The 54,656-nt window shown below is 66.8% G+C and carries 62 protein-coding genes (2 of these 62 only partly in view); 39 read left to right on the forward strand and 23 right to left on the reverse strand.

Annotated elements, in window-relative coordinates; translation table 11 throughout:
* The 5 genes from FHY06_RS28240 to FHY06_RS28260 all read left to right on the forward strand — a co-directional run.
* A protein-coding gene (locus FHY06_RS28240) for an ABC transporter ATP-binding protein (RefSeq protein ID WP_132753534.1) crosses the window boundary here: on the forward strand, nucleotides 1–312 show its final stretch. 399 nt of this gene lie to the left of the window's left edge; the window shows 312 of its 711 coding nt (coding positions 400–711); the start codon falls outside the window, past its left edge; the stop codon is at nucleotides 310–312.
* 30 nt (nucleotides 313–342) lie between these two features.
* Entirely contained in the window at nucleotides 343–1,311 is a 969-nt protein-coding gene (locus FHY06_RS28245) for an MBL fold metallo-hydrolase (RefSeq protein ID WP_019656255.1), read from the forward strand.
* Nucleotides 1,312–1,479: 168 nt separating this feature from the next.
* The gene (locus tag FHY06_RS28250) at nucleotides 1,480–2,442 is read left to right on the forward strand and encodes a DMT family transporter (RefSeq protein ID WP_260310733.1); all 963 of its coding nucleotides are present in this window, start codon (nucleotides 1,480–1,482) and stop codon (nucleotides 2,440–2,442) included.
* A gap of 15 nt (nucleotides 2,443–2,457) precedes the next feature.
* Nucleotides 2,458–3,648: an NADH:flavin oxidoreductase/NADH oxidase gene (locus tag FHY06_RS28255; protein ID WP_184607054.1), complete on the forward strand. Its 1,191-nt coding sequence runs from the start codon at nucleotides 2,458–2,460 to the stop codon at nucleotides 3,646–3,648.
* A complete protein-coding gene (locus FHY06_RS28260; RefSeq protein ID WP_132753538.1) occupies nucleotides 3,645–4,346 on the forward strand; it encodes an EthD domain-containing protein in 702 nt (233 codons plus the stop codon). The genes FHY06_RS28255 and FHY06_RS28260 overlap by 4 nt, the downstream gene beginning before the upstream one ends.
* A 21-nt stretch (nucleotides 4,347–4,367) precedes the next feature.
* Here the strand turns inward: FHY06_RS28260 and FHY06_RS28265 are convergent, their stop codons facing one another.
* Entirely contained in the window at nucleotides 4,368–5,765 is a 1,398-nt protein-coding gene (locus tag FHY06_RS28265) for a hypothetical protein (protein ID WP_184607055.1), read from the reverse strand.
* A gap of 328 nt (nucleotides 5,766–6,093) precedes the next feature.
* On the opposite strand from FHY06_RS28265, the gene FHY06_RS28270 reads away from it, so the two are divergent.
* The gene (locus FHY06_RS28270; RefSeq protein ID WP_184607056.1) at nucleotides 6,094–6,414 is read left to right on the forward strand and encodes a hypothetical protein; all 321 of its coding nucleotides are present in this window, start codon (nucleotides 6,094–6,096) and stop codon (nucleotides 6,412–6,414) included.
* Nucleotides 6,415–6,671: 257 nt separating this feature from the next.
* Here FHY06_RS28270 and FHY06_RS28275 read toward each other — a convergent pair whose 3' ends face one another.
* The 6 genes from FHY06_RS28275 to FHY06_RS28300 all read right to left on the reverse strand — a co-directional run bounded on the left by FHY06_RS28275 (nucleotide 6,672) and on the right by FHY06_RS28300 (nucleotide 14,223).
* Nucleotides 6,672–9,656, reverse strand: a complete 2,985-nt coding sequence (locus FHY06_RS28275; RefSeq protein ID WP_184607057.1) for a hypothetical protein — start codon at nucleotides 9,654–9,656, stop codon at nucleotides 6,672–6,674.
* Nucleotides 9,657–9,894: 238 nt separating this feature from the next.
* Nucleotides 9,895–11,559, reverse strand: coding sequence for a methyl-accepting chemotaxis protein (locus tag FHY06_RS28280; RefSeq protein WP_184607058.1), 1,665 nt, complete (start codon nucleotides 11,557–11,559; stop codon nucleotides 9,895–9,897).
* Nucleotides 11,560–11,733: 174 nt separating this feature from the next.
* Entirely contained in the window at nucleotides 11,734–12,942 is a 1,209-nt protein-coding gene (locus tag FHY06_RS28285) for a site-specific integrase (protein WP_184607059.1), read from the reverse strand.
* An 11-nt stretch (nucleotides 12,943–12,953) separates the two neighbouring features.
* Nucleotides 12,954–13,175, reverse strand: a complete 222-nt coding sequence (locus FHY06_RS28290) for a hypothetical protein (RefSeq protein ID WP_184607060.1) — start codon at nucleotides 13,173–13,175, stop codon at nucleotides 12,954–12,956.
* Complete coding sequence (locus FHY06_RS28295; RefSeq protein ID WP_184607061.1) at nucleotides 13,172–13,525, reverse strand: DUF4031 domain-containing protein; 354 nt, start codon at nucleotides 13,523–13,525, stop codon at nucleotides 13,172–13,174. The genes FHY06_RS28290 and FHY06_RS28295 overlap by 4 nt, the downstream gene beginning before the upstream one ends.
* Entirely contained in the window at nucleotides 13,522–14,223 is a 702-nt protein-coding gene (locus FHY06_RS28300; RefSeq protein WP_184607062.1) for a hypothetical protein, read from the reverse strand. The genes FHY06_RS28295 and FHY06_RS28300 overlap by 4 nt, the downstream gene beginning before the upstream one ends.
* A gap of 94 nt (nucleotides 14,224–14,317) precedes the next feature.
* Here FHY06_RS28300 and FHY06_RS28305 point away from each other — a divergent pair, with 94 nt between their 5' ends.
* The gene (locus tag FHY06_RS28305) at nucleotides 14,318–14,599 is read left to right on the forward strand and encodes a hypothetical protein (RefSeq protein ID WP_184607063.1); all 282 of its coding nucleotides are present in this window, start codon (nucleotides 14,318–14,320) and stop codon (nucleotides 14,597–14,599) included.
* Nucleotides 14,596–15,234, forward strand: a complete 639-nt coding sequence (locus tag FHY06_RS28310; protein ID WP_184607064.1) for a hypothetical protein — start codon at nucleotides 14,596–14,598, stop codon at nucleotides 15,232–15,234. Before FHY06_RS28305 ends, FHY06_RS28310 begins: the two co-directional genes overlap by 4 nt.
* Nucleotides 15,235–15,245: 11 nt before the next feature.
* On the opposite strand, the gene FHY06_RS28315 is transcribed toward FHY06_RS28310, so the two are convergent.
* The 11 genes from FHY06_RS28315 to FHY06_RS28365 form a co-directional block, all read right to left on the reverse strand.
* A complete protein-coding gene (locus FHY06_RS28315; protein ID WP_184607065.1) occupies nucleotides 15,246–15,683 on the reverse strand; it encodes a hypothetical protein in 438 nt (145 codons plus the stop codon).
* Complete coding sequence (locus tag FHY06_RS28320; protein ID WP_184607066.1) at nucleotides 15,680–18,046, reverse strand: DNA cytosine methyltransferase; 2,367 nt, start codon at nucleotides 18,044–18,046, stop codon at nucleotides 15,680–15,682. Before FHY06_RS28320 ends, FHY06_RS28315 begins: the two co-directional genes overlap by 4 nt.
* On the reverse strand, nucleotides 18,043–18,681 hold the full coding sequence (locus tag FHY06_RS28325; RefSeq protein WP_184607145.1) for a hypothetical protein: 639 nt from the start codon (nucleotides 18,679–18,681) through the stop codon (nucleotides 18,043–18,045). The genes FHY06_RS28320 and FHY06_RS28325 overlap by 4 nt, the downstream gene beginning before the upstream one ends.
* A complete protein-coding gene (locus FHY06_RS28330) occupies nucleotides 18,678–19,370 on the reverse strand; it encodes a deoxynucleotide monophosphate kinase family protein (RefSeq protein WP_184607067.1) in 693 nt (230 codons plus the stop codon). The genes FHY06_RS28325 and FHY06_RS28330 overlap by 4 nt, the downstream gene beginning before the upstream one ends.
* 4 nt (nucleotides 19,371–19,374) lie before the next feature.
* Nucleotides 19,375–20,217 carry a DUF2303 family protein gene (locus FHY06_RS28335; protein ID WP_184607068.1) on the reverse strand — a complete coding sequence of 281 codons (843 nt, stop codon included), beginning with the start codon at nucleotides 20,215–20,217 and terminating at the stop codon, nucleotides 19,375–19,377.
* 3 nt (nucleotides 20,218–20,220) lie between these two features.
* Nucleotides 20,221–20,568 (reverse strand): YfdP family phage-associated protein, encoded by a 348-nt coding sequence (locus tag FHY06_RS28340; RefSeq protein ID WP_184607069.1) that lies wholly within the window; start codon nucleotides 20,566–20,568, stop codon nucleotides 20,221–20,223.
* Between the two features lie 22 nt (nucleotides 20,569–20,590).
* On the reverse strand, nucleotides 20,591–20,974 hold the full coding sequence (locus tag FHY06_RS28345) for a hypothetical protein (protein WP_184607070.1): 384 nt from the start codon (nucleotides 20,972–20,974) through the stop codon (nucleotides 20,591–20,593).
* The gene (locus tag FHY06_RS28350) at nucleotides 20,971–21,255 is read right to left on the reverse strand and encodes a hypothetical protein (protein ID WP_184607071.1); all 285 of its coding nucleotides are present in this window, start codon (nucleotides 21,253–21,255) and stop codon (nucleotides 20,971–20,973) included. The genes FHY06_RS28345 and FHY06_RS28350 overlap by 4 nt, the downstream gene beginning before the upstream one ends.
* 115 nt (nucleotides 21,256–21,370) lie before the next feature.
* Nucleotides 21,371–21,739, reverse strand: coding sequence for a hypothetical protein (locus FHY06_RS28355; RefSeq protein WP_184607072.1), 369 nt, complete (start codon nucleotides 21,737–21,739; stop codon nucleotides 21,371–21,373).
* Nucleotides 21,736–22,089, reverse strand: a complete 354-nt coding sequence (locus FHY06_RS28360; RefSeq protein ID WP_184607073.1) for a hypothetical protein — start codon at nucleotides 22,087–22,089, stop codon at nucleotides 21,736–21,738. The genes FHY06_RS28355 and FHY06_RS28360 overlap by 4 nt, the downstream gene beginning before the upstream one ends.
* A gap of 3 nt (nucleotides 22,090–22,092) precedes the next feature.
* Nucleotides 22,093–22,290: a hypothetical protein gene (locus FHY06_RS28365; RefSeq protein ID WP_184607074.1), complete on the reverse strand. Its 198-nt coding sequence runs from the start codon at nucleotides 22,288–22,290 to the stop codon at nucleotides 22,093–22,095.
* Between the two features lie 158 nt (nucleotides 22,291–22,448).
* Between FHY06_RS28365 and FHY06_RS28370 the strand changes: the two genes are divergently transcribed.
* A complete protein-coding gene (locus FHY06_RS28370; RefSeq protein WP_184607075.1) occupies nucleotides 22,449–23,015 on the forward strand; it encodes a hypothetical protein in 567 nt (188 codons plus the stop codon).
* A 4-nt stretch (nucleotides 23,016–23,019) separates the two neighbouring features.
* Here FHY06_RS28370 and FHY06_RS35100 read toward each other — a convergent pair whose 3' ends face one another.
* The gene (locus tag FHY06_RS35100; RefSeq protein WP_184607076.1) at nucleotides 23,020–23,766 is read right to left on the reverse strand and encodes a LexA family transcriptional regulator; all 747 of its coding nucleotides are present in this window, start codon (nucleotides 23,764–23,766) and stop codon (nucleotides 23,020–23,022) included.
* Between the two features lie 65 nt (nucleotides 23,767–23,831).
* On the opposite strand from FHY06_RS35100, the gene FHY06_RS28380 reads away from it, so the two are divergent.
* Nucleotides 23,832–24,074: a helix-turn-helix domain-containing protein gene (locus FHY06_RS28380; protein ID WP_184607077.1), complete on the forward strand. Its 243-nt coding sequence runs from the start codon at nucleotides 23,832–23,834 to the stop codon at nucleotides 24,072–24,074.
* Nucleotides 24,075–24,145: 71 nt separating this feature from the next.
* On the opposite strand, the gene FHY06_RS28385 is transcribed toward FHY06_RS28380, so the two are convergent.
* Together FHY06_RS28385 and FHY06_RS28390 are read right to left on the reverse strand one after the other, a co-directional pair.
* Nucleotides 24,146–24,538, reverse strand: coding sequence for a hypothetical protein (locus FHY06_RS28385; protein ID WP_184607078.1), 393 nt, complete (start codon nucleotides 24,536–24,538; stop codon nucleotides 24,146–24,148).
* A gap of 72 nt (nucleotides 24,539–24,610) precedes the next feature.
* Nucleotides 24,611–24,877 (reverse strand): hypothetical protein, encoded by a 267-nt coding sequence (locus FHY06_RS28390; protein WP_184607079.1) that lies wholly within the window; start codon nucleotides 24,875–24,877, stop codon nucleotides 24,611–24,613.
* 29 nt (nucleotides 24,878–24,906) lie between these two features.
* Between FHY06_RS28390 and FHY06_RS28395 the strand changes: the two genes are divergently transcribed.
* From FHY06_RS28395 to FHY06_RS28530, 28 genes are all read left to right on the forward strand, one after another.
* Nucleotides 24,907–25,443 carry a phage regulatory CII family protein gene (locus tag FHY06_RS28395; protein WP_184607080.1) on the forward strand — a complete coding sequence of 179 codons (537 nt, stop codon included), beginning with the start codon at nucleotides 24,907–24,909 and terminating at the stop codon, nucleotides 25,441–25,443.
* A 163-nt stretch (nucleotides 25,444–25,606) separates the two neighbouring features.
* Complete coding sequence (locus FHY06_RS28400; protein WP_184607081.1) at nucleotides 25,607–28,030, forward strand: DUF5906 domain-containing protein; 2,424 nt, start codon at nucleotides 25,607–25,609, stop codon at nucleotides 28,028–28,030.
* A gap of 287 nt (nucleotides 28,031–28,317) precedes the next feature.
* Nucleotides 28,318–28,560, forward strand: a complete 243-nt coding sequence (locus FHY06_RS28405) for a hypothetical protein (protein ID WP_184607082.1) — start codon at nucleotides 28,318–28,320, stop codon at nucleotides 28,558–28,560.
* Nucleotides 28,550–29,329 (forward strand): hypothetical protein, encoded by a 780-nt coding sequence (locus FHY06_RS28410; protein ID WP_184607083.1) that lies wholly within the window; start codon nucleotides 28,550–28,552, stop codon nucleotides 29,327–29,329. Before FHY06_RS28405 ends, FHY06_RS28410 begins: the two co-directional genes overlap by 11 nt.
* Before the next feature lie 2 nt (nucleotides 29,330–29,331).
* The gene (locus FHY06_RS28415; RefSeq protein ID WP_184607084.1) at nucleotides 29,332–29,928 is read left to right on the forward strand and encodes a hypothetical protein; all 597 of its coding nucleotides are present in this window, start codon (nucleotides 29,332–29,334) and stop codon (nucleotides 29,926–29,928) included.
* A gap of 5 nt (nucleotides 29,929–29,933) precedes the next feature.
* Complete coding sequence (locus tag FHY06_RS28420) at nucleotides 29,934–31,868, forward strand: phage terminase large subunit family protein (protein WP_184607085.1); 1,935 nt, start codon at nucleotides 29,934–29,936, stop codon at nucleotides 31,866–31,868.
* Nucleotides 31,865–32,194, forward strand: coding sequence for a Mor transcription activator family protein (locus FHY06_RS28425; protein ID WP_311733742.1), 330 nt, complete (start codon nucleotides 31,865–31,867; stop codon nucleotides 32,192–32,194). The genes FHY06_RS28420 and FHY06_RS28425 overlap by 4 nt, the downstream gene beginning before the upstream one ends.
* Before the next feature lie 30 nt (nucleotides 32,195–32,224).
* Nucleotides 32,225–33,475, forward strand: coding sequence for a HEPN domain-containing protein (locus FHY06_RS28430; RefSeq protein ID WP_184607086.1), 1,251 nt, complete (start codon nucleotides 32,225–32,227; stop codon nucleotides 33,473–33,475).
* A 49-nt stretch (nucleotides 33,476–33,524) separates the two neighbouring features.
* Nucleotides 33,525–33,752: a DUF6148 family protein gene (locus FHY06_RS28435; RefSeq protein ID WP_260310738.1), complete on the forward strand. Its 228-nt coding sequence runs from the start codon at nucleotides 33,525–33,527 to the stop codon at nucleotides 33,750–33,752.
* Entirely contained in the window at nucleotides 33,749–35,311 is a 1,563-nt protein-coding gene (locus FHY06_RS28440; RefSeq protein ID WP_184607087.1) for a phage portal protein, read from the forward strand. The genes FHY06_RS28435 and FHY06_RS28440 overlap by 4 nt, the downstream gene beginning before the upstream one ends.
* Before the next feature lie 72 nt (nucleotides 35,312–35,383).
* Nucleotides 35,384–37,489: a ClpP-like prohead protease/major capsid protein fusion protein gene (locus FHY06_RS28445; protein WP_184607088.1), complete on the forward strand. Its 2,106-nt coding sequence runs from the start codon at nucleotides 35,384–35,386 to the stop codon at nucleotides 37,487–37,489.
* 58 nt (nucleotides 37,490–37,547) lie between these two features.
* Nucleotides 37,548–37,871 carry a DUF2190 family protein gene (locus FHY06_RS28450; RefSeq protein ID WP_184607089.1) on the forward strand — a complete coding sequence of 108 codons (324 nt, stop codon included), beginning with the start codon at nucleotides 37,548–37,550 and terminating at the stop codon, nucleotides 37,869–37,871.
* Between the two features lie 4 nt (nucleotides 37,872–37,875).
* Nucleotides 37,876–38,172 carry a head-tail joining protein gene (locus FHY06_RS28455; RefSeq protein WP_184607090.1) on the forward strand — a complete coding sequence of 99 codons (297 nt, stop codon included), beginning with the start codon at nucleotides 37,876–37,878 and terminating at the stop codon, nucleotides 38,170–38,172.
* A gap of 2 nt (nucleotides 38,173–38,174) precedes the next feature.
* Nucleotides 38,175–38,588, forward strand: a complete 414-nt coding sequence (locus tag FHY06_RS28460) for a hypothetical protein (RefSeq protein WP_184607091.1) — start codon at nucleotides 38,175–38,177, stop codon at nucleotides 38,586–38,588.
* Between the two features lie 25 nt (nucleotides 38,589–38,613).
* Complete coding sequence (locus tag FHY06_RS28465) at nucleotides 38,614–39,402, forward strand: phage tail tube protein (protein ID WP_184607092.1); 789 nt, start codon at nucleotides 38,614–38,616, stop codon at nucleotides 39,400–39,402.
* A 124-nt stretch (nucleotides 39,403–39,526) separates the two neighbouring features.
* Nucleotides 39,527–42,334, forward strand: coding sequence for a phage tail tape measure protein (locus tag FHY06_RS28470; protein ID WP_184607093.1), 2,808 nt, complete (start codon nucleotides 39,527–39,529; stop codon nucleotides 42,332–42,334).
* 1 nt (nucleotide 42,335) lies between these two features.
* A complete protein-coding gene (locus tag FHY06_RS28475; RefSeq protein ID WP_260310741.1) occupies nucleotides 42,336–42,746 on the forward strand; it encodes a hypothetical protein in 411 nt (136 codons plus the stop codon).
* Complete coding sequence (locus tag FHY06_RS28480; RefSeq protein WP_184607094.1) at nucleotides 42,743–46,324, forward strand: hypothetical protein; 3,582 nt, start codon at nucleotides 42,743–42,745, stop codon at nucleotides 46,322–46,324. The genes FHY06_RS28475 and FHY06_RS28480 overlap by 4 nt, the downstream gene beginning before the upstream one ends.
* 15 nt (nucleotides 46,325–46,339) lie before the next feature.
* On the forward strand, nucleotides 46,340–47,548 hold the full coding sequence (locus tag FHY06_RS28485) for a hypothetical protein (RefSeq protein WP_184607095.1): 1,209 nt from the start codon (nucleotides 46,340–46,342) through the stop codon (nucleotides 47,546–47,548).
* A 3-nt stretch (nucleotides 47,549–47,551) separates the two neighbouring features.
* Nucleotides 47,552–49,024: a LamG-like jellyroll fold domain-containing protein gene (locus FHY06_RS28490; RefSeq protein ID WP_184607096.1), complete on the forward strand. Its 1,473-nt coding sequence runs from the start codon at nucleotides 47,552–47,554 to the stop codon at nucleotides 49,022–49,024.
* Nucleotides 49,021–49,431 (forward strand): hypothetical protein, encoded by a 411-nt coding sequence (locus FHY06_RS28495; protein ID WP_184607097.1) that lies wholly within the window; start codon nucleotides 49,021–49,023, stop codon nucleotides 49,429–49,431. Before FHY06_RS28490 ends, FHY06_RS28495 begins: the two co-directional genes overlap by 4 nt.
* Complete coding sequence (locus tag FHY06_RS28500) at nucleotides 49,421–51,316, forward strand: hypothetical protein (protein WP_260310742.1); 1,896 nt, start codon at nucleotides 49,421–49,423, stop codon at nucleotides 51,314–51,316. The genes FHY06_RS28495 and FHY06_RS28500 overlap by 11 nt, the downstream gene beginning before the upstream one ends.
* Before the next feature lie 2 nt (nucleotides 51,317–51,318).
* Complete coding sequence (locus FHY06_RS28505; RefSeq protein WP_184607140.1) at nucleotides 51,319–51,546, forward strand: hypothetical protein; 228 nt, start codon at nucleotides 51,319–51,321, stop codon at nucleotides 51,544–51,546.
* A gap of 20 nt (nucleotides 51,547–51,566) precedes the next feature.
* Nucleotides 51,567–51,938: a hypothetical protein gene (locus FHY06_RS28510; RefSeq protein ID WP_126182992.1), complete on the forward strand. Its 372-nt coding sequence runs from the start codon at nucleotides 51,567–51,569 to the stop codon at nucleotides 51,936–51,938.
* Nucleotides 51,925–52,335 (forward strand): hypothetical protein, encoded by a 411-nt coding sequence (locus FHY06_RS28515; RefSeq protein ID WP_184607098.1) that lies wholly within the window; start codon nucleotides 51,925–51,927, stop codon nucleotides 52,333–52,335. The genes FHY06_RS28510 and FHY06_RS28515 overlap by 14 nt, the downstream gene beginning before the upstream one ends.
* On the forward strand, nucleotides 52,332–52,916 hold the full coding sequence (locus tag FHY06_RS28520) for a glycoside hydrolase family 19 protein (protein WP_184607099.1): 585 nt from the start codon (nucleotides 52,332–52,334) through the stop codon (nucleotides 52,914–52,916). The genes FHY06_RS28515 and FHY06_RS28520 overlap by 4 nt, the downstream gene beginning before the upstream one ends.
* Entirely contained in the window at nucleotides 52,913–53,266 is a 354-nt protein-coding gene (locus FHY06_RS28525) for a hypothetical protein (RefSeq protein WP_184607100.1), read from the forward strand. The genes FHY06_RS28520 and FHY06_RS28525 overlap by 4 nt, the downstream gene beginning before the upstream one ends.
* A 77-nt stretch (nucleotides 53,267–53,343) precedes the next feature.
* Nucleotides 53,344–53,550 (forward strand): hypothetical protein, encoded by a 207-nt coding sequence (locus FHY06_RS28530; RefSeq protein WP_311733743.1) that lies wholly within the window; start codon nucleotides 53,344–53,346, stop codon nucleotides 53,548–53,550.
* A 24-nt stretch (nucleotides 53,551–53,574) separates the two neighbouring features.
* On the opposite strand, the gene FHY06_RS28535 is transcribed toward FHY06_RS28530, so the two are convergent.
* Nucleotides 53,575–53,790 carry a hypothetical protein gene (locus FHY06_RS28535; RefSeq protein WP_260310743.1) on the reverse strand — a complete coding sequence of 72 codons (216 nt, stop codon included), beginning with the start codon at nucleotides 53,788–53,790 and terminating at the stop codon, nucleotides 53,575–53,577.
* A gap of 193 nt (nucleotides 53,791–53,983) precedes the next feature.
* On the opposite strand from FHY06_RS28535, the gene FHY06_RS28540 reads away from it, so the two are divergent.
* On the forward strand, nucleotides 53,984–54,247 hold the full coding sequence (locus FHY06_RS28540; protein ID WP_184607102.1) for a hypothetical protein: 264 nt from the start codon (nucleotides 53,984–53,986) through the stop codon (nucleotides 54,245–54,247).
* Nucleotides 54,248–54,548: 301 nt separating this feature from the next.
* On the opposite strand, the gene FHY06_RS28545 is transcribed toward FHY06_RS28540, so the two are convergent.
* Nucleotides 54,549–54,656, reverse strand: partial view of a hypothetical protein gene (locus FHY06_RS28545; protein WP_184607103.1) — the end only. 225 nt of this gene lie beyond the right edge of the window; 108 of the gene's 333 nt are visible here — the last part of the coding sequence; its start codon lies off the right edge, out of view; it ends in the stop codon at nucleotides 54,549–54,551.

A 54,656-nucleotide genomic window follows, 5' to 3' on the forward strand; every position in this document is an offset into this window, starting at 1 on the left:
GGCACGCTGTCGGGCGGCGAGCAGCAGATGCTCGCGATCGCCCGTGCGCTCATGAGCGAGCCGCGCCTGCTGCTGCTCGACGAGCCCTCGCTGGGCCTGGCGCCGCTCATCATCAAGGACATCTTCGACGCCATCCGCCAGCTGCGCAGTTCGGGCCTGACCATCCTGCTGGTGGAGCAGATGGCCAAGCAGGCGCTGGGCGTGGCCGACCGCGCCTACGTGCTCGAGACCGGCTGCATCACGCTCGAGGGCTCGGGCCGCGAGCTGCTCGACAACCCCAAGGTGAAGTCCGCGTACCTCGGCACGCATTGACCCGCATCGCTCATTTCAAAGGAACTCCCAATGACCACCAAGAAATTCGCCAGCCACGCCGACCTCGAGGAAAAGAAGGTCTCGTTCACCCGCCTCTCGGAGAACGCCTACGCCTACACCGCCGAGGGCGACCCCAACACCGGCATCTTCATCGGCGACGAGGCCGTGATGGTGGTGGACACGCAGGCCACGCCGGCGATGGCGCAGGACGTGATCCGCCGCATCCGCGAGGTGACGCCGCTGCCCATCAAGTACGTGCTGCTGTCGCACTACCACGCGGTGCGCGTGCTGGGCGCCTCGGCCTACTTCAAGGAGGGCGCCGAGCAGATCATCGCCAGCCGCGACACCTACGACCTGATCGTCGAACGCGGCGAGCAGGACAAGGCCAGCGAGATCGGCCGCTTCCCGCGCCTGTTCCGCAACGTCGAGTCGGTGCCGCCGGGCCTGACCTGGCCGACCATGACCTTCGACGGCACCATGAGCGTGTGGCTGGGCAAGAAGCTCGAAGTGAAGATCGCGCAGGTGGGCCGCGGCCACACCAAGGGCGACACCATCGCCTACCTCGAAGACCAGAAGATCTGCTTCGCGGGCGACCTCGTCGAATACCAGAGCACCGCCTACGCCGGCGACTGCTACTTCCGCGACTGGCCCGCCACGCTCGACCGCCTCGCCGGCTTCGGCTTCGAGAAGCTGGTGCCCGGCCGCGGCGCCGCGCTGGAGAACGCAGCCGACGTGCGCAAGGCCATCGCCTCCACGCGCGCCTTCATCTCCGACGTGTACACGCTCGTCAACAATGGCGTGGCGCAGGGCAAGACGCTGAACGCGATCTACAAGGAGACGGTGGCGGCGCTGCGCCCCACCTACGGCCACTGGGTGATCTTCGACCACTGCATGCCCTTCGACGTGACGCGTGCGTACGACGAAGCGACGGGTCACGTCCACCCGCGCATCTGGACCGCGGAGCGCGACATCGAGATGTGGAACGAGCTGGAGGGATGACCTCCCCAGGACTGTTGATCACCCCCAGCCTCGCCCACTTCGTGTGGCTCGGACACCCCCTCGCGGGGGCGCACCCTGCGGCCCGGCAGAGCCGGTTCCGCGGGAGCCTGCGAAGGGGCCTCGCTGCGCGGGCCGTGGCGTGGTGTTGTCTTTTGACGAACGATTGAAATGAACAAGTCTGCGCCGTCGTCATCTTCATCGTCCTCTGCGGGCGCCACACCGGCCGCCGTGCAGGCCTGGCTGCTGCTGGGAATGCTCGTGTGGGGCGTGAACGTGTCGGCGGTGAAGGTGCTGACGGGCTTCTTCGAGGCGCTGCCGCTGGCGGCCTTGCGCATGGTGGTGGCCTGCATGGCGCTGAGTGCGATCGTGCTGTGGCGGCGCAGCGGGGTGCCGGCGTTCGGCATGCGGCGTCTCGCGGCACTGGCCGGCTGCGGCTTCCTGATGGTGTACGCCAACCAGATCCTGTTCGCGCTGGGGCTGCAGCGTTCGACGGCCACCAATGGCGCGTTGATCATGGCGCTGAGTCCGCTGGTGTCGGCGCTGATGGCAGCGCTGGTGTTTCGCGAGGCGCTCACGGCGCGGCGTCTGATTGGCGTGGCGCTGGGCTTCGCGGGTGTGGCGGCGGTGGTGCTGAGCCATCCGGGCGCGAGCCTGTCGCATGCGGGGCTGGGCGACCTGATGCTTGCGCTCTCGGTGGTGAGCTTCGCCGTCGGCGGTGTGGGCGTGCAGCGCCTGGCCCGGCAGATCGATCCGCTGTCGATGAGCTGGGGAATCTACGTGATGGGCACGGCGATGCTGGTGGTGCACGCGCTGCTCGGGCCGTCGCCGCTGGGCGCGGCGCAGCTCTTTCCGGGTGCGTGGCCGTGGGCGCTGGTGCTGTTCTCGGGCGTGGCCGCCACCGCCGCGGGCAACCTGATCTGGAACCGCGCCATCTCGGCCATCGGCGTGGCGCGCACCGCCGTCTTTCTCTACTGGGTGCCGGTGTTCGGCGTCGCGGTGGCGGCGCTGCTGCTGGGCGAGAGGCTGACGTGGTGGCACCTGTTCGGCTTCGCCGCGGTGATGAGCGGCACCTGGCTGGGCACACGGCCCGCCGCTGCCGTTGCCGCAACCGTGTCCAAGCCTGCTCCCTGATTTCTTCCTCCATCCATGTCTTCCGTCGATTCCCTTCCCCTGCTGTTCCAGCCCCTGCAGCTGCGCGGCCTCACGCTGGCCAACCGCGTCGTCATTTCGCCGATGTGCCAGCACGCCGCCGACCGCGGCCATGCCACGCCGTGGCACATGGTGCATTTGGGCAAGTTCGCGCTCGGCGGTGCGGGGCTGATCCTCACCGAGAGCACCGCGGTCGATCCGCGCGGGCGCATCGGCACGGCCGACCTCGGGCTGTGGAACGACAGCCAGATCGCGCCGCTGAAGGCCGTGGTTGACTTCGTCCATGCCCAGGGCAGCGCCATCGGCGTGCAGCTCGCGCATGCAGGGCGCAAGGCCGGCAGCGAGCCGCTGTGGGAGGGCGGCGCCGCGCTGGCCGACGCGCGCATGGCCGCCGACGAGGAGCCGTGGGAGCGGCTGGGACCGAGTGCGATCGCGGCGGGGCCGGGCTGGTCGGTGCCGCGCGCACTCGACGCCGACGGCGTCTCGGCGGTGGTTCAGCGCTTCGTCGATGCCACGCTGCGCGCGGACAAGGCGGGCTTCGACGTGGTCGAGCTGCACTTCGGGCACGGCTACCTGGTGGCGAGCTTTTTGTCGCCCAACGCCAACCATCGCGACGACGCGCTCGGCGGCAGCCGCGACAACCGCATGTGGCTCGCGCTGGAGATCGCGCAGCGCGTGCGCGCCGCATGGCCCGCGCACAAGCCGCTGTTCTGCCGCCTCTCCGCGGTCGACGGCACGCTCGACGGCTGGAACCTCGACGACTCGGTGGTGCTCGCGCGCGAACTCAAGCGCTGCGGCGTGGACGTGATCGACTGCTCGTCGGGCGGGCTCACCGAGGAGACGCGCGCGCTGCCCGTGCCGCGCGGGCTGGGCTTCCAGGTGCCGTTCTCGGCGCGCATCCGGCGCGAGGCGCAGGTGCCGACGCAGGCGGTCGGGATGATCGTCGATGCGCATCAGGCCGAGGCTGTGCTCGCGGCGGGCGACGCCGACCTGGTCGCGCTCGGCCGCGAGGCGCTGTTCGATCCTTACTGGGCACACCACGCAGCCGCCGCGCTCGGCGCGGACCCGGGCTTCGAGCGATGGCCGGTGCGCCACGGCGTATGGCTGTCCAAGCGCGCACCCGGCCTGGCGCGTGCGCGCGCCGAAGCCCGCGAACAGCAACCCGACGACCAGGAGACAAGCAGATGACCGAACCGACGACCCTGCGCATGGGCCTGATCCGCAAGAAGCCCGCATGGACCGACGAGGCCTTCCGCAGCCACTGGCGCGACAGGCACGGCCCGCTGGTTGCGCAGCTGCCCACGCTGCGCAGCTACCGCCAGAACCTCGTGCTCGACCGGCTGCAGCGCGGCATCGACTTCGCGCGCGGGCCTTGGGACTTCGACGGCTTCTCGCAGCTGCGCTTCGACGAGGGCGCGCAGGCCGATGCGGCCTTCAACACGGGCGAGCTGGCCGCCGCCATCCGCGCCGATGAGGAGCGCTTCCTCGGCGGCCTGCACATCGTGACCGTCGCGCAGACCGAGGTGGTCGCGCTGCCGCCGAAGCCGCAGGGCCTGCTCAAGCGCATCTCGCTGCTACGCCGGCCCATCGAACAGTCGGAGGACGACTTCCGCCGCGAGTGGAAGGTGCACGCCGACCACGTTCGCCGCATGCCCGGCGTGAGCGGCTACCGCCAGAACGTGGTGACCGCGCGCGAGTTCGTGAAGGGCACGCCCTGCGGCTATGCCGAGCTGCCGATCGACGGCATCGTCGAGCTCTGGTTCGAGAACACCGACACGCTGGATGCCGCCTTCGCCTCGCCGCAAGGGCGGGTGACGATGGCGCACGCGCTCACCTTCCTCTCGGAGATCACGGCCTTCGTGGTGGAGGAGCACCGCGTGGTGTAGGTCCTGCGGCGGCGCTGCTCGTCAGAAGTTCTTCAACGTGTCCAGCTGCAGCTGCGTCAGGCCGCGCTGGTAGATCAGGTCGGTGCGGAAGTTCGCGGCAATGGCGCCCGCCTGCGCGTCCACGTCGGTGGCGCGCGCTGCGGTACTCGCGGCGCCGATCCAGGTGTTCGTGCCCGTGAGGATCAGGAAATTCACCAGCGTGACCGTGCCGCCTGCCGGCACGGTGATGTCGAAGTCCACCGTCACCACGTTGCTGCCGTCCGAGCTGTTGAGCGTCGAGGCCGAGGCGTAGTCCACGTGGTCCGCCGCGCCGAAGACGAAGCCTGCGTCGCGGCCCTTGCCCAGGCCGTCCCACACTGCCAGCGCCTTCTGAGGCGCGCCTGCCGGCGGGTAGATCACGCCCGCGCCATAGGAACCCAGGAAGCTGGTGTATGTCGCCTTGGCCGTGATGGACGATGCCGTGGGGTTGTGGAAGGTGTCGGTCATGCGCCCCCACGGCTGGCTGGGTTGCGCGTAGAAGGTGCGCTGGACTTCGAGACCGCGCAGCGTCCTGATTCCGGAGCGGATGTTCTGCGCGCTTCGTGCCGGCGAAACGGTCCAGCCTGACAGGCCACTGCTGAAGTCGCCGTTGACGATGAGGCTGCGCACGTCATCGTCCACCGACACCATCTCGATCGACGTTCCCTGGCCGCGGTTGCACTGCTCGAACGACAGCACGACCACCTGGCCGGCAAACTCCGAGATCCTGACGCTGCCCCATGTGCCGAACGGGCCGTTGGCGTCGATCCTGAAAAGCGTTCTCAGTAGCCCGCCGCTGAGGTCGCGCAGCACGACCTGCATGAAGGCTGGTTCCGGATCGCCAATGCCGCCGTTGCCGCTGCCAACGAAGTTGCCACGCAGCGTGCCCCACTTGCCGGTCCACTGGACGTTCACCCGACCCACGGCTTGCCGCAGGTCCAGGGGCTGCTGCAGCCGCGCGTCGGGCACTGCATGCAGGAACGCTGCGACGCCGTTCGACTGGAACTGCGGGTCGGTCGTGATCGAGACGATCTTCAGGCCGTCTGCCGCCGTCATTTCCGGGCCCAGTGCCGTCAGCTCGTTGAACCGCTGGTCGTTGTTGAAACCCTGTGAGAGGCTGCCCACCTTCACGCTCAATGCCAGCGCGCCTGAGCCCGCGCCCACCCCCGAGCCCGCGAACTGGTCGTTCCAGCCGTTGCCGATGGAGAAATCGGGCATCAGGTCCCAGAAGTTCGCCTGGCCGGGACCGACGGCGGCGTCGTTGTCGTGATTGGCGATGCTCTGCGTGAGGATCGTCGACGCGGGCAGCGAGGTCGGCGTTGCGAGCTCGGGGCCGGGAGCAGGTGCGGGCGGATTGGGCGCGGGTGGGGCCGGCGGCTGTGGCGCCGGAGCCGGAGGCATGGGGGCTGGAGGATCGCCCGGCGCGGGTGCGGGCGGCGTGCCGACCGGTGGGAAGGCGAACCCGCCGCCGCTTCCTCCACCACCGCAACCGCTCAACACCGCGACGCTCACTGCGGTGAGCGCAAACCTTCTCCGATCCATGCCGAGCTCCTCGTCGATTCCGCTGCGGCGCGCCGATCGCAGCCGCAAGGCGCCGATTGGAACGACCCGGGTGCCTTGGAGCCATAACCGAAACTGGGGAGGGAACGAGGGCGCGGAGGCATGCGCCGCCATGCCGGGAGGGCCGTAAAAAGTAACATCGGCCGTCGTCAACACCGGAGCGGCACGCATGGGACGCAGCATCTTCTTCCTGGGCATCGTCATGATCACGGCCGCATGCGCGACGTCCGCCCAGACGCGCAAGCCCTTGCCGCCCGGCGTGGCCGGCGTGATGCGCATCGACGCCGGCACCGACTACGTGTTCCTCGACAGGCCCACCACCGTGGGCGGCGCGTGCAAGGGGTGGAAGGCGGTGTCGATACAGGCCCCGGGCCCGGCGGGCTCGGGCATCACCAACCTCATGTGCTGGAAGGAATCGAACGGCCAGCTGCTGACGGCGACCGAGGCGAAGGTCACGCCGCAGGTCGCGCCGATGAGCCTGATCCGCTGAGGCGGGGGCACGGGCCGGCCTTGCGGGCCATGCCGGCTGTTGCTGCGCGGACGGAGAGGAAGCCCACGCAAAAAAAAGCGCTCCTCGAGGGAGCGCTTAACGACGCACGAATGCGCCGTGAGGAGGAACCGGGATCCACGGAACCCCCACATTGACTCTGCGCACCGCCCACCCATGCGGGACAGCGCAAGGCAAGCACGTGAGTCCTTGCCTACATCGCCGCCCAGAGCCGGCGGCGGACCGGGCGGGTGGTCCGCTCAGCCCAGCAGGCCGTGCAGGATGTTGGTGACCGGGCTCACCACGTGGCTCACCGTCTGCTCGACCTGGCTGGTGATCGGCGCCACCGCCTCGGCCACGCCGGAGGCGACGCTGCCGGCCGCGCCTTCGGCCACATGCGCCACCGTCTCGACCACCGGCGCCGCGGTGCCGGCAGTGCCGGCCAGGATGTCGGTCGCCGGGGCCGCCGCGCTGGAGGCCGCATGCGCCGCCGGAGCGGCCGCCTCGCTCGTCGCCGACTGCAGCACGTTGGCCACGGGGGCAGCGTCGCCGCCCAGCGAGCCGAGCAGGCGGCCGACCAGGCCATCGGCGCCCAGCACGCTGCCCACGAGTCCGTCGTCGCCAAGCAGGTTGTTCACCAGGCCGTCCTCGCCGAGCACGCCGCCCAGCAGGCCACCCGAGGCGCCATCGCCGGTCACCCCGCCGAGCAGGCCGCCGACGATGCCGTCCTCGCCCAGAAGACCACCGACCAGGCCACCGGCATCGCCGCTGGTGACGGCGCCGAGGACGCCGCCGACGAGGCCGTCTTCGCCGAGCAGACCACCGACCAGGCCACCGGCATCGCCGCTGGTGACGGCGCCAAGGACGCCGCCGACGAGGCCGTCTTCGCCGAGCAGACCACCGACCAGGCCACCGGCATCGCCGCTGGTGACGGCGCCGAGGACGCCGCCGACGAGGCCGCCTTCGCCCAGCACACCTCCGAACAGGCCGCCGTCGCCGCCGAGCACACCGCCCAGCAGGCCGTTGTCACCCAGCACGCCACCCAGCAGGCCGCCATCGCCGCCGAGCAGGCCGCCCAGCAAGCCGTCGTCACCCAGTACACCGCCGAGCAGGCCGCCTTCACCGCCGATCACGCCACCCAGCAGGCCACCCAGCAGGCCACCGTCGCCCAGCACGCCGCCGAGCAATCCGCCATCGCCGCCAAGCAGGCCGCCCAGCGGGCCTTCGGCGCCCAGGAGACCGTCGTCGCCGAGGACGCCGCCCAGCAGGCCGTCTCCTCCGAGGAGTCCGCCCACCAGGCCGTTGTCGCCCAGCACGCCGCTGAGCAGGCCGTTCTCGCCGCCGAGCAATCCGCCCAGCGGCGTTGCGCCGAGTACTCCGCCGACCACGCCATCGGGTCCGAGCAGGCTGTCGACCAAGCCATCGTTGCCGAGCACGCCACCGGTGAGGCCTTCGCTGCCAAGCAGGCCGGCAAGCGCACCGTCGCCACCGAGCAGTCCTCCGAGCAAGCCGCCTTCGCCGAGGACACCGCCCAGCAGGCCGTCGTCTCCCAGCACACCGCCGAGCAGGCCGCCTTCACCGCCGAGCACGCCACCCAACAGGCCGTCATCGCCCAGCACACCGCCGAGCAGGCCGCCATCACCGCCGAGCACGCCACCCAGCAGGCCGTCGTCTCCCAGCACACCGCCGAGCAGGCCGCCATCACCGCCGAGCACGCCACCCAACAGGCCGCCATCGCCCAGCACGCCGCCGAGCAGGCCGCCTTCACCGCCGAGCACGCCACCCAACAGGCCGCCATCGCCCAGCACACCGCCGAGCAGGCCGCCGTCGCCACCGAGCAGACCACCCAGCAGGCCGTCATCGCCCAGCAGCTGTCCGACCAGCCCGCCTTCGCCGAGCACGCTGCCCACGAGGCTGCCGTCGCCCAGCAGGCCGTCGAGCACCTGGCTGATCACGCCGTCGTCGCCGATGAGCTGGTCCACGAGGCCGTCGATGCCCAGGCCAGTGGTCACGCCGCCGAGCAGGCCGTTGCTGCCGAGCACGTTTTCGAGGATGTTGTCGATGGCATCGGTCAGGTAGTCGACCTGGCCGTTCAGCGAGCCGATGAGCGCGCCGGTCAGGCCGGCGCCCAGCAGGCCGTCGACCACGGGGGTGAGCACGCCGCCAAGGTCGGCGGTGATGCCGCCGACGGTGTCGTCCAGAGGATCGAATGCGTTCGGGTCGTTCGGCCGGAACTCGTTGCCCGCGATCGGCGAGAGCACGTTGTCCACCAGGTCGGTGAAGCCGTCGACCGTGGGCATCAGCGAGGAGAGCGTGGGCGCGGAGCTCGCGACCGCGGCGCTGCGCGCGGCCGCCGCCGTGCCGCCTCCGCCCAGGCCGAGCAGGTTGTCGAGCGCGCCGAGCAGATGGTCGGCGGCGCTGTCGCCCGGGTCGAGCAGGTGGTCGGCGTCCGCGTCCGCGTCTGCATCGGAATCGGCATCCGCGTCCGCATCGGAGTCCGCGTCGGAATCGGCATCGGCATCCGAATCGGCGTCGGCATCTGCATCTGCATCCGCATCGGCGTCTGCATCCGAGTCGCCGTCGGCATCCGCGTCGGCATCGGCGTCCGCGTCCGCGTCGGCATCGCTTTCGCCGATGCCGGGAGCGAAGAAGGGAATCCCGCCGCCGTCGCTGCCGCCACCGCCCAGTGCGGCGGCGAGGCCGACGGCGCCCAATGCGCCGAGCGCGAACTCGCCCAGCCCGATGCCGCTGCCGGCGGCAGTCTTCTTGCTGACCGCCAGCGCGGCCGCTTCGGCGTCGCTGTCGGGTGCGGTCACTTCCAGGTCGCCGGAGGCCACGTCCACGTTCACCTGTTCCAGGCCGCTGGCGAGCTTGGTCGAGCTGATGGTGGCGTCGGTCCCGCCGGTGAACACGCCGGCCAGCGGCGCCTTGTTGGTGGCAGATCCGGGAAAGAGGACGTTGGCGTGGCCGTCCTGCGGAACGATCACGCGGTCGCCGGCCATCAGCGTCTGGCTGCCGGACACCGGAATCGCCACGCCGTCGCGCATGACGACCGTGCCCGGCGTGGCGTTGGACAGCGAGCCGAGGCCGGCCGGTGCGGCGGCCGGCGTCGCTGCCGTGGCGGTGCTGGCCGCACCCATGGGCGCGATCGGCCGGACCGTCGATTGCGCGAGGATCACCGGTGCGGCGGCACCGCCGTCGGCACCTCCGGCGGTCGAAGAAATCGTTGTGTTGGCATCCGCCATGGCAGCCTCCTCGGTATTGGGAGTGGCTGATGGGGCAACTTGTGTGCCGCTGGCCCTCGCAGGTGCCGCCTAGGGGGCGGTGTGCGCGCAAGTCGTTGATTTACATCGGGATTCCCGCCGCGCCGACGCCCGCGCAGGGGCTTGCGGCGGGCGCGCTTCGGCGCTTGTTACGTAGCGCCGTTACCTTGTCAGGACGTAACGAAGGCCGAGGCGCAGGGGGCCCCGGGGCGGCCTCGGTTCAGCCCGCCGGCCGCAGGCGCGGCGACACCGGTATGTCGCGGGAGTAGTCGCGCCGCGGCGCCGAAGGCAGCGCAGTGCGCGGCGCATCGCCGGGCAGCACGAACTGGCTGATGAGCGTGTCGAGGTTGCGCGCCTGCTCGCGCAGGCTTTCCGACACGGCGGCCGATTCCTCGACCATGGCCGCGTTCTTCTGCGTCGTCTCGTCCAGCCGGGCGACGGCGGCGTTGATCTGGCCGATGTCCTGCACCTGTGCCTGCGTCGCCGCCGTGATGGCGCCGACCGTGTCGGCCACCTGCCCGATGGAGGCGACGATGCGGCCCATCGTGCGGCCCGCGTCGTCGGCCAGCAGGGTGCCGGCCTCGATGCGCTGCACCGAGTGGTCGATCAGGTTCCTGATCTCCCGCGCTGCCGCTGCCGAGCGCGTGGCCAGCTGCCGTACCTCCGACGCGACCACGGCGAAGCCGCGCCCCGCCTCGCCAGCGCGCGCGGCCTCGACCGCGGCATTGAGCGCCAGGATGTTGGTCTGGAAGGCGATGGCGTCGATCACGCCCGTGATGTCGGCCACCTTGTGCGACTCGCGCCGGATGTCCTGCATCGTGCTCACCACCTGCGAGACCGCCTCGCCGCCCTGAGATGCCACCGCGGCCGCGGCGCCGGCCATGCGCTCGGCGTCGCCCGCGGCCGTGCTCGACTCGCGCGCGTTGTGCATGACTTGCTCGAGCGCCGCCGCGGTCTGCTGCAGGCTGGCCGCCGCGCTTTCGGTGCGCGCCGAGAGATCCGAGTTGCTGTGCGCGATCTCGCCGGCTGCGGTGCGCACGTTCTGCACCGACTCGCGCACGCGCACCACCAGTTCGCGCAGCGCGCTCTGCATCGCGCCCAGCGCCTGCAGCATCTGCCCCGCCTCGTCGCGGGAGTGGCCTTCGATGTCGCGGCGCAGGTCGAGGCCCGCCACACGCCCGGCCGTCTCGCTGGCCAGCCGGATCGGCCGGCCGATGCTGCGCACCAGCCCCATTGCCAGCACGCCGCCCAGCAGCAGGGCCGCGATGCTGAACACCGCCAGCGCGATGCGCGCCGAGGCGCTCAGCTGCGCGATGTCTTCGCCGGCCGTGTCGATGGCCTGCCGCTGCGATCGGGCGAGCCTCGACACGGCGGCCAGCAGCGCCGCCGAGCTGGGCTGGAAGCGCTGCGCGTAGACATTGCGGATGCGCTCCGTCAGGCCCGAGTCGCGCGCGGCGACCAGTTCCTTGACGGCGCCTGCGAAGTCCTTGGCGGCGGCGTCGGCCTGCGCGAGCAATGCGCGGTCGGACTCGTCGTGCAGCCGCTGGTCGAGCTGCCTGATCAAGTCGTCGTACTCGGCCGCGGTCGCGCGGATGTCCGCAGAAAGAATTTCGCCGACCTCGGGCTCCGAGCTCAGCGCCATCGCCTTGTAGCGCTCGGCATTGATCGCCTGCAGCCGGTAGGCGTCGGCCACGAGCCGCTCCGACACGCCGCGCTGCTGGACGGTCTCGCGCGTGGCTTCGTCGACCTTGGCGAGCGACCGGATGCCGATGCCGGAGCCCGCGAGGGTCAGCAGCAGCACGGCCGAGAAGGTGAGAAGGAGCCGGCGTCCGAGGATGTTGCGGGCGCCGGGGGAGGGGAGGAGAAGGTGGGAGTCTGGAGTCACGCGCGGATTAGACCGAGGGCGTGTGACTGGGCGTTGACCCGCAGCCGCTTGTGGAGAACAGGGCGTGAGAGGGCGTGCCTGGGCGGCGAAAGCCGTTGCGGGGGGCGGGTGGGTGGTGCCTTCGACAGGAATCGAACCTATTTTTGCCAGAAAAGGGCCGATTTCGGCGGCGTTCTAGGCTTTGTCTCCCTCTGAGAGCTTCGCCGAACTTGATCTTTTTCGGCGCGTTTGTCCCGGTGTTTGTCCCGGTCCCGTCTCCGCCTTGCTTCCGTCCTTCGGCACTGTGGCTTCATACAGGTGCGCATCGAGCTTGCGCTTCTCTGCGCCGTGGTCGGCGCCCACGATCCAGCGACTATAGACGCGGAAGAACATCTCGGGCGCATGGCCGAGCTGCGTCGCAACCCAGCCCGGCGTGATGCCCGCCATCAGGCAGGTGGTGGCGAACGTGTGGCGCGTCTGCCGCGCGTCGCGTGTCCGCACCGCTGCACGCAGCATTGCCGGCTTCCACCAGCCGCGCAGCGGCTCGTCGGTGGTGGTGAAGATCGAGCCGTCCTCGTCGGTGAAGACGTGCTCGATCTGCCCGGTGAGCTTGTGTTGCGCCTTCAGGGCTGCGAGGGCTCGCGAGGTCAGCTCGAGCGTGCGAACCACACTGGTCTTCGTGTCCTTCTCTTTGCCGCGCGTCAGGGCCGTGGTGACCGTGAGTTGCCCGCGTGCCAGGTTCACGTTTCGCCAGCGCAAGGCGATCAGTTCCGAGGGGCGCATGCCGGTGAAGAAGGCGACCTCGTAGTAAAGGCGGGCCCGCTCGGTCGCCATGGCCTCGAGCACGAGTAGCGCCTCGGGCAGGGTGAACGGGTCGGGTTGGGCCTTCTGGCGCCGGCGCATCATCACATGCTCATGCAGCGGCTCGCGGATCAGCTTCGCCTTGAAGGCGTACTCGAGAATCTGCCGCAGCACGGTGGCGAAGTTGTTGAAGGTCTTCGGATTCGCTGGCAGCGCAGCCGTGAGCTTCATGATGGCGCGGAAGTCGAGCGAGTCCATGCGCGTGTCGCGCACCGAATCGAAGTAGGCGGCCCCGACGGTCTGCTGGTAGTGGTCGAGCGTGCTGTGCTGGATGGTGGCGGCCTTCACCTTGAGCCACTCGGCCGCGACCTGGCTGAATGCGAGGCTGGGCGCGTCCATCTTGGCGCGCGGGCTGTCGGGGAAGTATTCAGCCAGCGAGAAGGTGCCGCGTTCGATCTTGCCGAGTATCTCCGCGCGCAGCTTCTCCGCGTAGCGGATGTTCGATGGCGTCGGCGCAAGGTCGAGGCGTTCGCGGCCGTAGCCGTAGACGCGCAGATCGATCTGCAGGTGAGCCTCGCGGATCACGACGCCATTGTTTGTCATCGGCCTTGGCATCAGTCCGCCCTCTTCGGCTTGCGGCCGCGGTTGCTCTGGATGCTGGGGCGCTTGTCGATCAACTCGTACAGCGCCTCGAGGTCGATGAGCTTGCGCCCATCGAACCACTTCCAAACTTGGTTTTCGGGCCACACGCCCGAGGCGCCTGTGCGCTCGTGAAAGAACGACGCCGGGAGGCCGGTTTCGTTTTCTGCCTTGTCGACGGTGATCCATCGCGTCATTGCTTCGCTTCCTCTCCCTGGAGTTCTGCCGCGCGCTGCGCGCGGTGTTGGCGCAGCCACTCTTCGGCCTCGGCTGCGGGGCCGAGCGAGCCGGTGATGCGGCGGCGCATGTTCATGGCGCTGGCCTGGCGCCAGGTGATTTCGACGGCGCCCGCGGATACGGCCAACGCGCGCTTGCTGAGCGCGATGTCGTAGTGGCTGCCGCTGGTCTTCTCCGGGCTCTGCCACCAGCGGCGCAGCACGCCGATGCGATCGGCCATCGCGTGCAGCTCGTCGTCGGTGTCAGCCAGCATGTGGCACATCACCATGCGCCCGTAGGCGGCCTTCATGTCGTCGACGTAGACGGTCACGGCTGGGCCTTTCTGAACTCAACCACCCATACCCACGGGTCGGCTGCCCAACTGCCATCGCCGTTGATCTGCTCCCACAATGCCTCGTAGGCTGCGGAAGCTCGGCTGTAGCGCGGCTTGCTGTCATCAGGCACCCGATAGGCCGGATACCCGACGTTGTGCGGCCCCGAAATCCCTTCGGCGATGGCGTCGGCCTCGCTGATGTCCTGCAGGCGCTCGACGCGCACGCCAGTGATTTCGAGATCGATGCGACTAGCCCAGCGGGGCATGTGAATGCTCGGCCGCCATTGGTCGACCCATGTGCGTTCGGTGGCGTCGGCCGCGTAGTGGATGATCGGCTTCTCTCCGCCGGCGCCGCGCATCCACTTCTCCCACGAGAGAGAGCAGTCGGGTTGCGGCGCGTGCGTTTCGCGCACCCAGAGCCTTTCACCGGGCCGGCCGTAGGGGCACGGATATGCCCAGCCTAGCTGTAGGTAGTCAGTGGCGCCGTGCGCCTCCGGGTCCGGCCCGAGGGACCAGAACCGCGGCCGGCCGTCGCTGTCATCGGGATGGTGATAGGCGGCCACGCTGGTCGTGCCGAGCGGCGGCTGCACCTTCAAGACGCGGCGGGTCTGCGTCTTGGTGCCGGCGAGCAACGCCCGCACCATGGGAGCAGAGAAGAGTATTGGCCGTTCACGCGCGGGCCGAACCCGTTGCATGCGAGCGCCTGCGGCTGACGTGGTGTGCACAGGGCATGGTGTTGTGCAGATTTCGAGGGATGGCATCATCTGAGCCTCACTTTGAGGAGACGGTATGGCGGGCGAATGGTTGAAGCGGCTGACCACTGAACGTGACCGACCGCGCGAGCTGCACACCGCAGAAGAAATCCGCGTTGAGGTGCAGCGGCGTGTCGATGAGAAGTTGGCTGAGCTGGGCGACGACGCGACTGTTGAAATCCACGAGCCGTATCGGTATGCGGAGCCTGACCCCCTGGGGCACAACTGGGCTATGCGCAGCTTCACCGGTGACCGTGAGTACTTCAAGCTCATCGGTCTCGAGGTGGCCAATGTGCAGGCCATCTGGAATCTGAAATGAATGGCTTGGGGATGCTCGCGCTTTGGAGTGGCGCCGCCGCAGTGATCGCATTGATCGTCGGATGGACGCCAGCGAGTGCATGGCTGAATACAAATGCTTCGCTCGCTGGTTGGGTTCAGGCGATCGGCTCCATAGCTGCGATCCTTGCTACCGCCTGGGCGGTGGATCGTGCTCATCGGCTGCAAAAGAAAGAGGCAGATCGCAAAGAGTTCCTCGACTACACGCGCATGCTCGAGGCAGTCTTTCAACTGGTCGGCGGAACTCACAGAATTGCCAGCAAGATCGCCGACTACATCGCTCCGCTGCCAGATGGTTTGGCAAGTGCGCAGAACCTTCGAAAGATGCGGGCCGAGGTCATGGCAATTCGCGATGCATTGGATCGAGTGGACGTGACGCGGCTCGACCGATTCCACTTTGTGCAGTCGGTACTTGTTTCTAATGCAGTACTCCCAGACTTTTTGCACGAGATCGACGTCGCGCTCGATGGTGTCAACATCGAGGGTGACTGTGATGCTGGCGACGTTGCCGCAAAGGCATTGGAAGTAGCCTCTGTTGTTCAGCCCTTTGGAAAGCTGCTTCTCAATGCCATCAATCAACGCGGCGGGGCGGCGCGGAGCGACACGTTCCCCCCATAAGTTCGAGCGCGTCACAGATTTGCTCCCGCGGCGATCTGCAGCCGCATTCGCTCCATCGAGGCCGTCAGCGCCTGGCGCATCTGCAGCGGGGTGCTCTTGCGCAGCATTTCCTCGTAGACCTCAAGGCCGGCGGCCATGGCTTGGAGGCCGGGCCCGTCGAAGCCATACCGACCGTGCTTGCCGCGGATGGCATCGCAGCGGATCAGCGCATCGCGGGCTTCGAGCATGGGCGTCACGCATGCTGCATCGATCTGCTCGGCGCGGATCAACCCAACGTTGATCGCAGCGGCCACGCGGTCGAACATGTCGTCGTCGGTGGTGCCGGCCTTGAGGTCGGCATAGGCGCTGTAGAGCTTCGCCATGGCCGCGTCGGCGATAGCCTCGGGCGTCTGCTGGCGGGCGGCGATCACGCTTGCCCAGGTGGTGGAGTTCTTTGCGCGGTGCTTCATGCTGCGGCCCGCCCGTAGATGAGCAGCTCGTGCGCGAAGTTGGCTCGCACCAGCGCCTCTGCCTGTGCCGGTGCCACGCTGTTGCCGCACATGCGGACCTGTGCTGTCGCGCTGAGTTTGATACGCGGCACCACGAGCGGGTCCGCCGCCTGCACGCCGCCCTTGAATAGCAGCGTAGGATTCGGAATCTCATGAATCACGTAGTTCGCCGGGAAGCTCTGCGCGAGGTACAGCTCGGGTGCCTTGAGCATCCGCAGGGTGATGTCGACCAGCACCCACCATTGCCCCTTGTGGAACATCAGTACCAATTCGGCCAGCACGGGGAACTGCTCGGGAAGGTGTTCGTGCAAGAGGGCGGCACACAGGCGGGCGCGTTCGCGTAGTTCGGGCGCCAGACAGTCTGCGGGCACCTGCTCGACTTCAACGAGGCCCATCCGGTCCTTGGTGGGCAGCGTGTGCATGGGCTCGAGCAGCGACACGCCATCGCGTTCGTTCCCGTAATATTTCACGCAGTAGGCTGCAATCAGGCGTTGATTCGCGCCTTTCGAGGTGATGGTCGACAGCGGCTCATTTGCCGAGCGGCCGGAGTTGTCTGCATAGAAGCCGCCGTTCGCCTGCTCGATGCAGGCGGACACGAGTGCCTGCTCGCCTCGATGTGCGCCGGTCACGGTGCGCAGCGGCTCGGCCGGATCGTTGCCTGCGCGGTCGCCGTGGTGCGTCAGGTGCGTGAGGTGCAACGCGGCCACCGCGCTGGTTGCCCCGCTGGCCGTCACGGTGTTGAGCGGCTTCTCTGCGCTGCGCACGCCGTGGCTGAAGCGCTTGCTTCCGTCCTTGCCCTCGCCGTGGCCTGCGTCGACCAAGTGCGCGGCGACGATGCCCATGGGTACGCTGCCGCCCGGGCGCTTCACGAAGCTGTTAGCGGTGACGGTGTGAAGCGGCTCCTGCAGATCGTGACCCACGCTGTTCGCACGGAACTTTGTGATGAACGCGCCTTCGACAACCGCGTGTTTCACGCCGCCAGCCACCACGGTGCCCAGTGGCCGGGTGATGTCGAGTGCGCGCGGCTCCTGGCCGGAGCGCTCGCCGTAGCCGATCTGGATGAGGCTGGCGCCGGCCAGCGCGTGGTGCGTACCTCCAGCGGACACCGTCGAGAGCGGCGCCTCGATGGCGTCACCCTGCAGGTGACTGTCATCGGTCCCCCGTAGCGGTGCGATGACCGGGGCGACCACGGCATGGTGCCCGCCAGTGGTCACGGTAGAGAGCGGGGCGTCCATTGGCGCGCCAGGATGGCCCGTGGTGTTCGTCATCACCATTGGCGCCAGCGTGGGCGCAACCACCGAGAAATGCCCGCCCTTCACCTGCGCGCACACCGTGCGCAGCGGCTCATCGGCGGCCATGTTGCGCTGATTGCTGGCGTTGGCATGCTCGCTCACGAACGGCGCGAGCACGGGCTGCGCAACGCAGGAATCGGCCTTCGCCGTGATGGTCTGTAGCGGCTTGTCGATGGGGCGCTCGGGCGACTGGCCCATGCGACCACCGACGCCGACTATGAAAGGCTTCGGGCTGGTCAGGACGTGGCGCCACAGGCCTTTCGCTACGCGGCGCAGCGTGTTGGTGGCGAGGGCACGTTCACGGCCGAAGATGCTCTGCGACGGCAGCGAGAAGTCGATGCACTCGGCCGCTGTCCGCCACGGCAGCAGCTTGCCGGCCAGCACCTCGCGGCTGGTCGGGTCGCCATGGGTTGGCTCGGGCCAGACGATGGGCAGGCCATCGCGGCGCGCGACCAGAAAGAGGCGCTTGCGGATGGTCGGGGCGCCGTGATCGCAGGCACGCAGCTCGCGCCACTCGACCTGATAGCCATGCCCGCGCAGTTGGCGCACGAAGCTCTCGAAGGTCTTGCCCTTGCGGGCCGGGTCCGGCCGGGCTGTGCCGTCGGCGCCGACCAGCAGCGGGCCCCAGGTGGTGAACTCCTCGACGTTCTCCAGCATGAGCACGCGCGGCTTCGTGAGCGCGACCCAGCGCATGCCCACCCACGCCAAGCCGCGGATGTGCTTCGCCACGGGCGTGCCTCCCTTGGCCTTGCTGAAGTGCTTGCAGTCGGGCGAGAGCCAGACCAGCGCCACGGGCCGATTGCCCGTCACCGCGATGGGATTCACGTCCCACACGCTCTCCAGCAGATGCCAGGTATGCGGATGGTTGAGGGCATGCATGGCCAGCGCTTCGGGATCGTGGTTGATCGCGATGTCGACTGGCCGGCCGAAGGCTGCTTCCAAGCCGGTCGACGTGCCGCCGCCGCCTGCGAAGTTGTCGATGATGAGCTCGTGCCCGAGGTCGAGCGGCAGCGTGAAGGCGTCGCGCTTCATGCGTGTCCTTTCGGGCGGTCGCCGAGTGCGAGGCTGTGCCCCATGCAGGGCGGGGACTCGTGAAGCATGGTCACCGGCCCGAAAGTGAGCGTGCCGTCGGTCAGGTCGACACCTACGACCATGCGCGCGCCAGCCCTCATCGGAGGCGGCGGAACCGCCTGCATGAGCCAGTCCGCCGCGGCTGTGGGCAGCGCCTCGAGCATCTGCACGACGCCGTTGCGGAAGCGCAGGCGACGGCCCACGCGGCTGGGCAGCGCGAAGGCGTCCATGGCGCCAGGGCGCCCGTCGTAGGGCCGCAGCTCGGCGCCGGTGTAGGTGCCGGTGAAGCGCGTCACGCGCGGCTGCGCTACGGCCGCGCCGGTGGACGCGATGTTCGCCTGGCGTCGGGCCTCGGCCTCCCAGGCGCGCAGGGCGGCCTCGCCGTCGGCGCTGATGCTGTACAGGCGGGTTGCGCTCTGGTCAGCGCGCCGCGACTTGTGGCTACGCACCAGGCCCGCGAGCATGAGCTTGCGCAGCGGCGTGGTCACGGCCTGGTTGCACGCCTTGGCGATAGCGCCTGCCTCGGCGAAGTCGGCAAGGCGAACCGCGCGCAGCACGGCCGCCAGCTCGTCGGAAAGAGGGTAGCCCGTGCTCATGCGGTCACCGTGAGGTTGATGCGCCCGGCCGGGATGCCGAGGTCGCGGGAGAGGAATTCGGTGAGCACGACGCCCTGCAGGTGGCGCACGTCGTGCACGTTGGCGATGACGGCATCCGGCTTGAAGCGAGCGCCGTCCGTAGCGCTGACGTGCGCGCCTTCGGTCTGGCCGGCCGCGCCCGGGCGCGTGATCTGCCACAGCACGCCGCCCGCGCCGCGCAGCGCGTCGGCCTCGTTGTCGAAGCGCACGTCGGTGATGACGAAGCGCTGGGCGCCGCCGCGGCGGGCCTCGGTCAGGCGCGAAAGCAGCGCGCGCGTCCAATAGTTCGGGTGCTGGGCCCGGCGGTATTCGGTGCCCCACCACTGCATGACCTGGCGCGGGCTGCGGTCGGCATCGAGCCACTCGGCGCTGAGCGGCGTGCGGTGGTCCGGCGCGGCCGCGCTGAGCGACAGCACCACAGCGGCGAGGAAGTCGCGCGGCGCGTTGCGCATGCGCAGCGCCGCGGTGGGCGTGTTCTTCGTGTGCGGCCGCGCCAGGTCATCGGGCACCAGCCCGAAACCCTCGGCAATCTCGGCGCGCAGCGCATCGGCGAACGCCATCTTGCGAAAGCGCGCGTGCGTCACGAGCAGGTCGGCGACGGTATCTTTGCCGGCGCCCGCGTAGCCGGTCAGGCCGAGGATGTGAATCATCGCGTCAGACCTTTCCCGTCAGCACCGTGTAGCCGAGTGCGCGGGCGCTGTCGCCCTCGCCCACCTTGGCGTTGCGCACCTGCTCGACGTAGCCGGCGAAGGCGTCCTCGAGGGCCTTCTCGGGACGGTCGAGCTCGTAGCGGAACTTCACCGCCTGGCCGTGCAGCCGGTACTTCAGCCGCGCGGTCAGCTTGTAGCCCTCGCCGTTCTTGAACAGGCGCAGGCCGAGCGTGAAGGTCTTCGGGATCACCAGCGCGCCGTTCTCGCCCGCGCGCGCGTCGATGTTCTCGCTGTAGAGAAGCTGGGTCTGCCCGTTGTCGAGGCGGCGCGCGCTGGAGAAGCTGATGCCGGTGGAGGCCACGATGGTGGTGGCGACCGACAGCAGCGTTTCGCCTTCGGTACCGTTCAGGTCGGCGAGGTTGTCCTCGACGAACTCGGCGAACTCCATCTGCGCGAGTTCCTTGCCGTCGTTGTCGAGCCAGCGCTTGGCCTCGGGCGTGAGCGCGGCCGTGTACTCCGCGCGGTGGTCGCGCCAGCCGGGCCCGGCCTTCTGGTCGTTGAAGACGGCAGTGATGGTGCGGCGCTCCGGGTCGGCGTACACGTAGCCGAGTTCCTGGGCGCCCTGGTCCGCCATGTACTGCAGCAGGCTGTTGAGGTCGCCGAGCTGCACGGTGCCGCTCTTGCGCTGCGGCGCCAGCTCGGCGCGGCGCACGAGTTCCGTGATGTCGACGTGCTTGTAGCGCTCGGGCACCACGAGGTGCACGGTGTTGGCGACACGCTTCGGCTCAAGGCCGGCGGTGGCGAGGCGTGCGACTTCCTCGACGGCGAGGGATTCCAGTTGATCCATGGATCAGGCTTCCTTGAAGGTTTGCGGGGGAGTGGTGGAGGCCACGTCGCGCAGCTCGAGCGAGTGCTGGCGCGGGTGGTTGCGGGATGTCTCACCGTCTTCGGTGAGCCAGAAGAAATCGCTCGGCTGCTCGGGCTTCGGCAGCGACAGCACGCGGTCGGCGGTGATCGTTACCTTGTCGACCTGGCCGCTGTTGGTCTTGGTGGTGGGCGACACCTTGACCTTCAGCACGAGCGCGCCGGCGCGGCCGGTGGTCTGCACGGTGCGCAGCAACTCGGCGAGGTCGGCCGTGAGGGCGGCATGCGTGCTGCCCTCGTTGAGTTCGTTGAGGAAGTGGGAAAAGGCTTTCACGGTCGGATGTGCTCCTGGGCGGTCAGTGGATGGGGCCGGCGCTCGACTGGGGCGCGTGCGCGGCGGTGGTGCCGACGGCGCGCTCTGCGCCCTCGGTGTGCGGTGGCTCGGGCCAGCGCGGTGGCGCCAACTCGCAGCGCGTGACGAAGCCGCGCAGTTCGTTGCCGGTGGCGTGCAGGCGGTCGAGGTCGAGGCTCAAGCAGTCGCCGGCGCGCAGTTGCGGGTGTTCCTTCATGAAGCGGTCGGCCTCGGGGCCCGGCCAGATCGCCGTGAAACAGGCGACGCCGCGGGCGCTGGTGCGCTCGCCCAGCGACAACACCCATCCATGCAACTGCTCGCTCGTGCGAGAGTTGATGAGGGAGCTGCACGGGCGACCGCGCAGAAAGAACACGCCGCTGGTCTTCACGGCCGGAACACCAGCAGGTCGAGGGCGACAGCAACCGCGCCGGTGAGCAGCGCGATGGCGACAGCGAACTCAATCACGTTGCGACGGCCGAGCCAGGCCATGAAGCGCTGGCCGCGCGTGGGCGGTGCGAGCAGGGCGCTCTGCACGATCGTGGCGTAGCCACTCGGGTCGCCCGGCGGGGGCGTGTAGGCGCAGCCGATTTCGATCAGGCGGCAGGTGCGCACGCGGCCGTTGATGACGCGCGGCTGCGAGTAGGCCTCGGGGTAGGTGGCTTGGGTCATGCAATGCCCCACGAAGGAATGAGGGAGAGGCGCGCGGCGCGCGCGAAGGCGTAGCGACGGCGCAAGGCCGCGATCTGGCGCTGGATGGCAGCGCCCTGGGCGATGAGGTCGGCCATCACGATGCGGCCTCCTGCGCCTTGGTGACGAAAGCGATGTGGCTCCGACAGTGCACGGAATACAGCGGGCATCCGGGGCCTGCGCGGCATCCGGTCTGTAGGCATGCGCAGCGGACGCCCTGGTATGTCCCTTCTTCGTCGGCCTTGGCGAGGGCGGCGCGCTCCTTCTCGACAGTCGGGCCTGTGCGCTCGTAGCCCCTGACATGAATCGTGTGGCGCACGGCGCGACCGTCAGCGGTCCAGCCAGTGAAACTGCACGTCGAGGATGTGCCTCCGATCAGGTTGGCCTCGCACATCAACTCATGGATGCGGCGTGCGTGGGCTTCGATTTCGGTGAACGGCCCCGGCTTGCTCTGCACGGCGCTCACGGGCTCACCTCGACCAGCGTGCCGAAGTCATCGACGATGCCCCACATCACTCGGTTCCAGCGGCGGCCCTGATCGTCCTTCCGCTCTTCGTGGCCGATCCATTGCGGCATGTCGCTGCAGGGATGCCTTCTCCACCTCACGTCGACCAAGCCTTCGCCATACGCCAAGAAGCTCAGGTCGGTGCTGTAGTCGGCCTCGTACTTGAGCCCGATGACGGGCTTCAAGGTGATAGAGCCGGGCGCGGGAGCGGCGGCATCGGCCGCGTCTTGCATCAGTTGATGCAGCAGCTTGGCGGCGGTATCCGACATGGGCGCGAGCACTGTGGCGCGCGACGACTTGCGGGCGGCCATGGCTTAGGCCGCCTGCTCGATGCGCACGACCTCGGACACCGGGCAGCCGGTGACGTGGTGCGCGTTGATGAAGGCGTGCTCGGCGCTGGCGGCGAGAACCTGCACGAAGGGCAGGGCGCCGGTGTCCGATGGGGTCAGGTGCCCTTGGGCGTCCTTGGGCGTGTAGTAGCAGCGGTAGTTGCGGTCAGAAGCGTTTGGCATGTCCATCTCCGTCTTGAGATGGCATGCAGTATCAGCGGCGCTGATTCATAAGTCAACAGCGGAACTGATATCAGCGAAACTATTTTTTGTAACAGCGCCGCTCATACTCTCGTACCGCTTCGTCTGACCGCAGATACGATGGCGAAAAAGGAGTAGGGATGCAGGCAAGGCTGTTGGTGAGGGTTGCGCTGATGACGTGCTCAGCGCTGGTGAGCGTGCCGTCCTGGGCGTTGTTCAAGTGCGTGGTGGACGGGAAAACGGAGTATCAGGAGCGCCCCTGCGCCGGCGGCGCAACGCAGTCACGACTGCGGGAAGTGGCGCCTGCTTCGGCGCCTGGTGCTGTGGATGTGCCGGCCGAACTGCAAAGCGCGATCAACGCGGGAATCGTGGGCAGTTACCCCGTGCGCGGCATGAACCAAAACCAACTGCAGTCGGCGCTTGGTAGCCCATCGCGCGTGAATGCGAGCGACTATGCGTCAGGCTTTCAGGAGCAGCGAATCTACGAACGCCCAAACGGCACGTTCTATGTCTACACCCGCAACGGAATCGTCGATTCCAGCCAGTTCGTCGAGGCGATCCGGCCGCAAGTGGTGCAGAGCGCGCGGAGCTGCCCGAGTGCGTTCGACATCAAGAATGCCGAGGTCTCGGCGAACAGCATCGCCCTCTCAGATGCTCAGAGGAAAGAGAAGCTCGAAATCGTGCAGCGCATGCGCGAATGTCGGTGACCGGCTAGAGCGCGCCGGCGGCCCACATCACGCGCCCGATCATCTCGAAATCTTCGGTATCAGGGCCAATGGTCAGCTCGGGATACAGCTCACGATCTTGGTTGACCGGAATCGCTTTGATGGTTCCGTCCTTTTGAGGGAACAGCGGCTTGATGATGAGTTCACCGTCGACGCGGAAGGCGTAGAACTTGCCCGGCAGAATCTGCGTCGCTCCCCGGTTCACGAGCAGCACCGCTCCATCCTTGATGTCTGGAAAGTTGCTCTCTCCATCTGAGTCGACGATGACGGCATTGCTTGGACTCACGCCGAGCTTGCGCAGGTAGTCCGCGCGAAATGCCAGGCGAGCCTTGTGCGGCTCGGTGAACACAAGCTTTCCGCGCCCATTGGAGAAGGTCACTCCGACGCGGCTCACGTGGACGAAGTCATCTTCGTCACCTTGAACCATTGCAGAAATCTCGGCCGCCACCTTAGCGAGGCGAGGGCTGAAGTCTGCGATGTCACACCCCAGCCCCTTGGCGAACCCCGTGGCTGCCTTGAGGCTGAGCGCGGAAAGACCATTGAGAAAATTGCCAACGGCACTTTGACTGCCGATCTCGTACTTCTCGCCGAACGCGGCTTGGCTGGGGTGTTGTGTCCGGTCCCAGATCGCCTTGAGGCGCTTGGCCTCGCTCCGATGTTCGTCGGTGATTGTGGCTTTGCGAGGTGCTGCGGAATTCATAGCAGCGGGATCATGCCCGGTGATGATTTCCACGCAAATCACCTCCGCTGATGAAAATGCTTTGACATTTGCATCAGCGCCGCTGATATACTTTGGGCATGAGCATCATCAAGACCATCCGCAGTCGGCTCGCAATGACTCAGCAGGAGTTGGCGGACGAAGTTGGCTGCACGCAGGGCAACATCGCCAACTACGAGCGAGGGCAGACCATCCCGCCCGAAATGGCGGCGAAGGTCATCGCGGCATCTGCTCGCCGTGGATTGAGGCTCAACTACGACCACATCTACGGCGGCGCCACGCTGCCAGTTGAGTGCCTGGGTGCGGAAGGTGCACATGCGTAGTGCTTGTTCGCCTGCCCGCGTGTACCTCGTTGCCGAGGTGCGCTTGCCAGAGTACGAAGGCGCGAAGCTGGTCAGTGTCGCGTGCGCGCCGCCGCCTCTATCGCCTCGACTTCTCTTTGAACTTGTTCCGCCAGCGGCTGCACTGCACTCGGCGACATGTGAAGCGCCAAAGTCAGATGGCCCGAGTGCGCAAAGATGATTGCGTGGTCTGCCGTCTCTGCTTTCGTAGAAAGCTGTTCGACCTCCAAAGGAATTGCAGTTGTTGCCTCGTTGGCGCGCGGCGCGCTTGGTGTCGGCCGGTTGGACAGTTGGCGCTCCCCGGCGATGAACGATGCGATTGCCTGGTTGAGCTTGTCTGCTGGAATTCGTAGTTCGATGTTGCTGCCGTCGGTCGTTTCGATCACCAGATCGAACCCGTCTTGGCGGCCGTCGCGAACGAGCCGGGCAATCTTGAAGGTCTTCATTAAGGGCGCTCCTCTTGGTGCTGATGCGGTTGTGGAAGCCGCATTTTCCAAGGATCAAGGGCGCCCGCGCGCTCACGAGAGCCATACCCCAGGCGTCACGCGCTCCACGTCCAGCGACGGGCCGAGCACGCGCGTGCGCAGGTGCTCCATCGCCAGCGTCTGGCGCCGCGACTGCAGGCCGTGTGCCCGTGCGCTGGCCGAGCACAGCTCCATCCATGCGCCGATGTTCTCTCGCGTGATGTCCGGCTCTACCTCGAGCAGCAGCACGAGCTGCTGCAGGAAGTTCTCCACCGCTTCGATCCGCTCGACTGCTGTGGGCAGGGCTTCGGGGTTGGGCATTGCGCTCTCTCTCCTTTGAGGTTTTCAGCATGAAAGCGACTGTCTCAGTTCCCCCCCACCTTGCCCACGGCGCCGAAGAGCCCTTCCCCTCCAGAGTGGAAGGGCAGGACATCCTCGATGCCTTCTACAACACCGTGCACGGATACCCCGGTGGCGTGGTCGGGCTGGCCGGCCGCATGGGCATGAGCCCGAACACGCTCACCCACAAGGCCAACCCCAACACCACCACCCATCAGCCGAACCCGCGCGAGCTCATCGACGTGCAGCTCTTCAGTGGCAACTACTCGGTGCTGCATGCCATGGCCGACGCGCTCGGCCACACCTGCACGCGCGCGACGCCTGACCAAGCCGGCGGCGATCCGGTCGATACGTTCACTCGCCTGCAGGTGGCGCATGCCGACTTCTGTCGTGCGGTGGGTGATGCACTGCTGCGCGGTGATGCGCACGTGTCGCGCAACCAGATGCGCAGGGCCGAGGCCATGGCACAGGAGGCCATCGCATGCGTGGGCCACACCCTCGCGCTGTTGCGTTCGCACATGCGCGCCGAGGCGGGGGCAGGCCAGTGAGCGGCCCCGTCCCCCCCGTGCAAGGGCAGGGCACCTCGGGTGTCAGTCGTCAGTGTCGCATTGACACAACGGCATCACCGGGGCGTGGGTCCTCCCTGGCGCAGTGCGATGAGGGTAATTCGAGCCCCATTCGGTGTGTAGGTAGAAGGGGCGGAAGTTACTGATGGCGTCCAACTACGACGACGTTCTCGGACAGCTTCGCGCCGCTGGCCTTCTGGTCGACGCGCTCGAAGTCGGCCGCATGCGGCGGTGCCGCGTCGAGGGTGAGGGCAAAGAGCGCCGCGGCTGGTACATGCTGCACGAGGTACGCATGGACAGCGGCGCCGATCTGCTCGTGGGCAGCTTCGGTGTGTGGCGCGGCGCGGAGAACAACGCGACGAAGGTCGAGCTGCGGCACAACGAGCTGAGCAAGGACCAACGCGAGGCGCTGCGCAAGCGCCTGGCCGACGATCGGCGCCGCGCCGACCAGGCGCGCCAGGCCGAGGCAGACCGCGCGGCCGAGCGAGCCACCGCCGCCTGGCGCCAGTGCGTCGAGCAGGGCGACATCGACTACCTCCACCGCAAGGGGGTGGGGGCACACGGCGTGCGGTTCAGCCCGCAGGGCTCGATGGTGATCCCGATGGTGGATACCGCCGGCCGCATCCACGGGCTGCAGGTGATCCGCGCCAAGGCGCGCCGCGGCAGCGCGCTCGAAAAGGAATACTGGCCGCGCGGGCTGGTGGTGAAAGGGCACTTCCACCTGCTCGGCATGGTCACCGGCGCCGTGGTGCTGGTCGCCGAGGGCTATGCCACGGCCGCGAGCCTGCACGAAGCCACGGGCCTGCCGGTGGCGGTAGCGTTCGACGCGGGCAACCTGCAGCACGTCGCTGCCGAGCTGCACCGCCGCTACAAGCTCGCGAAGGTGCTCATCTGTGCCGACGACGATGACACGCAACGCTGCCGGCAGCAGCCGTGCCGTGAGAGAGTGTGGCTGCCGGATGGCCCGGGCTGCCCTCACTGCGGCTACGACCACGGCGCGGTGAATGCCGGCCTTACCGCGGCCAGCACTGCGGCCATGGCTGTCGGCGGCGCATGGGTCAAGCCCGAATGGGCGCACCCGGAACTGAGGCGCACCGACTGGCTGGAAAAAGGGCGCAAGCTCAACGACTTCAACGACCTGCACATGGCGGAAGGCCTGCACGTCGTTCGCGTGCAGATCGAGGCCCGCCTGCTGGCTCTCGGCTGGCGCACGCAACGCGCGAAGGCCGCGCCGACCGACACCCAGGGGGACGGGGCGCCAGCGCGCCTGGCACCCTTGCGCCCCATCGACTCGCTCGACGAACTGCTCGAGCGGTTCGCGCTGGTGTACGGGCAGGGTGGCACGGTGTTCGATCACCAAGAGCATGTTCTCGTGGCTCTGGGCGACATGCGCGATGCATGCCTTAGCCGCGACCTGCATCGCGCGTGGGCCGAGCACCCCGAGAAGCAGCTCGTGCGCGTGACCGAGGTGGGCTTCGATCCGGCCGAGACGGACCCGAACATCCATTGCAACCTGTGGGCCGGCTGGCCCACGGTGCCGAAGGCGGGTTCATGCGAGAACCTGCTGCAGCTTCTCCGGCACATGTGCGCCGACGACAGCCGGCCTGATGCACTCTTCAACTGGGTGTTGCGCTGGCTCGCCTATCCGCTGCAGCACCCAGGCGCGAAGATGAAAACCACGCTTGTGCTGCACGGCCCACAGGGCACCGGCAAGAACATGTTTTTCGAGGCAGTTATGGCGATTTACGGACGGTACGGCCGCGTGATCGATCAGAGCGCAATTGAAGACAAGTTCAACGACTGGGCCAGCCGAAAACTCTTTCTCATCGCGGATGAAGTTGTCGCACGTTCGGACCTGTACCACGTAAAAAACAAGCTGAAGGCGTTCATCACTGGCGAGTGGATTCGGATCAACCCGAAGAACATGGCGGCCTACGACGAACGCAACCACGTCAACATGGTGTTCCTCTCCAACGAGGCCATGCCCGTGGTGCTGGAGGATGACGACCGCCGCCACGCGGTGATCTGGACTCCCTCCAAACTCGCGCCCGACTTCTACCGCGGCCTGCTGCTGGAACTCGCCGAGGGCGGCTCGGCTGCGCTGCACGACTACCTGCTGCATCTAGACCTCGGCGAGTTCAACGAAGGCACCCTGCCTCCGATGACCGAGGCGAAGCGCGAGCTGATCGACTTGAGCAGAGACAGCCCCAGCCGCTTCTACGCGGCGTTCGAAGGCGGCGAGCTGGAGGGCTACCCCACCAAGGGCATGAAGCTGCTGAGCCCGGTCCTCCCGATGGACCTCTATGCGCTCTATGGCGTGTGGTGCCACCGCGTCGGCCTCAAACCGCTCAACCAGCCGAAGTTCTCCAATGCCCTGATGCGCAAGCACGGCGCGAAGACCTTGCCGAAGCGCTACGTGATCGGCGAGCGAAAGAAGGGGCCGGCCGGCGTCACCTTCCTGCCAGGTGGTCACGAGCTGCCCGCGGGGAAACCGGAGGCGGAATGGATCGGAGAGCGCGCCGTCGTCTTTCGCGATGCCCTCAAGGAATACCGGGAGGCCACAAATTGACCCGACACCACCAGTCCGTCTGCGGCAGTGAGGCATGTGAGCCATGCGTGAGGCATGCCGTGAGGCGTGAAAACTCAATGAAATCAACGGGTGTGAGGCATGTGAGGCACTTGCGGTTCACTCGTCCATGTGTGCGCATGCACAGGCGTGTGTGCGTGCGGGCGCGTGCATGCAGGCGCTTGGGTGCCTCACATGCCTCACATGCCTCACACGCCAATGCTGACAGGCACTTACGTGTTTTCGCATGCCCCACACCTCCCCCCACATGCCTCACGAAGAAAGAAGAGATGGGTGAAATCGTTAAAAGGGTGATTCGCTGCAACGAATCGAACGCGCCTGAGTTCCTGGCGATGGTCAACCGCTGGCCGGAGCTGAAGGCGCTGGTGCGTTCGCTCCGCGACGCTGGCCTGTTCCCCGGACTGCGCGGCCTGCAGGTCACGCTGACCGGCACGCACGCAGGGGTGTCGGAGGGCTTGGCCTCCGTCGGCGGCGATGGCGGATCGAAGAAGGGAGGCGTCAATGCGGGTTGAACTCAGACTCGATGGTCTTGGCGAGGTGCGGGAAACGCTGGCGAAGCTGAGCGGCAAGCAGGCGCGCACCGCCTACGCGGCCGCGCTCAACGATGCGGGCTTTCAGGTCCGGCGAGCGATGCGCAACGAAATCAGCAGCGTGTTCGACCGGCCAACGCCCTACGTCGTGAACAGCGTGTTCGTGCGCCAGGCAACCGCCGAACGGTTGAGCGTGGCGATCGAGCCGACCTACTACGGCGGCAAGGGCATCGACCCGCAGCAGATCCTTCAGGCACAGGAGTTCGGTGGCGCAAGACGCGACAAGCGCAGCGAGGTGGCGCTGCGCCGCGCGGGCATCCTGCCGGCCGGCTTCCAGACGGCCATCCCGCGAGTGCCGTTCCCGGGCAGTGATGACGCCCGCGGCAATTTGCGCGGCTCGTTCCTCGTGCAGCTCATCGCGTACTTCCAAGCCTTCGGCGAGCAGGGCTACAGCGCCAATATGACGGCGAGGCGCCGGGCAACCCTGCACCGCGGCACGAAGAGGCAAACCGGGCGGCGCTACTTCGTGGCGTATGGCCGACTTCGCAGCGGCCCTACGGCCCATCTGTCGCCCGGTATCTGGGCTGCCCAAGGCACCCATGGCGTCGATCTGCGTCCGGTGCTGATGTTCGTGCGCATCGGGGCCTATCGCTCGCGTCTGAGCATGGAGTCCATCGCGGAAAGGTCCGGTGTCGACGAGTACCTGCAGCGCCGCTTGCGCTTCCGCATTCGTCAGGTGGCCGGGGAGTGAGCATGGCCGATTCCAACGTGATGACCATCCCCGAGTTCTCGGCGCACCTGGGCTACGGCAGGACCTATGCCTACCAGCTTCGCGATGAAGGCCGGCTCGTGATGACCGAAGACGGAAAGCGTGTGCTGGTCGCGGAGAGCATCGCACGCATTGAAGCAACCAAAGACCCGGCCCGCCAGGGCGTTGCCGCGCGTCACGCGGCACAGCGTGGCGGCAGGCCCGTTGCGCCGGCGGCTGCACCGATCGCTCCGCCAGATGGCGCCAGCGATGGCGATGTGCCGCTTGAGACGCCGGCCCCGCCGGGCACGCCTGCCTTCAACTTCCAGGTGGCGAAGGCGAAGCGCGAGCACTTCGCCGCGCTCGAGGCCGAGGCGGCGTACCGCGCGCGAATGAAGGAAGTGCTCGAGGCCGCGGAGGTGCGCGCAGCGCTGGTCGAAACCATGACCATCCTGCGCACCTCGATTGAAGGCATTGCCCATCGCCTAGCGCCCGCCCTCGCTGCCGAAGTGGACGAAGGCGAGGTCCGTGCATTGCTCGACGCCGAGATTCGCCACGCCTTGAGCACGGCTGCTGAGAGCCTTGCGAAGGTCGGGAGGTAGGCCGCATGGAAGTACAAGACCTCTACCAGGCCGCCTCGCGCGCCATCCAGCCCCGCAAGCCCATGACCGTCTCGGAGTGGGCGGACCAGAACCGCATCTTGAGCAGCAAGAGCAGCGCGTTGCCGGGCAAGTGGGTCACCGCGCGCAACCCGATGCTGCGCGAGCCGATGGACTGCATGAGCGCCAGCAGCCCGGTGCGCGAGATGGTGGTGATTCTTCCCATCCAGTTTGGCAAGAGCGAAATCGAAACCAACGTCCTCGGATACACCATGTGCGAGGACCCGTGCCCGATCATGGTGGTGCTGCCCGGCGAGGTGTCGCTCGACAAGTTCATCAATCAGAAGATGAACCCGCTTCTGGAAGACACGCCCGCCTGCGAAGAAGCGCTCACGACAACGGCTTCTCGCAACTCGAGCAACACACGCGGTTTCAAGGACTTCGCCGGCGGGCAGCTCTACCTCGAGCACGCCGGCAACGACAAGCGGATCAAGGGCACCACGGCGAAGCTGCTGCTCGTGGATGAGTTCGACAGCGTGGCGTCGAGCCTGCCCACGGGCGACGACCCGGATGCCATGATGGACGGGCGCACCAGCGCCTTCCCGGCCACGTCGAAGCGCGCCTCGGTCGGGACGCCGCAGATCGTGGGCCTCTCACGTCTGGAGGCGAAGTACGAGGATTCCGACCAGCGTCAGTATCACGTTCCCTGCCCTCACTGCGACCACCGGTTCCCGCTGACGTGGGAGAGCTTCACCTGGGCCGTTGGTGTGGACGGCAAGGTGACGCGCGCATGGGTGACCTGCCCGGAATGCGGCGCAGACATCGATGAGCACCACAAGGATCGCATGGTTGATGCCGGGCATTGGGTGCCCCGGCACCCGCACCGGAAACTGCGGGGGTATCGGGCGAACTTCCTCTACTACCGCTTCGCCCTCGGGCCCCGTTGGGCGCAGATGGCGCAGGCGTGGCTCGACGCTCAGGGCGACCTCGCGAAGCTGAAGACCTTCGTCAACGATAGGCGCGCCGAGGCGTGGGAAGACCCGGCCATGCGCGCCGTGAAGCACAACGCCATCGCGGACCGCGCCGAGCCCTACCGGCTGCGCCATGCCCCCTTGGGCGTCGTCATCGTCACCGCTGGCGTCGACACGCAGGACAACCGCTTGGCCGTGCAGATCGTCGGTTGGGGAAAGGGGATGGCCTTCTGGGTGCTGGACTACATCGAACTCATGGGCGACCCTGCGGATGATGCGGTGTGGGTCAGTCTTACCGAGTTGCTCAACCAGCCCATCGCTCATGACTGCGGCGCCACGCTCCGCGTTGAGGCCGTTGCGATCGACATGGGCGGCCACCGCACCGAGGCCGTCAAAAACTATGTGCGCCAGCGGCTCACGCGCCGTCCGATGGCGATCTACGGCGCCGTGCACAACAACGCACCGGTGCTCGGGAAGGGAAAGATGGCGGATGTTGACTGGCGCGGCCGGAACGATAAGCGGGGTGTGATGACGCATCAGGTCGGCACGGTAGCGATCAAGCACTGGCTGTTCGGTCGCCTGTCCACCGACGCCGATCGCGCGGCCGACCAGCGGCTGACCCACTTCAGCGATGAGCTCGACGCAAGCTACTTCACCGGCTTGGTGAGCGAGACCTACAACCCGGGCAAGAATCGATTCGAGAAGCGCCGCGGTGCACGCAACGAACCGCTCGACACCTGGGACTACGCCTACGCGGCGACCCACCATCAGGAACTACGGCTGCACCGCTGGAGCGGCGCAGACTGGCAACGCGCCGCCGAGCGGCTTCTGGCCCGAGCCGGCACCGCCGATCACTCCGCGGCACGGACAGGTACGCCTGCTAGCCCAGGCAAGCCTTCGCCGGCGCCGCGCCGCGCGGCGGCACCTGCGCCCTCATCCTTTGCTTCAGAAGATTGGAGTTCGCGCCTGTGACGGAACTACCCTTTGTCATGTCCCCTGGGCAAACCGAAGACGCTGCCGTTCAACTTGAGCACGACATCATCGGCATCGTGCGCGAGGAAATCGGCATGCACGAGCAGATGGCAACAGTATTTGCTCAGGCACTGGTGCGCGGCTTGCGGCGTCGTCTTGGCGGGCAAGAAATCTACATCCCGGCGGCAAGCAAGGGCGAACGAGACGCCGCGATCCGGCGCGACTTTAATGGAGCGAATATCGAGCACCTGATGCGCCGTCATGGACTCAGCCGTACTCGCATTTATGAAATTCTTGCGCCCGCCTCTCGAACGCGGGCACGATAGAGGCTGCAAATCCACTACTCATTGAGTTCAATGCCAACTTCGCTTCACCCCTCGCTGAGATCACGTATCCATTCAATCCTCAAGACAGCACTCGAGCGCGAATCCTTCTCGTTCGGTGACTTGGACCACGATGAGCTTCGAACAGGGGTGCGGGACTTTCTAAAGGCATTGCCGGCAGACGCGCGCGAGCAGTTCATTCGGGCAGCTGGTGAGGACGGATTAACTTCGCTGATGGGCAGTCTGCTCAATGAGAAATTCGGCGAAGCGATTGATAGAAACTTCGAGGGCTATCTGAGAGATTTGCCGGGTTTCGATCCCCACGAGTTGGCGGAAGAATTTCTGAAATTCTTCGAATCACTCCCAAAGAAGTACTGTGTAACGTTTGCATTTCCGAGATTCATGGCAAATGCAATGTTCAAGGGAGGCATTCCCGCATACGTTGGAGAAAATTTCGCGCTCGTGGGCTCATGGCATGAAGAGCGACAAAACTTTCCTCTCGTTGAGCGCACTCATCATTCGGTGCATGACGTAGGTCTTACGGAAAATGACGTTGTGATAATCGATACCTACTATGTGCATCTGCACATATTCGTTCATGGCATCGTCAAGGAGGGCGTTCAAACCGAAACCCCGGCCATGGCTGTCCAAGTACTACGTTCATTTTTTGGACAGTGTATCGCCGCGAAAGTTTTTTCCAACGCGGGATATGGCCACGGCCCCTACTATCCAGAGCTGAGAATTTTTGGAGACTCCTCTGCAGGAGCGGGTTTGGTTAGCAAATTTTCCTTGGCTTCAAATGATGTGGATTATCTGCGGCAGCTAAGGGTGCCGAAAGATTTCGGAGGAATCGAGAATTTCACAAGAGTTCTTGAGTTGGTAGACGGGAAACACCGATCCGCAAATTTGAATTTGGCAGCGAAATGGTATTTCGAAGGATTGACCAATCCCGATGAAGTAATGTCTTTCATGCAGCTGGCAATTGTCGTGGAAATACTTCTGGGTGGCGACAAGGCAGAGGATATAGGGTTAACTGAAGTTTTGGCGAATCGTGCCGCCTATATGTTGGCGACTTCATCCGAAGATAGAAGTGCAAGAATCGAATTTTTTAGAAAGATATACAAAACACGCTCAAAGATTGTGCACAATGGAATTAGCGGGTTGGGATTAGAGGAGAGAAAGCAGTTGAAAATTCTTCGATCACTCTGTGCTGAGGTGTTGAATAAAGAGGGCCTGCTGCATGAAGCATCGACGCGTCGGAATACCCCGGTAGAGCCTTTTTAGTCCGCTTTCCTCCCTAGAAACCGGACTGTGCTCTCGTTACGGTTGGCGAATGAGCACCGCCACCGACATGCTTGCGGCCTACCTGGCCGCGGAATCCGCCATCCTCCTCGGCAAGACCATCGCCTTCCAAGGGCGCACGGTCGGCTATGAAAACCTCGCAGAGATTCGCAAGGGCCGCGCCGAATGGGAGCGCCGCGTCGCCGCAGAGCGCAACGGCGGTGCGGTCTTCGGCGGCATGTCGTTCTCGGTCGCACGATTCGACGGAGAGCCGCAATGAACCTCATTGACCGAATCGTCGGAGCCTTCGATCCGATGAAGGGCCTGCAGCGTGCCCAGGCGCGCCGCGCCCTCGCGCTCTACGAGGGCGCCAAGCCCAGCAAGCAGCGCCGGCCGCGCACCGACAACAGCAGTCCTGACACGCTGGTCGGCGGCGGCGCTGCGGCGCTGCGTGCGCATGCGCGCTACCTCGAGCGCAACCACGACCTTTCGCGCGGCGCGCTGCGCGTGCTGGTCAACAACGTGGTGGGCCCGGCCGGCATTGCCATCGAGCCGCAACCGCGCCGCGCCGACGGTTCCATCCACACCGAGTACGCCACCGCACTGCGCATCGCCTTCCGGGACTGGCAGCGCGCGCCCGAGGTCACGAAGCGATACCGCTGGCCGCTGGCCCAGCGCCTGATGGCCTACACCTGGCTGCGCGATGGCGAGTGTATGGCGCAGGAGCTATTCGGCCCTACGCAGTTTCTAAACCATGGCACGCGCGTGCCGTACTCGCTGGAGATCGTCGAGCCCGATTTCGTGCCGCTCGACTATGACGACCTCAGCCGCAACACACGTCAGGGCATCCAGTGCAACACCTGGGGCGAGGCAACGGGCTTCTGGTTCTACAAGGGTGACCCGCGCGACGGGCAGGTCCGCACCGACAGCAGCGGCCTGAAGTTCGTGCCGGCCGATCGCGTGCTGCACCTCGCGATGCTCGACCGGTTGCATCAGCGCCGAGGCGTGTCCGAGTTCGCGAGCGTCATCACGCGCATCGAAGACCTCAAGGACTACGAGGAAAGCGAGCGCATCGCTGCGAAGGTGGCGGCGTCGCTCACGGCTTATGTGAAGCGAAGCGCGGAAGCGGGGTATGCGCCGGACATGATGCCCGAGGCCCGCAAGGACGAACATGGCAACCCGCTGCCTCGCGATCTTCGGATGCAGCCTGGCATGATCCTCGACTCGCTGCTGGTCGGCGAGGAAATCGGCCTCATCGACAGCAACCGTCCGAACCCCAATCTGGTCGGATGGCGCTCCGGTCAACTGCGAGCGTTCGCTGCAGGTATCGGAGCGAGCTATTCGAGCGTCAGCCGCGACTACGACGGCACCTACAGCGCGCAGCGCCAGGAGCTCGTCGAGCAGTGGGTGCACTACGCCGTGCTTGCGGATGAATTCGTGGGCATGTGCGTGCAGCCGGTGTGGGAGCGCTTCGTGCAGGTTGCCGCACTCAGCGGCGTTGTGCCCATGCCGCCGGACGTGCAGCCCGGGACCCACGACGACGCGATGTTCATCGCGCAGAGCATGCCGTGGATCGACCCGGTCAAGGAAGCCGTAGCGTGGGAGAAGCTGGTGCAGGCCGGCTTCGCGAGCGAGATGGAGGTAATCCGCAAGCGCGGCGCCAACCCCAGCGATGTCATCGAGCAGGCCGATGCCTTTCGCAGAGAAGCGGAGCGGCGAGGGTTGATCTTCAGCAGCAACGCTGCGACGAAGGCCGCACCGCTGGCGGCCGCTGTGCCTGCGCCGGATGACGAAGCACCGCCGCGCGATCCCGAGGAAGACACCGCGCCCGGCAAATAGTCCGGTTTCTTGGGTAGAAACCGGACACCCAATTTTGGAGACTGAAGGCCTTCGCATCGAAGCCTTCAGTCCATGAGCAAAGCCCAATCCACCTGGTACGCCATCCGTCGAAAGACGGCCATCGCCGCCGCTGCTGTGGGCGTTGCCGCGGCCGCCGAAATCTTCATCTACGGCGACATCGGCGAGAGCTGGTGGAACGAGACGGTGACGGCCGCCGACTTCGTGCGCGAGCTCAACGCGCTCGATGTGGATGCGATCAGCGTGCGCATCAACAGCATCGGGGGCAGCGTGCCCGATGGCCTCGCGATCTTCAACGCGATGCGCCGGCACAAGGCAACCATCACCACCGAGGTCGACGGCATGGCGTTCTCGATCGCCAGCCTCATCGCCATGGGCGGTGACAAGGTCCACATGGCGAGCAACGCCATGCTCATGATCCACGCGCCGTGGACCTACGCTGCCGGCAACAGCGCCGAGCTGCGCGAGCTGGCCGACCAGCTCGACACCTGGGCCGCGGCGATGTCCACCAGCTACGCCATGAAGACCGGCGACCAGCCCGCCATGCTCGCGCTGCTCACCGACGGCAAGGACCACTACTACACCGCCGAGGAAGCCCTCGCCGAGAAGTTCATCGACGCAGTGACCGACGCCATGCCCGTGGCCGCCAGCGCGGCCCGGGACCTTCCCCTTTCCCGTTACCGCTCGCTTCCTGCAGCCCTGCAGGAGGCGGGTAATCCAGCGGCCGCGGCCGCACCTTCCGCTGATGAGGACTCCATGAAGAAATTCCGTACCCACGTGCTGCTGTCGGCCATTGGCGCCGCCGGTGCCGCTGCGGCCGGTGGCGGAAGCGCCGCCGCGCCCGCGCCTGCGCCGGCCGTCGCCGCGGCTCCTGCGGCACCCGATGCCGCTGCCGTGCTCGCCGCCGACAAGCAGCGCCGCGAGGCGATCCGCGCGAGCTTCGCACCCTTCGCTGCACAGGCCGGCGTGGCCGAACTGCAGCGTGTTTGCGAAGACGATCACCAGATCACCGTCGAGGCTGCCGGCCAGCGCCTGCTCGCCCACATGGCGAAGGGCCAGGAGCCGATCGCTGGCTCGCACGTCACCACCGTCGAGGACGAGAAGGACAAGCAGCGCGGGGCCACCACGCAGGCGCTGCTCGCCCGCGCCGGCCTCGCGAAGGCCGAGGGCGCCAACCCGTTCCGCGGCTTCACGCTGAGCGAGCTGGCTCGTGCGAGCCTGACCCGCGCCGGTCTGCGCACCGAAGGCATGGACAAGCTCACCTTCATCGGTGCTGCCTTCACCCACAGCACCAGCGACTTCCCCGGCCTGCTCGCCAACGTGGCGAGCAAGTCGATGCTCAAGGGCTACGAGGAAGCCGAGGAAACGTTCCAGCTCTGGACGCGCGCCGGCACGCTGTCCGACTTCAAGCCGGGCAAGCGCGTGGACCTCAACATGTTCCCGAGCCTGCGCGAGGTGAAGGAGGGCGCCGAGTACAAGTACGTGACCACCGGCGAGCGCGGTGCGACCGTGGTGCTGGCCACCTACGGCGAACTGTTCAGCATCACCCGCCAGGCCATCATCAACGACGACCTCGACGCCTTCACCCGTGTTCCGCGCCTGATGGGCCGCGCGGCGATCCGCACGATCGGTGACCTGGTCTACGCGATCCTGACCGCCAACCCGGCGATGGCGGACGGCACCCCGCTGTTCCACGCCGACCACAAGAACCTGCTGGCCGGCGCCGGGATCACCACCGCCAGCGTGGACGCGATGCAGTCCGCCATGGCGGTGCAGAAGATCGGCCAGTCGGTCCTCAACCTGAACCTCAAGCACCTCATCGTGCCGCGCGCCCTCAAGGGTGCCGCGAACGTGGTGCGTTCGAGCGAGTTCGAGGTCGGCGCCAGCTCGCGCAACAACACCACGCCCAACAGCGTGCGCGACAGCTTCGAAGTCATCTCGGACGCTCGCCTGGACGCGGCATCGACCACCGCCTGGTACGGCGCTGCCGACGGCAACGTCAACGACACCATCGAGGTGAATTATCTCGACGGCAACAGCCAGCCCTACCTCGAGCAGCGCCAGGGCTGGAACGTCGACGGCACCGAGTTCAAGGTGCGCATCGATGCCGGCGTGTCGCCGCTGGACTTCCGCACGCTGGCGAAGAACCCGGGCCAGTGATGCCGCGGCCGGGGCGTGATGCCCCGGCTTCCGAACCCCTCAATTCCAAGGAACTGTCATGAAAAACTTCATCCAGCCCGGCGACGTGCTCGACTACACCGCGAGCGCGAACGTGGCTGCTGGCGCCGTGGTGGTGATGGGCGCTCGCGTCGGCATCGCTGTAGTGGACATCGCGGCGGGCGAATCCGGCCCGGTGCGCGTCAAGGGCGTGGTCGAGCTGGCGAAGCTCAGCACCGACGCGATCGCGCAGGGCGCGCTCGTGTACTGGGACGCCGACGACTTCCGCCTGACCACTACGGCATCCGGCAACACTCTGGCGGGCTATGCCGCCAAGGCCGCTGCCGCGAGCACCACCACGGCCTGGCTGCACCTGAACGCCTGACGCCATGCCCACGCCGTTCGCCGACCTCGAAGCCCGCGTCAACAGCGCGGTGCTCGACCGCCTCTGCAACGCAGTGGCGGTGGTGGGCGGCGTGGATGTGCCGGTCATCTTCGAGAAGCCCTATGCCGCACCGTTCGGCGGCGAAGCCGACGCGACGGCGCCCGAGTGCACGGGACCCTCGACTGGCCTCGGCGCGCTGGAGCGTGGCGACTCGCTGACCATCGACGGCGTGGCCTACGAGGTAATCACCGCAGAGCCTGACGGCGCGGGCTTCGTGCGCCTCGTTCTCGGGAGCGCTTGACCATGCTGGCACTGGAACCTGTCGTCGTCGAGCGGCTGCGCAGCGACTTGGCCTCGGGCTGGAAGGTCATGGGCTTCGCCAGCGACACCGGGCGCCGGGACGGCTGGCCGCTCGCCTCGGTGTCGTTCGTCGACGGCAACGTGGCGGACAGCAAGACGGGCGCAGCGGCCGTTCAGGCCGCCTGGCGCGTCACGCTGATCGCCAAGCGTGGCGACGAGGCAGCGGCACAGATCGATACCGCGTTCGCCGCCGTGATGGCCTCGCTGCACAACTGGGCGCCGCCCGGCGAGATCGGCGGACGCCGGTGGGAGCGTCTGCGCCTGCTGCAGGTCACGCCCCCGCAGTACCCGGAAGACGGCCTTGTCGGCCTCGACCTCACCTTCACCACTCAGGCCCGCTACGACGGGCAGGACTGACTTTCGATCCTTCAGGAGCTTGAACATGGGCCTGGTCTACGAGAAAAACCAATACGCGATCCCGCGCGGTCGCGCCTTCTTCGATCCCTTCGACGCCAACGGCAACCTCACGGGCGAGATCGCCATGGGAAACTGCCCCGGCATCAACCTGTCCATCGAGACCGAAAAGGCCGAGCACTTCAGTTCGGAGAAGGGCCTTCGCGAGAAGGACGAATCGCTGGTCGTGCAGGTCAACCGCACCGGCCAAGTCACCTGCGACAACTTCAGCTCGGCCAACTTCGCGCTGTGGCTGTCGGGCACGCGCACCGCCGTCAACCAGGTAGCGACGCCGGTGACCGGCGAGGTTCGTGCCGTCGCCAAGGGCCGCTTCTACCAGCTCGGCGCCACGCCGGCGAATCCGCTCGGCGTGCGCGACGTGACGGCAGTGACGGTCAAGAGCTCGGACGGCACGACCACCTACGTCGCGGGTGAAGACTACAACGTCGACCTCGAAACGGGCCGCGTGCAGATCCTTGCCGATGGCGACATCGCCGCGGGCAACGTGCAGTTCGGCTACACGCCCGTCGCCGGCAGCTACGAGACGGTCCGTTCGGGCGCCACCGCCGAAATCCAGGGCGCGTTGCGCATCGTCTCGGACAACGCCTCGGGCAGCAACCGCGACTTCTACATGCCGAAGGTCACGCTGACCCCTACGGGCGACCTGCCCATCATCGCCGAGGGTACCGAGTTCGTGCAGATGCAGTTCGGCCTCGAGGTGCTCAAGTCCGCCAACGCAGAGGCGATCTACGCGGACGGCCGCCCCGTCGCCGTCTAAGCCCATGCGCCCGCCCGCCGCCTTCGGGGTGGCGGGCAGTGGCGACGCATGGGGCTTCCCGCGAGGCCTCATGCGCCGCCATCGTCGGTGCCGCCGGCACCCGTCCAACTGAACGAGTGAACCCGTGGTCTTCAAGCCGATTCAAATCCTGATCAACGCCAAGGATGAAGCGTCCGCGGTGTTCGACAAGCTGCAGACGAAGGTCGCGGCCGTGGGCGCGGCCATCCTCGGCTACTTCAGCGTGAAGGCCTTCGCCGGCGTGGTGAAGGGCGCGGCAGACCTCGAACAAGCCTTGTCGCGGGTGCAGGCCGCAACGGGCGCGACGGCCGCCGAGATGGTCCAGCTACGCAAGACGGCTGAGGACGCAGGCGCCAACAGCCAGTTTTCTGCGGTTCAGGCGGCTGGAGCCTTGGAGAACCTTGCCAAGGCTGGCCTGAGCGCGGGCGATGCGATCAAGACGCTGCCCGCCGTGATGAACCTGGCCGCGACTGGCGACATCGACCTGGCGACCTCGGCTGAGTACGTCACCAAGGCCATCAACGGCCTCGGGCTGTCGTTCAACGACGCAGGGCGCGTGGCCGACGTGCTGGCGAAGGGGGCCAACGCCACCAACACCAGCGTGACGGGTTTGGCCCAAGCGCTGAGCTACGCCGCGCCGCTGGCCAACACGCTCGGCCTGAGCCTCGAGCAGACGGTGGCCATCATCGGCAAGTTCGCCGACGCAGGCATCGACGCGAGCCGCGCCGGTACCGCGCTGAACTCCATCATGGCGCAGTTCAGCGACCCCGCCAGCAAGTTCCGCACGGAGCTGGCCGCCGCGGGCATCACCACGGTCAACTTCAACGAAGCGCTGCATCAGCTCGCCAAGGGCGGGCCAGGGGCCGAGCGGGCCATCAATGCGGTCGGCACCGAGGCCGGGCCCGCGCTGCGAGCGCTCCTGAATCAGGGCATCGGCAAGCTCGACGAGCTCACGAAGAGTCTGAACAGCGCAGAGGGGAGCGCTGCCGCCACCGCCAAGGTGATGCAGGACAACCTGAAGAAGTCGGTGGATGCGCTCGGCAATGCATGGGAGTACTTCACCAACGCCCTGGGCACGCCGGTCCTTCCTGTCATCACCCAGGCGGTGCGTGACCTTTCTGCATCCCTCAAGTCGCTGGTGGCAGACGGCACAGCGAAGAAGGTAGGCGATGCGCTCGCGGCCGGCTTCCAGTCGGCGATCGCATGGGCGAAGAACTTCGCCGCGAGCTTTGACCTGCAGGCACTCATCGCGCGGCTGCAGGCCTTCGCCGCACAGGCTCAGAGCACCTTCGACCAGGTCGGCAGGTACGCCACCAACGCGGGCAACGTCGTCCAGACGGCATGGGGCGTCATGGCAGCCGGCACCAACGCCGTGCTCACGGCCATCTACGGTATCGGCGCGGCTTTCGCCACCACGGCCGAGTACGTCATGACGGGCGTGGCGAAGCTGCGGGATGGCCTGGCTTCCGTGACCTTTGGCACGCTCTCGGAGAGCTTCAAGCTCGCGGCCGAGGACGCCCGCCTTGCAGCGCAGGCCTTCGCGGATACCGCGCAGGCCATGGGCACCAAGGCCAACGAGTCGTTGCAGGCCACGGCGGACGCCGCGCAGCTCGCGCGCGACGGCTTTATGGGCATCGCCAACGCGATGAACGAGGCAGGTGTTGCGAGCGAGGGGGCCTCGAAAGCCATCGGTGGCATGGCGACGCAACTGCAGGCGGCAGCGCAGGCGAACGCGGACGCCGCGGAGAAGACGCGCGCTGCCACGGCAGCGCATCAGGAACAGGCTGAGAAGGCCGAGAAGGCACGTACTGCGCAAGCTGCCTTGCGCGCCGAATACGCGCAGGCGCTTTCCACGGGAAACGTTCAGCGTGCGGCCGAGGTCATGGGCGAGCTGCGCAAGGCCACGGACGCAGCAGCAGCAGCAGCCGACAACAACGCCCGCAAGCAGAAAGAGCAAGCGCAGGCCATTCAAGACGCGTTTGTACGAGTTGGCGTCAAGACGAAAGAGGCCCTGCGCGATGCGGCCGAGGTCGCGAGGCAGGACTTCGAAACCATCCGGGACAGCGGCAAGGCAACAGCCGACGTGATTGCAGAAGCGTGGTCCAAAGCTGCACAAGCCGCCATCGATGCGAATGAAGGGGTGGTGCCGGGCTGGGTGCAGGCGCAAGCCGCATCGAAAGGCTATGCGGTGCAGGTCGACGAAGCTGGCAAGGCCACGCTGAAGCTGGTGCAGACCTCGGCCGCCCTGCGGGGGCTGGTCAGCGGCTTCGAGGGCGCGGCAAAGGCCGCGCAGAACTATGGGCAGGTCCTCGGCGGATTGCGTGCCCCCTCGGGGTATGGGGCGCCAGGCGGCGGTGGCAGTGACCTGGGCTTCGGCGGGGCGAATCCTGTGCGTGGCGGCAGGCTGCCAAATGGCACATACCTGCGGCCTGAAGACCAGCTCGGGATCATCGATCCCTCCCAGAAGATCAAGCCGACGCAGGTCAGCGGCGAGATGCGCGGCGCAGGCACCGACCTGGGAACTCGCACGGGGATCGCAGCGTTTCTCAAGGCGGCCGGTGTTGATGATGACGCGATCGCGCGAAAGATCGCGAATGAGTTCGCCGACTCTAAGGGTGACATCCCGTTCTTTAACAACCCGGGTCAGAAGAAATACGCGGATGGGGGAACACTGAGTCAAGCGGTGTTGAAAGCGGCCGAGCAGTACACCTTCGGAGGTCGCGACGGCAAGGCGCAGCAACCGTCCACCATTCCTCGACCAGAGTCGACCAGAACGGTCAACCTGCAGCTCCAGCTCAACGGCCGCGACTATGGCCGCGTGAACACCGACGCCGCCGGTGCCGACGCCATCGAGGGCCTGCTCGCGCAGCTCGGCGCCGCGCGCGGCACGTCATCCCTCCGCCCCGGAGCCTGACATGGCCGCACCGAAGTTTCACACCCTCGGCGGGCTGCAGATTCCGCGCGGCATGGTCTGGGTCGATGAGTTCGCTTGGAACGCCGTCGAGAAGAGCCTCGGCTACTCGGTCACTGGCGCCGCGCTCATTGATGCCGCGGTGCGCCTGGCCGGCCAGCCGATCACGCTGCAGGGCGAGGTCGAGGCCGGATGGATCAAGCGCGGTGCGCTCAAGGCCCTGAAGGCGCTCAACGAGGCGAACGCGGTCGGCGAACACGACCTCGTGTTGGCCGATGGCCGCGCCTTCACGGTGCAGTTCGCGCCCGGCGTGGCCGTCGAGGGCAAGCCGCTGGCGCGCCCCGAGCTGCCGGCCGAGGACTACCCCTACATCGCCACCGTGCGCCTCATCACCGTCACACCGTCTGACCAATGACTATTCTCGAATCCGATATCAAGCTCGTCACCACGCAGGTGATGGATGACGTTCCCGAGGGCGGCGGCGCGCCTACCTCGAAGGTCATCGAAGACGGCAAGAGCAATGCCATCTTCAAAGACATCTCGGCGGTGGACCGCGCTCGCGGCGATTCGTCCATCATGAAGATCGCAGCGACAGTCCAAACGCTGAACACCGATACCGCGCTCGGTGGACTGGTCATCATCGCGCGTCCGCCGGCTGACCCGAACGTGAGCGCGGCGCTCTTCTATACCGGCGACTTCTTCGACCGCCGCGCGAGCATCCAGAACCGCATCGAGGCGTACACCGCCCCCGGCGAAGAGTTCAACGGCTACATGCTGTCGAACCACGTTCAGGGGCAGCGCTCGCTTCAAATCTTTCAGCGCCCCGGCGCCACGCCGCCCAACATCAACGGCACGCTGCAGATCAGCGGCGGCGGCAAGACGGAATACGTGCGCGTGTCCGATGTCTCGGTGGAACAGCGCACCTACAGCTACAGCACCGGCGGCACCTTCGTGGACTACGCCGCGCAGGTCTGCGTCTGCGAGCTGCTGGACGGCTTGAAGAACGATTACGCCGGCTCGCCCGCAAGCCGCCTGTTCGAACGCTCCGCAGTAGGCGCGGCGATCAATCGGATGCTCGTGGCGAACGCCGCCAAGTTCTACGGCATCGCGAAGCTCGCGGCGCCCGTGAGCACCGGCGACCTGTCCGCCAAGGTGAACACCATCAGCACGCAGCTCGTGCCGAGCGCGACGACTGAAATCCCGCTCGTGGACATGTCGGCCGCCGGCTCTTCGACCTCGCTTGTCGCCTCTGGCTCCGGCACCGTGACGCTGAATACCGGCGTAGTGTTCGGCCCGAATTCCATCATCACCTTCGGCAATCCCGCCTACCCGGGCTCTCTGTCGGTGGCGACCTCGGCGGGTACGCTGACCGACGACGGCGGACGGCTGAAGCTCGGCGCGCTGACCGTGGGCAGCGTGAACTATGCCGGCGGCGCGATGACCCTCGCCAGCGATGCGCCCGCCATCACCGGAAACAAGGCGATCACCTTCCGCCCGGCGGGCGCGCCTATCGAGCTGGCCGACTCGACATCCATCGCGGTGACGCTGGAAAGCCGCCGCATCAACTACCCGTTGACGATCCTGCCTCCGCCGGCGCCTGGCTCGCTGCGCGTGGCCTACCGCGCCGGCGGCAACTGGTACGAGCTGGCCGACGATGGCGGCGGGCGCCTGGCGGGCACGGATTCGAGCATCGGCAGCGGCACGGTGGATTTCGTGACGGGCACGGCCCTGCCGACGCTGGGAAGCCTGCCCGACGTGGGCAGCGAAGTGATCTTCACCTGGGCGGCAAAGGCGAACTACAAGGACCGCAGCGGCACGCTCACGGCGGCCGTGTCGATCATGCTGGCGCTGGACAACCAGGCGGCGCAGGCCGGCACCGTGTCGGTGGACTGGAACGACGGCACCGACCGGCACGCCAGCGACAACGGCAGCGGCCTGCTCACGGGCGACGCCACCGGCCCGGTGTCCTATGCGTCGAGCACCATCGAGCTGCGCCCCAACGCCTTGCCGGCCTCGGCCGTGGCCTTCACGGTCAGCTACAGCCACGGCGACCCGGAGACGAAGAACTTTCCGGCGCCGGCGCGCGACTTGGACGGCGCCATCACGCTCAACCTCGGCAAGACCAACATCGCGCCGCGCTCGGTCGCGCTCGACTGGAATCTGATCCTGCAGTCCACCAACGGCGTACCGGCCGATCAGTGGGTGCCGCAGAACTTCGCGGCGACGAAGACCGTCACCGACAACGGCGCCGGCAAGCTGGTGGATGGCCTGGGCGTGGAGTTCGGCACCATCGTTTATTCGACCGGCATCGCCAAGCTCTACCCCGAGGCCGTCGTGAGCGTGCCCGTGCCGCAATGGGCCGTCAGCCCTCAGGGCGTGCTCGGCACCGTGCTCTCGCCGAACCTGCCGGGCTTCTACCGCAACACCCTCACGGGCTACACCTACGCGAACCTCAACGCCTCGCTGCCGACCGACTCGACGGCGCTCGTGTCGGTGCGCTTCCGCGTGGCCGGCGCCGGGATCACGAAGAGCCAGACCTTCAACGCGCCAAAGCTCTTCATCAAGCTGCTGCCGTACGCCAGCGAGAAGGGCGTGCCCGGCGCAATCAACTTCACGTTCGGCGGCAAGACCTACTTCGACCGGGCCGGATCGCTCTACACCGACCTCGACCCGGCCACCGGCGCCGGCTCGCTGGCCGGAACCTACGACTACGCGACCAACACCGCCGCGCTCACGACCTGGCCGGCCTCGGCCTCGACCTCGGTCGTCGTGAACAGCCTGCTCACGTCGCTGGACAGTCAGCCGGTCGAATACGTCGTCTTCCGCACGCCCGTGGCGCCCGTCAGCCCGAACAGCCTGCAGCTCCTGGCGACGAAGCTCAACGGCGGCACGATCAACGTCACCGCCGATGCCTCGGGCTTCATCAACGGCACGAACGTGCACGGCACCTTCGACGCATCGACGGGCGTCGGCAAAGTCCGCTTCGGCGACTGGGTGACGGCCGCCGGCAACGAGGGTGCCATCTGGTATTCGCCCGATGCGGTCGGCAGCGACGGCAAGATTTGGAAGCCGGTCCCGGTCTTCGCGAGCACCATCCGATACAACGCCGTGGCCTACACAACGTTGCCCGTCGATGCGACCCTGCTCGGCCTTGACCCGGTGCGCCTGCCCTCGGATGGCCGCGTGCCGATCTTCCGCAAGGGTGAGCTCGTCGTCATCCATAACACCAGGCGCATGCCGGCGGCCGTGGTGTCGAACGGCCAGACCCTCGATGTCGGCCGCGTGCGCCTCTCGCGCGTGCGCATCGTCGGCGCAGATGGCGCCACCATCGAGACGGGCTACACGCGCAACCTCGACGCCGGCACCGTGACGTTCACCGACGTGTCGAGCTACGTGCAGCCGGTCGTGGTCGAGCACCGCATCGAAGACCTGCTGACCGTCTCGGATGTCGGCATCGATGGCCGCCTGGCGTTCGCTGGCCGCGTCACGCACGACTACAGCTCGGGTGACAGCTACGTGAGCAGCGCGCTGCCCATGGGGGATGTGAAAGCGCGTGTGTCGCTGCTCTTCGATCAGCAGACGTGGACCGGTGTCTGGTCTGACGCGCTCATCGGCAACCCGGCGGACCCGACGTTCAACGACATCGATTACCCGATCACGGTCACGAATAAGGGCGCAGTCACCGAGCGGTGGCGCATTCAGATCAACGCCGGCGGCACCACCTACAACCTGATCGGCGAGCACGTCGGGCAGATCGTGACAGGGCAGAGCATGGCGGCGGACTGCTCGCCGGTCGGTCCCTCAGGCGTGCCCTACATGACGATTCCCGCCGCCGGCTTCGGCTCGGGCTGGGCGGCCGGGCAGCTCATCCGCTTCAACACGGTAGCGGCGACCTTTCCATTCGTGCCGATTCGCACCGTGCAGATGGGCGCCGAGACGGTGCTCGACGACTCCTTCGAAATCCTCGTCCTCATCGGCGTGGACCGTCCCTAAAGAGAGAAAGAAACCATGGCTTCTGTTGTCGATACAACCGTCAAATACTTCTCGAGCCTGATGTCCGGTGCGCCGGCGCTGTCGGGCACTGTCGGCTCGCTCCTGGGCGTCATCCGCGCGTGCCTGAAGGATGGCTTTGACCTCAAGACGCTCAGTTCGTTGACGGTGGCTGGCGGCGTCGCAACGGCCGCATTCACCGGCTCGCACTCTGCGCAGATCGATTCAGTGGTGCTCATCGCGGGTGTCACCGGTGGCCCGTCCGGTTGGGCGGGCATGAACGGCGAACAGAAGATCACCGGCAAGCCTGGCGCTGCGTCGGTGAACTTCGCGACCAATCTTCCCGATGGCACCTACACCGGCACGATCACGATGAAGATGGCGCCGTTGGGGTTCGCCGAGATCTTCAGCGGCACGAACGTCGCCGCCTTTCAATCGGCCGATCCCGCCAGCACGAAGATGATTCTTCGGCTCGACGACACCGGCACCACGATTGCGCGTGTGGTCGGCTGCGAGTCGATGACGGACATCAACACGTATGCGGGCCTCTTCCCCACGGCGCTGCAGATGGCCGGCGGCGGTTATTGGTCCAAGAGCAATGCGGCGAGCGCCACGGCGGTGCAATGGATGTTGATCGGCGATGCACGCGCCTTCTATCTTCATGTCTGCCCGGGAGTTGCGTCCAGCGCGAGTTTCACGCAGGGCTTCACGAGGTTTTTCGGCGATGTTGCGCCGTTCAAGCCCGGTGGTGATGCATATGCCTGTGCACTCAACTATTCGACCTCGAACAATGCAAGTTCTCAGTCCGACGGTCAGCCGGAATACAACAACGGTACGCAACAAGCCTTCCCGCGCAGCCCTTCTGGGCTGGGCTCCGCTTTGCTCAACACGTGTCTTCCATACACCGGGAATGGCGCATCGACCTCGGGCATCGACAGCTATTTCGGGTCGTTCCCCAGCCCCATTGATGGGGCTTTGCGCCTGTCGAAGCGCTACTTTGCGGTCAATACTTCGTCCCCGCCTCGGGGTGACGCACCGGGCCTCTATTCAACGCCCCACACGCTGGCTTTCGACAGCTTCAAGTTCAACGATCGGGTGCCGGGCAGTGGGCCTCTCGCCGGGAGAAATCTCATCGTCGTGAATACGACGAACACCAACACGACCAGTGTGCCGAGCACCAGCAATACCGGCGCGGCGTTCTTCGACATCACCGGTCCGTGGCGGTAATTGATGGCAGCGCATCGCTATTGGCGTGTCGCCGCGATTGAGACCTACGGTTACGCGGGCCTCGATATCAGCGAATTCCAATTGTTCGCCGGGACGACGCGCGTTGATGCGTCCGCAGTGCTGACATCCAACGTCGCGCCCGCCTCGGGTTCATTGGCGAACCTCAAGGATGGCAACACCGGCACGGGGGCGTCATGGCCGCTGTCCGACTTGCGCACGCTCCAGCTCTACTGGGACTTTGGCGGGGCGCCGCAGGATGTTTCCAACTTCGCGATTGGTGCATCGGCGGACCCGATCCGCTTCCCGCTGATCGTCACGCTTCAATACTCTGACGACGGCAGCACTTGGACCACGCAGGCGGTGCAGTCCGGCATCGCCTGGCCCGGCACCCGGTCGATGACGACAACGACGGTCCGCGGCGCGTACGACCCCTATGACGCTGCTGTGGTGAGCCGAGCGGACTTCAGCACCTCATCGCTGCTGACTGACGAAAGAACCTCGGCATTCACCGCAAGCGGATCGGTCTCGGTGGTCACAGGCAGCGAGCCCTTCGGCTCTGGCGTGCTGCAGTTCGGTGCAGGCGGCTATCTCTCGCGGCCTTATTCGGCAGCGATTCATCAGTGGTGGACTGGCCCTTACACCGCCGAGGCGTACGTGAACTATTCGGCCTGGCCCGCCGGAGGCCTGCGGAATCTGATGGGCTCCTACGTCACCAACACGGGGACAAATGACTGGGCGTTCGGCGCGACGGGAAATGGTGCGTTGGAGCTCTACTACTACAACGGCAACCTGCAGTTCGTGACGCAGGCCACGCCCACGATGGCGCTCAATACCTGGTACCACGTCGCGATGCAGTTTGAGCCTGGCTCGCCGGGGACGATCAAGCTATTCATCAATGGAGTGATGGTGGCCTCTGCGGCGGTCGTGGGTACTCCGGTTACCAGCGGCTTGCCTTTCATCATGGGGCGTGCCAACTCGGCCGACCTGCCTGCCAGAGTGAAAGGTCTGCGCGTCAGCTCGGTGGCGCGCTACCCGGGCACGCCGTATCCGTTCGGCGACTACATCGCGTTGAACAAGGTGCGCGGCCGGACGGAGCTGGCAATGCCTGCCGTCGTGCCTTCAGCGTTGTCGATCCCGCTCCCCTACGGGCAGATCAAGATGCAACCCGTGGACCGTGGGCGGATGGACTACCTCACGGGCGTCATCGGACGGGGCGTCGGCCGGGTGCGCGGCTTCACGCTCGATTACGTGAACCCGCTCAATAAGCCCTATGCCTGCAGGGTGCGGCTCGTGCGTGAGAGCGACGGGCTCCAGCTTCGCGAGATGTGGTCCGGCGCGGACGGCTCCTATGACTTCCAGTTCGTCGACGAGCTGCAGAGCTACACCGTGGTCGCCTACTACCTGGCGCACGGAAAGCGCGCCGTCGTCACGGACGGCCTGACCCTTGCGAATGGCAAGGTGGAGCTGATGCCATGAACGTGCTCGCCATCAACGCCATGTTGGGCGGTCCGGGCCTTGTGGCATACCTCGGCGAGGGCGCACGCTTCCTCGTGTGCGGCGGCGCGCAGCCGGCCGAGGGGGGTGCTGTCAGCACGCTGCTCGCTGCGGCGGTGCTCGCAGTGCCCGTTGGTGCAGTCACTGACGGCGCGCTTTCGCTCGTGCAGGCCGACACCGCCGGCGACCTGGCCGTAGCGACCGGCATCGCCACATGGGGCCGCCTCGAAAAGGCCGATGGCACCTGGGTGGCCGACTTCAGCATCAGCGGCCCCTCGGGTTCGGGGCAGGTCAAGCTCGTGGTGCAGAACCCGCCCGAGGGTGACCCTGAGGCGAAGCTCTACCAAGGCGGAACCTTCTTCATCGGCGAGGTCGCAATTGGCGGTTGACGACCTCATCTTCCGCAAGCCGCCGCTCGACGGCCCGCCGAACGTTCTCGTGTTCGGCGAGCCCGAGGAACCGAGCAGCGGCGCTGCCTATGCGTTCGGGCGCATCCCGCTGCCGGGCTTCTTCGTGTCCGGCGGCGTCACGGCGACCATGCCGCCGCTCGCGACGGCTACCGGCCGCATCCCGCTGCCCGTGTTCATGGTGGGCGGCCTGGCGAAGTACGCGAGCGCGGCGCGCCGTCCGCTCATGGGCAAGGTGGCGAGCGGCTGGCAAGTCGCGCGGCAGATCGAGGGCGGCGCCGTCGCGAAGCATCAGAGCGCGCAGCGTGCGCGCGTCGGGCGCGTGTCCGTATGGCAGACCGCCGCGCCTGCATCGTCGAGCACGGCGACTGCATGGCAGGACGCGAGTCGCGCGCGTGCTGCTGCAGCCGCGAGGTATCAGGCGGCTCTCCAGCTCGAAGCCGGCGCCGGTATTCGCCATCAGGAGGCGGTGCGTGCGCGCACGGCCGCTGCGGCGCGCTGGCAGGAGGCGCAGCGCCTGGCGCCGGCGCCCGTCAGCGTGCGCTATCAGCAGGCCGAGCGCCTGCGCCGCGCGGTGCGCGCGCGCTGGCAGGAAGCGCGGCGCATGCAGGCCCACCATGCCGACCGCTTCGGCCCGGCCCTGCAGCTCGATGTCGGCAGCGTTTCGCGCTGGCAGGCGGCCATGTACCCGCTGCCGGGCCGCTCGGTCATCGTGCCGCCCACCGAATCACCGTGCTACGAGCCCTCGACAACCCTCGTCTTCCGCGAGCGGCAGCAGCACGCGACGACGCTCATCTTTGTTTGCGAGCGGCACCGTCCGCCGCCTGGCACCGGCGAAACCGTCGTCGTGCCGATTCTGGAGGTCTACACCGTGCAGAACAGCATCAGCCTTGTGCGCCTCGACGGCGGCGAGGCGTTGGAGGCCTTGGCCTTCTCGATGAGCCTCGACGCCTCTTCGTGGACGTGGCGCTGGTCGGCGACGCTGCCGGCCGCCGCGTGGCCCGTCATCCGTCGCGGCATCCATGCTGCCCCGGTAGACATCCTGGCGACCGTCAACGGCGTGCCTTACCGGCTGGCCGCGACCGACTGCAGCAGGGATCGCCGCTTTGCCGATGGCAAGGTAAGCGTGCAGGGCAAGGGCCGCGCCGCTGCGCTCGATGCTCCGTATGCGCCGATCCTGAACCACACTGCGGCGGACACGCGCAGCGCCGCGCAGTTGCTCGACCTGGCCCTGACGCTCAACGGCGTGAACATCGGTTGGGGCATCGACTTCCGCCTGACCGATTGGGCCGTGCCCGGTGGAACCTGGGCCTTCAAGGGAAGCCACATCGGCGCGGTGCTCGACATCGCGAGCGCGGCCGGCGCCATCGTGCAGCCGCACGCGACCGACGCGACGCTGCGCGTGCTGCCGCGCTATCCGGCCGCGCCTTGGTACTGGTCCACCCTCGGGCCCGACTTCGTGCTGCCGGCGGCGGCGGTGGAGGTCGAGGGCATCCAGCCGCTCACGAAGCCGGACTACAACCGTGTGTTCGTCGCCGGCACCACGAAAGACGGCGTGATGGGGCAGGCCACGCGCAGCGGCACCGCCGGGGACAGCGTGGCCGACATGGTGACGCACCCGCTCATCACGCACAGCGATGCCGTCATGCAGCGCGGCCTCTCGATCCTCTCCGACACCGGCGCGCAGGCGAATGTGTCGCTGAGCCTTCAAGTGCGCCCGGAAACCGGCGTCATCCATCCGGGCTCGCTCGTGCAATACGAAGAGGGCGCCGAGACCTTCCTCGGCCTCGTGCGCAGCGTGGCCGTGAACTGGCAGCGCCCGGTGTTGCGCCAGTCGATCACCCTCGAAACCCATATGCAGGCATGAGCATGGCCTCGACGAATCCCTACGCCGCATTCCTCGACCTGCTGCCGAGCTATCCGCTGCAGATCGCAACGATCACCGCCATTGATGGCGACGTGGCGCGCCTGGCGCTCCCCGGCGGCGGTGTGCTGACCGCGCGCGGCGAAGGCGCGGTGGGCGATCAGGTCTTTGTGCGCGATGGCGTCATTGAAGGGCAGGCGCCCTCCATGCCCTTCGTTCAAGTCGAAATCTAAAGAGAGAAAGAGGGCACCTCATGGACGTGGGCGACATCGCCGGCAACCCGATTGCGCAACTTGCGTTTCTGATTCTGTCGGCCGCCGGTGGATACAAGGTCTGGCGCGCGCAGCAGCCGACCGAAGCGAAAGAGCGCGCGGACAGCGAGGGGCAGATTGCCGCGCTCGCGACTTGGCAGCAGCTCCTCGAAGGCGAGCGCGCCGCGCGCGTGAAGGCCGAAGAGCGCGCCGACAAATTCGCGGCCGAGCGCAATGAGGCGCTGCAGCAGGTATGGGAGATGAAAGGGCAGCTCAAGGTCATGAGCGAAACCCTTGCCGCGCAGACGACGGAGCTTGGGCTGCTGCGCGATCAGGTTCGCCAGTTGAAGGAACAAATCCATGCACCTCAATAACTCGCACCTCAACAACTCGCACATCGACTCGGATCGCGCGCCGCTCGACGAACAGCCGCGCGTGCGCGTGCCGCGTCAGTGGCGCCGGCTGCTGGAAACCGTGGGCGTCGTCGGAAGCCTGTTTCTCGGTGGCCTCGGCACGGGCTATTTCTGGTCGGCCCGCAATGCCGAGGCGCAGGCCCTGCGCCAGCGCGAAGACCACCTGGCCGAAATCGCGCGCCTGCGCGAAACCTTCGATACGAGCCTCAAGGCGCTCGCTGTCCGCGTGGACCAAGCAGCCGGCACCGCGGCGAATGCTGCGCTGACGGCGGGCGAGGCCGCGAGCACCGCGCAGACCGCCGCACAGACCGCCAACCAAGCCGCCAAGACGGCAGCAAAGGAAATGAAGAAACCATGATCGACACTCAAACCCTCATCGACTGCACCGGCGCTACGCGCGCCAACGCCGAGCGCTACGTGGTGCACCTGGCAGACGGCATGAACCGCTTCCGCATCCACTCGGACAACGCGATGGCGTGCTTTCTCGGGCAGCTCTCCATCGAGTCTGAGAACCTTGCGAAGGTCGAAGAAGACCTCTACTACACGACGCCGGCGCGGCTGCGCGAGATCTTCCCGAGCCTCTTCGTGCAGGGCGGCTACCGCGCCGAGGACTATGTGCGCAACCCGCGTGCGTTGAGCATGCTGCGCTACAAGGGCTTCCACGGGCGCGGCCTCATCCAGTTGACCTGGGAGGATGCCTACGTTGCAGCGGGGCGAGCACTCAGTGCCGACTATCGCGGCAACCCCGGGCTGCTGCTGCAGCCGGAGCATGCCGCGCTGTCGGCGTGCTGGTTCTTTGCGGTCTTCAAAGACTGCCTGCTGGCGGCCGAGCGTGGCGATGTCTACGACATCACCGGCCGCGTCAACGGTCCGAAGCGGCTGAAGCTGGCCGAGCGCAAGGCAGCCACGGCCCGGGCCTACAAGGTGCTGAGCAAGTGAGCCCGGCGCAAGCGCTGTTGTTGGCGCTCGGGCTGAGCGTGGCCGGCAATGCCGCGCTCGGCTGGGCGTGGATTGGTGCGCGTGAGAAGGCGGCCACGTCGGTGCTGCAGCGCGACGATGCGCGAGCGGCGGCATCGGCCTGCAGCGATGCGACGGAAGACCTTCGCGAGCTGGCCGACAAGCGCGCGGCCGAGGCGAAGAAGGCGCAGGCCGCAGCGCGTTCGGTCGCGCTCGGCCATGAGGCCCGAGCGCAGACGATTCTCGCGACGCCGGCGGCCGTGCCCGGCGATGCCTGCGCGAGCGCACAGGCGCGAATTGACGGATGGTTGAAGGGGAGGGCAGGGCAATGAGGTTTTGGGCGCGTGTGTGGGCCGCTGCGGGCCTTTGCGCGGTGCTTGCTGGCTGCGGGGTGGCGCCGCTTCAACCGGTGAAGACGCCGATTCCCATCGAGTGCCGTGTGCAGCGGCCAGCGCGGCCGGCCATGCCGACCGGGGCGCTTGCGCCTGGCGTCGATCTTGATCGCTTCGCGGCGGCTGCTATGGCCGAGATTGAACTGCGCGAGGGCTACGAGCTGGAGCTGAATGCGGTGCTCGATGCGTGCACGCTGGAGATTGCGGGGCGGCGCGGGCGGTAGGCGACAGGCTATTGCAACGCAACCTCAGTGCCAGCGGCGGCCACCATGACACCCCGGAGAGGCTTCATCGATCTCGATGGGCACGCCCATGTGCTTGGCAACGCTCAAGTCGCGCCCGCCCGGGATGGTGATGAGCTGCAGACAGCGCAGGTATTCATCGCGCAGCGCTGGGCTCAGAACAAACTTCTTCGGGTAGGCATTGCTGTGGGCTCGCCAGTGCTCGGAGAGCTTGTCTGTCATCTGTAGGTACAGGGTAGTGATCGTAAAATCGTAGTCTTTGGTTCTAATTTTCAAGTCCATGACAAGCGTCAAAAAACCCTCGGCGTGACATATTTCACAGATCACGTCGGAAAGGGCGTAAGGTCAGGTTGTTCGCTGCGCGCGCCAATCATCAATTTCGGTGCCACGCCTGTAGGGAGTACTGAGGTGGCGTATGTCTGGTACACACATCCACGCTGGCAAGACCGGCGACTGGTCCTTCACAATTTCCCGATCCAGCGTCTCGGAAGGCGGCTACTCCGGTAGTGCCGACATCAGCTTCGAAGGACGGCACTGTTGCAAGCTCGTGCTGAGCGGCCCCGATCTCTCATTGGAGCGCGGCGATGAGATGCTGAAGCGGAAGTGCATCGACTGGATCGAGAGGCGAGAGGCGGAAGCCGACGACGTGAGCCGGTCGGCTGAGAGCGAGGAAGCATGAATCAGATGGTTTCGGTAGTCGTCCTTGCAGCTCGGCAGCGGCGAAACGTCGAGACGCGCTCTCCGTTGTGGGGGCGTCGTGGAGATACAGCAGCTGCTTGAAGAGTGGATGCTGGCCCATCAAGCTGCGGTCAATGCTGAGGTCAAAATCTTCTTCGCGCCCACTGCCCAGGGCTCGCGCAATGCACGCCGCTTGGCAGTCCCGCTTCGCAACGAGGCCTCACAAAAGCTGCAGGAGCTGCTTGCTCATTGTGCTTCAGCCGCGGTTGCCTTGAGGTGCGGCCGTTAGAGCGCTTGGTTGGCTAGGCGGTTGTCCTGTTGCCCGCGAGGATCAGCACGAACTCCTGGTTGTCGGGATCGCTTAGCGTGGGTCGTGCGATGCGGGCCGCCTTCCGGTGGGCAATTTTCCA

The sequence above is a fragment of the Variovorax atrisoli genome, from assembly GCF_014195185.1.
Classification (GTDB): Bacteria; Pseudomonadota; Gammaproteobacteria; order Burkholderiales; family Burkholderiaceae_C; genus Variovorax; species Variovorax atrisoli.

Coding starts and splice junctions, on each gene's coding strand:
- FHY06_RS28325 (WP_184607145.1), bottom strand. CDS start 18,681: ATGAGCACGGGCTACCCTCTTTCCGACGAGCTGGCGGCCGTGCTGCGC.
- FHY06_RS28305 (WP_184607063.1), top strand. CDS start 14,318: ATGGCGGGCGAATGGTTGAAGCGGCTGACCACTGAACGTGACCGACCG.
- FHY06_RS28480 (WP_184607094.1), top strand. CDS start 42,743: ATGACTATTCTCGAATCCGATATCAAGCTCGTCACCACGCAGGTGATG.
- FHY06_RS28370 (WP_184607075.1), top strand. CDS start 22,449: ATGCAGGCAAGGCTGTTGGTGAGGGTTGCGCTGATGACGTGCTCAGCG.
- FHY06_RS28260 (WP_132753538.1), top strand. CDS start 3,645: ATGACCGAACCGACGACCCTGCGCATGGGCCTGATCCGCAAGAAGCCC.
- FHY06_RS28270 (WP_184607056.1), top strand. CDS start 6,094: ATGGGACGCAGCATCTTCTTCCTGGGCATCGTCATGATCACGGCCGCA.
- FHY06_RS28310 (WP_184607064.1), top strand. CDS start 14,596: ATGAATGGCTTGGGGATGCTCGCGCTTTGGAGTGGCGCCGCCGCAGTG.
- FHY06_RS28495 (WP_184607097.1), top strand. CDS start 49,021: ATGAACGTGCTCGCCATCAACGCCATGTTGGGCGGTCCGGGCCTTGTG.
- FHY06_RS28360 (WP_184607073.1), bottom strand. CDS start 22,089: ATGGCCGCCCGCAAGTCGTCGCGCGCCACAGTGCTCGCGCCCATGTCG.
- FHY06_RS28330 (WP_184607067.1), bottom strand. CDS start 19,370: ATGATTCACATCCTCGGCCTGACCGGCTACGCGGGCGCCGGCAAAGAT.
- FHY06_RS28395 (WP_184607080.1), top strand. CDS start 24,907: ATGAAAGCGACTGTCTCAGTTCCCCCCCACCTTGCCCACGGCGCCGAA.
- FHY06_RS28275 (WP_184607057.1), bottom strand. CDS start 9,656: ATGGCGGATGCCAACACAACGATTTCTTCGACCGCCGGAGGTGCCGAC.
- FHY06_RS28430 (WP_184607086.1), top strand. CDS start 32,225: ATGCCAACTTCGCTTCACCCCTCGCTGAGATCACGTATCCATTCAATC.
- FHY06_RS28255 (WP_184607054.1), top strand. CDS start 2,458: ATGTCTTCCGTCGATTCCCTTCCCCTGCTGTTCCAGCCCCTGCAGCTG.
- FHY06_RS28365 (WP_184607074.1), bottom strand. CDS start 22,290: ATGCCAAACGCTTCTGACCGCAACTACCGCTGCTACTACACGCCCAAG.
- FHY06_RS28535 (WP_260310743.1), bottom strand. CDS start 53,790: ATGACAGACAAGCTCTCCGAGCACTGGCGAGCCCACAGCAATGCCTAC.
- FHY06_RS28440 (WP_184607087.1), top strand. CDS start 33,749: ATGAACCTCATTGACCGAATCGTCGGAGCCTTCGATCCGATGAAGGGC.
- FHY06_RS28245 (WP_019656255.1), top strand. CDS start 343: ATGACCACCAAGAAATTCGCCAGCCACGCCGACCTCGAGGAAAAGAAG.
- FHY06_RS28335 (WP_184607068.1), bottom strand. CDS start 20,217: ATGGATCAACTGGAATCCCTCGCCGTCGAGGAAGTCGCACGCCTCGCC.
- FHY06_RS28350 (WP_184607071.1), bottom strand. CDS start 21,255: ATGACCCAAGCCACCTACCCCGAGGCCTACTCGCAGCCGCGCGTCATC.
- FHY06_RS28405 (WP_184607082.1), top strand. CDS start 28,318: ATGGGTGAAATCGTTAAAAGGGTGATTCGCTGCAACGAATCGAACGCG.
- FHY06_RS28300 (WP_184607062.1), bottom strand. CDS start 14,223: ATGCAACGGGTTCGGCCCGCGCGTGAACGGCCAATACTCTTCTCTGCT.
- FHY06_RS28510 (WP_126182992.1), top strand. CDS start 51,567: ATGGACGTGGGCGACATCGCCGGCAACCCGATTGCGCAACTTGCGTTT.
- FHY06_RS28380 (WP_184607077.1), top strand. CDS start 23,832: ATGAGCATCATCAAGACCATCCGCAGTCGGCTCGCAATGACTCAGCAG.
- FHY06_RS28420 (WP_184607085.1), top strand. CDS start 29,934: ATGGAAGTACAAGACCTCTACCAGGCCGCCTCGCGCGCCATCCAGCCC.
- FHY06_RS28450 (WP_184607089.1), top strand. CDS start 37,548: ATGAAAAACTTCATCCAGCCCGGCGACGTGCTCGACTACACCGCGAGC.
- FHY06_RS28415 (WP_184607084.1), top strand. CDS start 29,332: ATGGCCGATTCCAACGTGATGACCATCCCCGAGTTCTCGGCGCACCTG.
- FHY06_RS28485 (WP_184607095.1), top strand. CDS start 46,340: ATGGCTTCTGTTGTCGATACAACCGTCAAATACTTCTCGAGCCTGATG.
- FHY06_RS28515 (WP_184607098.1), top strand. CDS start 51,925: ATGCACCTCAATAACTCGCACCTCAACAACTCGCACATCGACTCGGAT.
- FHY06_RS28520 (WP_184607099.1), top strand. CDS start 52,332: ATGATCGACACTCAAACCCTCATCGACTGCACCGGCGCTACGCGCGCC.
- FHY06_RS28385 (WP_184607078.1), bottom strand. CDS start 24,538: ATGAAGACCTTCAAGATTGCCCGGCTCGTTCGCGACGGCCGCCAAGAC.
- FHY06_RS28285 (WP_184607059.1), bottom strand. CDS start 12,942: ATGACAAACAATGGCGTCGTGATCCGCGAGGCTCACCTGCAGATCGAT.
- FHY06_RS28460 (WP_184607091.1), top strand. CDS start 38,175: ATGCTGGCACTGGAACCTGTCGTCGTCGAGCGGCTGCGCAGCGACTTG.
- FHY06_RS28540 (WP_184607102.1), top strand. CDS start 53,984: ATGTCTGGTACACACATCCACGCTGGCAAGACCGGCGACTGGTCCTTC.
- FHY06_RS28445 (WP_184607088.1), top strand. CDS start 35,384: ATGAGCAAAGCCCAATCCACCTGGTACGCCATCCGTCGAAAGACGGCC.
- FHY06_RS28320 (WP_184607066.1), bottom strand. CDS start 18,046: ATGAAGCGCGACGCCTTCACGCTGCCGCTCGACCTCGGGCACGAGCTC.
- FHY06_RS28265 (WP_184607055.1), bottom strand. CDS start 5,765: ATGCCTCCGGCTCCGGCGCCACAGCCGCCGGCCCCACCCGCGCCCAAT.
- FHY06_RS28435 (WP_260310738.1), top strand. CDS start 33,525: ATGAGCACCGCCACCGACATGCTTGCGGCCTACCTGGCCGCGGAATCC.
- FHY06_RS28250 (WP_260310733.1), top strand. CDS start 1,480: ATGAACAAGTCTGCGCCGTCGTCATCTTCATCGTCCTCTGCGGGCGCC.
- FHY06_RS28475 (WP_260310741.1), top strand. CDS start 42,336: ATGGCCGCACCGAAGTTTCACACCCTCGGCGGGCTGCAGATTCCGCGC.
- FHY06_RS28455 (WP_184607090.1), top strand. CDS start 37,876: ATGCCCACGCCGTTCGCCGACCTCGAAGCCCGCGTCAACAGCGCGGTG.
- FHY06_RS28410 (WP_184607083.1), top strand. CDS start 28,550: ATGCGGGTTGAACTCAGACTCGATGGTCTTGGCGAGGTGCGGGAAACG.
- FHY06_RS28505 (WP_184607140.1), top strand. CDS start 51,319: ATGGCCTCGACGAATCCCTACGCCGCATTCCTCGACCTGCTGCCGAGC.
- FHY06_RS28315 (WP_184607065.1), bottom strand. CDS start 15,683: ATGAAGCACCGCGCAAAGAACTCCACCACCTGGGCAAGCGTGATCGCC.
- FHY06_RS28290 (WP_184607060.1), bottom strand. CDS start 13,175: ATGACGCGATGGATCACCGTCGACAAGGCAGAAAACGAAACCGGCCTC.
- FHY06_RS28400 (WP_184607081.1), top strand. CDS start 25,607: ATGGCGTCCAACTACGACGACGTTCTCGGACAGCTTCGCGCCGCTGGC.
- FHY06_RS28465 (WP_184607092.1), top strand. CDS start 38,614: ATGGGCCTGGTCTACGAGAAAAACCAATACGCGATCCCGCGCGGTCGC.
- FHY06_RS28490 (WP_184607096.1), top strand. CDS start 47,552: ATGGCAGCGCATCGCTATTGGCGTGTCGCCGCGATTGAGACCTACGGT.
- FHY06_RS28390 (WP_184607079.1), bottom strand. CDS start 24,877: ATGCCCAACCCCGAAGCCCTGCCCACAGCAGTCGAGCGGATCGAAGCG.